The organism is Neptuniibacter sp. UBA6509, assembly GCA_002435145.1.
Classification (GTDB): domain Bacteria; phylum Pseudomonadota; class Gammaproteobacteria; order Pseudomonadales; family Balneatricaceae; genus Neptuniibacter.
On the sequence record DJLT01000123.1, the window covers coordinates 1 to 57,671 of the forward strand.

The window sequence follows — 57,671 nt, forward strand, 5'->3', positions numbered from 1 at the left end:
ACTTTTCACACGGCCTGGGCACATTGCAGTCGTCACTACCTGACTGCTTCTTCATTCTTTTCACCTCTCAACGGACATTTAGAGCTCTGATATTAAGTTTCATCCTCTAATGTGGCTTTTATTGGCCTGTACTATATTGTGGCGAGAGATTTTTTATCTGAGGCAATGACTTGTCTAATCGATTAAAATCGCTTAGGCGGGATCTGGTGAGGTCGAATTTCTTCCATATGTTGGTCAAATCGCCCTTTTCTTTCATTTTTTAATAGCTTCCTTCTTTAGGCATAAGTTATTACGCCCTACCCAACGCACTTTCTTTTTACCCTCTACAAGGTGTAATCAAACCTACGCCCTTCCAATTGATTACGTCTGTTCATGGACCAATGAAATTTAACCATTTTTATTCATGTCGTTATAAACCTACTCTGTTCCAAGCCTTAGAGAGTGCGGAACCAATATTGGGTTTATCTCGGAAAACATGGATAACAGATCAAAATGAGTAACGATTTTATTTTTTCGATTAATAGCGTTGGCTTCGATGAACATTATCAGCCTTCAGACAATACACGTATTACGACGAACTTTGCTAATTTGGCGAGAGGTGAAAGTCGTGAACAGAACTTACGTAGCGCTTTGATGATGATCGATAATCGTTTCAATGCATTAGCACATTGGGATAACCCTAATGGTGATCGTTACTCTGTTGAGCTAGAAATTATCTCCGTTGATATGGATGTTGAAGGCAGTGGTTCTGCTTTTCCAACAATTGAGATATTGAAAACTAATATTCTGGATCATAGAACTAACGAAAGCGTTGAAGGAATTGTTGGCAATAATTTCTCTTCATACGTGAGGGATTATGACTTTAGCGTATTGCTGCTGGATCATAATAAGGATCAGCCAACGTTTAGTATTCCAGATGGTTTTGGCGATCTTCATGGGAAGTTGTTTAAGTCTTTCGTAAATTCACACGCTTACAAAAAGAGCTTCAAAAAGCTGCCGGTTATCTGTCTGAGTGTTTCGGACAGCAAGATTTATCAGCAGACAGAGAACCACCACCCTGTTTTGGGTTATGAGTACCAGCCAAATGAGTCCTCTTTGACTGAGCAGTACTTTAAAAAAATGGGTCTGCAGGTTCGCTATTTCATGCCAGCCAATAGCGCTGCGCCTTTGGCTTTCTACTTCTTTGGCGATCTGCTTAATGATTACACGAACCTGGAACTGATAAGCACCATCAGCACGATGGAGACGTTCCAAAAAATATATAGGCCTGAAATTTATAACGCTAATGCTGCCGCGGGTAAGTGTTATCAGCCGAACTTGAGAAACGTGGACCATTCCTTAACTCAAATAGTTTATGACCGAGAAGAACGAAGCGCGCTTGCTATTAAGCAGGGAAAATTTGCTGAGGAGCATTTCATCAAACCTTACCAAGCACTCCTTGAGCAGTGGTCTGCTAATTACGCTTAATAACCTACGAGGCTTTTAAAGTATTCATTATGAAAACGCTATTACCGACTTCAACCGCAGGCAGCTTGCCAAAACCTGCTTGGCTCGCAGAACCTGAGACGCTTTGGTCCCCTTGGACATTGCGAGATGATCAGTTAATTGAAGGTAAGCAAGATGCTTTGCGAGTGTCGCTGCAGGAGCAACAACGGGCGGGTATTGATATTGTCAGTGACGGGGAACAATCACGGCAGCATTTTGTGACAACCTTTATTGAGCATCTTAATGGTGTGGATATTGAAAAGCGTAGAACTGTTAGAATTCGTGATCGCTATGATGCCAGTGTACCTACTGTATTTGGCCCTATCAGCCGCAATCAGCCGGTGTTTGTTGAGGATGCAAAGTTCTTACGCCAACAAACGGATCAAACCATTAAGTGGGCGCTACCCGGCCCTATGACAATGGTTGATACGCTCTACGATGATTATTATAAAAGCCGTAAGGAACTGGCCTGGGAGTTCGCCAAAGCGTTAAACGAAGAAGCTAAAGAGCTTGAAGCGGCGGGTGTAGATATTATTCAATTTGATGAGCCTGCGTTTAATGTCTTTTTTGAAGAGGTAAATGAGTGGGGCATCGCCTGCTTAGAAAGAGCGATTGAAGGTCTTAAGTGTGAAACCGCTGTGCATATTTGTTATGGCTATGGGATTAAAGCGAATACCGATTGGAAAAAGAACCTAGGTTCAGAATGGCGTCAATATGAAGCGATTTTTCCTCAGCTGCAAAAATCTGGCATCGATATAATCTCACTTGAGTGTCATAACTCTCATGTACCCATCGAGTTACTTGAGCTTATCCGTGGTAAAAAAGTGATGGTGGGTGCTATTGATGTCGCGACGGATTGGGTTGAAACGCCAGAGGAAGTCGCTTCGACTCTACGTAAAGCACTTAAGTATGTCGATGCGGATAAACTATACCCTTGTACTAACTGTGGAATGGCTCCCCTGTCTCGTGAAGTCGCACGGGGTAAGTTAAATGCTTTGCAGGCTGGCGCAGAGATCGTTCGAAGGGAGCTTTCGGTTTAGTATTTTGCAGAAGCGCTTAGGCGGAAATGTCAGTGAAGGGTTTAGTGAAACGTTAAGTGGAAGGTTTATCAACTAAAAAGCCCTTGCAGTGATGCAGGGGCTTTTGTTTGTGGCTTACTTATTGTCACGGGTTACTGCTATTGGATATGTTCACTGGTTATTTTTGCTGGCTATGATTCGTCAGTGAGTTTTATATTAATTTTCTCCATAAAGCTTAGGCCCACATGCTGATCATAATAAGCGGCTTCATTGATAAATGCGCCATACACCGTTGAGTTACCTTCATAAACAATGGTCTCTCCACCTAGCGTCATAAATAACGGATCACCCGGTTTGATCTCCTGATAATCTTTATTCTGAAGGTTCGGGTGAATCATCGCTGTAATCTCACCTTCTGAGTCTTCCGGCAAAGAGATTTTCTCAATAAATTGATACCCATCCATCTGGGTCGGTAAATCAATCAGCTGCCCTGTATTTCTTTGCTCAAGGTAATCCAGCGCATGCATAACGGCTGTATGAGTATCTTTGTAGACCTGATAATTTAGTAAGCCTTGAGCGATCGGTCCTACCTCAATCAGAAAACCGTTTAAGCGCCCTAGCGATGTTAGAAAGTTATCATTAATACGATCACTCGGATTAAAAAATAGAGTTGCCTCTGGCATCTTCTGTTTTATATAGAAAGCCATTCCAACCACAAGGGGATCATCTGTGTTGATGATTAGGGACATCCCCATGTTTGCCGTCGTCGTATGTAGATCAAGAATAAAATCGACTCTGGGCTCCTCTTTCGGCCCAAGCAAGGCATTCAATGTTTTGGCTTGCTGCTGCTCGTAACCTTCTAGATTTGGGTTATTCAGATCTTTAAGATTAAATTGTCGATTTAGATCTTGGTCAATATAGCGACGAACCTCTGCATTCGCTTTAGGGTTAGCTAAGTGAAGTTCTGTTGCAAAGCTTGCACGGTTAACTTCTTCTGGGCTTTTTGACCAATGCTTAACAAGGTGAACCCCTGTTAACTCATTCCCATGTGTTCCGCCTGTAATAGCGACGTTTTTTATCGAATCAATCATAAACTCTTATCTTTCTAATTCTTATGTGATGGGCCAGTTTGCAGGCCATCATCATTAAGCATGTTCTGTAACGATTTGTATATGATGTTGCTTATATTAAAGGTCTAAATGCTACTTTTATTCTACTAATACAGAACACACCTGATGGGAATTCATTGCAAAGGGAAAGCAATGTGCCTTCTTAGTTGGTCGCTTGTTTTGCTTCTTCTGACGTTATGAACTTATTCTCTATTGTTTGGTTTAGCTTAGAGCTTAGCTTTTAGTTTTGATCTTAGAATTTATAGCTTATTTGCTGTTTTGCTAAATCGATAAAAGCTTGAATATGCCCTTTCTCGCTATCGCATGAACGGATACCTAGATGTATTTTTTTATGTATCCCCTCATTTCCTAATCTAATCTGTTTGATCGGTAAGGTTTCTATCTGCTCGCTGGCGAGCCAGTTAGGCATTATGGTTACCCCTCTATCTACGGCCACCATTTGTAAAATCATCTCGGTCGTTTCTAGGGTTTTATGCTTCTTCGGACGACAGTTTGCGGGTATGAGAAACTGTTGGAATATATCTAACCGCTCCGGTTCTACTGGGTAGGTTATTAAGGTTTGTTCACTTAGGTCGTGAGGATGGATAAGCTCTTTGTTTGCTAACGGATTATCCGTGCTAACCACGAGCATAAGTTCATAGGGGAAAACCGGTTCGAAGTGGATTGCTTTTATAGAGATCGGATCGGGGGTGACTAGAATGTCGATCTCTTGATTACAAAGTGCGGCCATGCCACCAAATTGGAAACGTTGCTTAACATCCAGATCGATACCTTTGTGGAGGCCAAGATAAGCGCCTGACACACGAGTTAGCCATTGGTAACAGGGATGACACTCCATCCCTATGTTGAGAGTACCGAGTTCATTATTGGCAAACTCTTTAAGTTTTGTGTCGACCCGCTCAAGTTGCGGCAGTATGCGTTCTGCTTCTTGAAGTAAGAAATTACCTGCTTGGGTGAAGTGAATCTTTCGCCCTTTCTTCTCCCAAAGTTCGCAACCCACTAGGCTTTCTAATTTTCGAATGGTGTGACTGAGGGCGGATTGTGTAAGACAGAGTTTATCTGCTGCTGCGGTGACAGAGCCTTGGTGATTAATCTCTCGAAGTATTCTTAAGTGTGCCCGTTCTATCATTTAGAGACCTATAACCAACGCGTGTTGCTTGATATAAATAAGTCTTTATTTTTAAGTATTGTTCTCTTTTATCCTAATGAAATAAATTCGGAGAAAGATGAATACTATTACTACACAGTTATAGATTTGAGCGCGCAGGAAATGTTGAAAAGGGATTTTATTTTGTCGCATAGAGCGAGATGCAGTTCTTCCCTTCTGATTTGGCTTTGTACATCGCTTTGTCTGCTTGGCTCACTAGCTTATCTATTTTGAGTGCATCACCTTGATAGTGAGCTAACCCTGTACTCATACTGATGCTTAGTTTTTTCCCTTCAATAATTAGCTCTTTAGAGGAAACCGTTTTTCTTATACGCTCAAGAATCATGTGAGCATCTTCTATTTTTGTTTCAGGAAGTAGAATTGCAAACTCTTCGCCACCTATTCGCGCGATAATATCGTTTGCCCTGGCTGCGTTGCTGAGGATTTGTGCGAAGCTTTTCAGCGCTTGATCACCTGCGTTGTGCCCATACACATCATTGATCTTTTTGAAATCATCTAGGTCCATATAGGCTAAGGTGATGTGTGTTCTATTCTTTTCTGTTATCTCTTTTAACTCATCAAACTTTTCGAAGAATGTTCTTCGGCTTATTAAGCCTGTTAACTCATCATAGGTTATTAACTTCCTTTGTTTTTGCTCTAGTTCATCAATTTTGATGATAAGCCCGATCAGAAACCAAGTTACCAGCGGGGCAATTATTCCCGGGGCAATGATAGAGATGATGAGTGCTATTTGCGTAATGCTATCGTCTGCATCTGATAACCAGAGTATAAAGAACGTAATAAAAACGGACAGTACGATGGAGACGGAAGTGGCGGCGAGACACACCCCGATCTGTCCTATCTGTGTAATTGTTCTTCTCATAGGGAATGATGCACTTCTTTAAATTGCGGTTATCGTAAAATTACTTAGAACAGTATAGACAGTCCAGACCCTTCAGTCGTTAGCTTCAGTAGCTATTATTACCTCCCACTATTACCTGCTCATTATGACCACTCAAAGCACTTCTCCTAACTATTAGGTTGCTTTAATTGATTCTATGTTTCACGTGGAACATACCTTAGAGCTTTACTAAAAAACGTTAAGCTATCCGTTTATGTAGCATTAGGTAGTGAAAATTCAAAACGTGTTCCTTTGTCTATTATGCTCTCTACAGTTATTGGGCTGTTATGTAGTTCAAGAATACGTTTAACAATTGCTAGACCTAATCCGGTTGAGTTCCTACCTTCTCTGCTGTTATTTGGGTCTCTGTAGAAACGATCAAAAATGTAAGGAAGGTCCTGTTTATGGATTCCTGCTCCGCTGTCGGAAATGCTTATTTTTATGGCGTCAATTGCGCTTCCAGATGTGGTGTCAAAATCAAGGATGATGATTCCATTCTCTGGTGTATAGGTTATGGCGTTGCGAATTAAGTTTTCAAATACCCGCTGGATGAGACTGATATCTGCATAGACCTGAAGGTTGTTAAATGCTGTTCTAACTTCGTAGTTTATACCTTTATTAGTTAAATCAATTTCTAACTCTTGTAGTGTGTCATAGGCTAATTCAATTAGTGAAAATGATTCGAAGTTAGGTTCGGCTGACGGTGAGTCCAGTTTTGATAATTCAAATAATTCTCCTATTAGTTGGCATAACCTATTGGAACTATTCATTGCTTTCTTTAAAAATAGTGTGCGCTCACTTTCATTAAGGGATCTGTCTTTGATTATAAGTGTCTCTAGATAGCCTTGAACCGAAGATAGTGGGGTTCGGAGGTCGTGGGAGATATTAGCAATAAGTTCACGCCTGGTATGGTCAGTCTCTTTTATGAGTTTAAATTGCTGCTCTATTTGATTCGACATCTCATTAAATACATCTTCGAGCTGTTCGATCTCATCTTTATGGCTTATCCCGTCGCAAGAAGAGAGCTTGGAGGCAGGCTGAATTGTTGGTGTCCCCTTTTGATCAGACCTAAGTTGATTACAGGAGAAGGTCTGGATCTGCTGGCTAAGCGATCTGAGCGGTTTAATAAGCATCCTAAATATCACTAAACCTGTTAGCGTAACGATAATACCGATCATGATTATGCTTATAACGGCCATAGAGCGGCTCTGGCTGTCTTTCGTTGTATTACTGATCTCGGAGTGTAGTTTGCTACCCAAAACGACGTAGAGGTAGCCTTGGAGGTTTTGCTGGTTTCTTATCTCAGCAGCTGAAAATATTTGGTTTCTAGTTGGGTCCCTTGGATCCGTTCCGTGAATAGGCAGTATTTGTGGATTCTTTATGAAGGCTTTAATTGGCTCTAGTGATACTTTGGCTGCCTTTACTGGATCAGGTAAAGCGTGTGCTATTACATTGCCTTTTGTATCGAGCAGATAGACTTCTGCTATAGGGTTTATGATCATCGCTTGGTGGGATAGTCGCCTTAAGGCTTCAAGGTTTGGCGCGTCACCCTCTTTGTTTACCAGCTCATACTCATTGGTGATATACATGGCGATGCTAGCGTTAAGCTTTTGCGCAACCTCTTCGTTATAGCGTTCCATCCAATGCTGCCCAGCAAGCAGAGTTGCAATACTTGATAGTATGACAATAAAAATCAGCGCAATAGATAAGCGTGTGGCGAGTGTACTTTTAATAAGCCCCGCTAGTTTATTTCCTTTGCCTTTATTTCTATCGTTTATCGGCATCATGCTGACAACTCCGTTGTGTCGAGTTTATAACCGACCCCCCAAAGTGTGACGATATATTTTGGGTTATTCGAGTCTGTTTCTATCTTTGCTCTTAAGCGGTTTATATGCGAATTAACGGTATGTTCGTATCCGTCGTGTCCATATCCCCAAACTTGATCAAGAAGCTCCGAGCGGCTAAATACCCTTCCCGGGTGTAACGCAAAATATTTAAGTAGATCAAACTCGCGGGCGGTTAGATCAATATGTCTAGTTCCTAGCGTAACTTGCCTTTGACCTTCATCGATTATTAAGGGGCCAATTTTTATTAAGCGGCTGGTTTGATGTTCGGTTTTTTCCATTGCTGATGCACGTCGAAAGATCGCCTTTATGCGAGCGATGAGTTCCATAACGCTAAATGGTTTTGTGATGTAGTCGTCTGCACCTAGGTCCAGGCCTAAGACTCTATCAAGTTCACTCGAGCGTGATGTTAAGAGTAAGAGTGGTGTGTAAGCTTGTTCTTTACGCACTCTTCTACAAATATCTAAACCGGATGCGCCGGGTAGCTGAATATCCAAAATTAGGAGATCCCACGTCTTTGACAGTGCTAATGACATGCCTTCATTTCCATTAGTGCAATGAGTGATAACAGCACCCATATCCGTCAGGTGTAGCGTCAGTAGATCAGCGATGTCTTGTTGGTCCTCAACAATCAGTATTCTTCTATGTTCCATGATTATTCTGCAGTAATGGGTTGTCGTTAAGTTCGGCTAAATCTCAATGTCTTAAGTGTGACCATGCATCTGCTAATTAATTCTATTGGTGATTTATCACGTAAGTATCACGGGCAGGCTTTGTTTTTGGCTTCTCTGTGATAACTACGGATAGAAAGATGATGTTCTTGTTAGCTCGGTTTGAATTGTTAGTCGTTAATTATTTTTAAACTGGGTCCATCTGAATTCATTCATCTTTATATATGGAGTTCCCATGAAACGGTTAAATGCTAATTTGAGCACGCTTGCTTCAGCTGTATTGTTATCTGTTGCGGTAAGTCAGAGTGCGATTGCTGCAGATGGTTTTTATGTAGGAGGTCAAGTCCAGAGCTCGACCTTTGGTCATAAAATTGAGCGGAATACGGGTAGTTCCACCAATCCAAGTATTACGAGTTTCGCTGAAGAAACAGATGTGGCTGTAGGTGTGCATCTTGGTTATAAAATGCATGTCACTGATGATGCTTTTGTTGCGGCGGAAGTTTTTTATAATGCCGAAAACAGTGAAACTACTAACATCAATAACATGCTTCAAACGCGTTTAGATCTAGAAAGCACCTATGGTATTAACTTTAAGGCCGGTGTGGATGTTACGAGTAAATTTGCTGTTTATGGTATTGCTGGTGCGACGGTATTAGATTTTGATATTCATAACAGCTACCCATTTGCTCCGCCTATGCGTAGTGGTGATACAACTGAAGTGGGTCTCTCTTTAGGTGCAGGCTTCGAGTATCAAGTTGATAATCAATGGTCTGTGAAAGGTGAGTACATTCGAATCAATGATGTGGATTTCACGCCTCTGCCTGAGGTTGCCGTTCCAGGTAAAATCAATCCAAATGATGTTGATTACGACAGCTTGAAGTTGTCGCTTAGCTACGCGTTCTAGTAGCTACTTGATGATCTCTACTTAATCGAGATCTCTCTTCTGCCTACACATGTTAGTCGTCCCCCCTTCTTTAATGTGTGTAGGTCGATTCCCCTCTCTGTTAGAAATCGGCTTCTGCCAGAATTAATCACAATTCAAGTTTCAGGCTTTACTCTCGCTCTGAGCTTAAACCTTAAATCTTTAATCCTAAACCTTTAATCCTAAGCCTAGGCATTCAGCGTCAAATTCTACTAAGCTTTTATCACCTTTTTAGAGTTAGCAATGTAATGAATGACGCAATCAAATTTGCTTCTACTCAGCTCTCTGACGCAAGGCTTGCGGTTAATGAGCTTAAGCAAAACCTTTCTTTAGATAGCTATAGTCTTATATCGGTCTTCTATTCGGCTTCTTATGAGTTGGAAGTTCTGCGTGATGCTTTGCTTGTCGATTTCCCCAATACTGAAATTGTTGGCTGTTCTACAGCGGGAGAGATAGGTGCTAAGGGGTATTCTGAGAATAGTATTTCAGCTGTAGCTTTCTCTAAAACGAGCTTTCAAATTAGCGTTCATCGCTATGACGATCTTAAGAATCTTTCTGTAATTGATTGGCATGATGCGACCGTTAAGTTTCACAGTGAACATAATCTAAAGTGTGGAATACAATCAGATGAATCAACCTTCGGTTTTCTATTAATTGATGGAATGTCACGAAGGGAGGAGCCCTTCACGCGTATCGTGAGTAATGCTATCTCTGGAATTCCGGTTGTAGGGGGCTCTGCTGGAGATGATCTCTATTTCAACACTTGCCCAATATTACATAACAGCGATATAGCGACAGATAGTGCAGTGCTTGTCCTGATAACAACCCCCTTGCCGTTCCGTTTATACAAGACTCAAAATGTACTCGCCAATGAGCAGCGGATGGTTGTTACTGGTGCCATCCCAGAGCTTCGAGTTATCACCGAGATTAATGGTTTTCCTGCTGCTGAAGAGTACGCGCGGATCTGTAATCTGAATACTGTTGGTGAGCTTTCTTCCGCTGTTTTTGCCGCTCATCCTGTCGTAGTTGTTATGGGCGATGAGCAGTATGTTCGTTCTATCCAACACGTAAATCCGGATCACAGCCTGACTTTTTATTGTGCTATCGACCAGGGCATGGTTATGCGACTTGGCACTTGTACAGATCTTGTTGAAAGCATGGATAGGACGCTTACGCAGATCGCTAAAGATATTGGCAGGCTAGCTTGCACCGTTACCTTTGATTGCATTCTACGCCGTTTACAGTTGCAGGAAATGGGCGAGCTTGAGCATATGTCTAAAGTTCTCAAATCGCATAACGCAATCGGCTTTAGTACTTATGGGGAGCAGTTTAACGGTCTTCATGTTAATCAGACATGTGCGGGGATTGCGATTGGTGCTGTAGATGAGTAGTGATACTGATACCGCTTATAAGGCTGAAATAGCACGTTTAAACAAAATCATCCGTGTCTTGTGTGATCGTGCGGAGTTGGGTGTAAATAGCGAAGCGAGTGATTTTCCATCTTCCAGACAACCGTTGTTCTAGAAGAGAAGGTGCAGGCACGTACCGCCGAACTCAAAGAAGCTCTCGATAGCTTGGCCATATCCAATGAGGAGTTAGATTGCTCTCTTAATGAGTTAAAGCGAACCCAGAAAGCGCTTGTGGAATCCAAGAAAATGGCTTCTTTGGCAGGTCTGGTCATGGGGGTCGCGCATGAACTTAACACCCCGCTTGGGGTCGCTGTAACGACTGTTTCTTCTATCGAGCAGCGCTGTAAGATCCTCAAGGATGACTTTGAAAATGATCATTTAACCCAAACGGGATTATTCGAATCGCTTGATGAAATAATGCAGGCGGTTACTTTGGCTTCTTCTAGTTTGTTGAAAAGTAACTATCTTATCTCTCAGTTTAAGCAAGTGTCTGCTGTTAAGGGTAAACCTTATTTAGTTAACCTTTCTTCTTATATTCAGGAGTTATGTCTTGTTATGAAGGAAGAGCTTGATCACCCTTCTCTATCAATTTCAGTGGATGTTCAATCTGATTATTTGGATTGTGTCGTAGACGAGAACGCGCTTTGTAATGTCCTTTCTAGTCTTATGTATAACTCTTCCCAGCATGCCTTTGGTAATCAACCGTCGCCTTCGATCAGTCTTCAAGTTTCAGTTGCAGATGGGTATGTCGTCATTAATTACAAGGACAACGGTTCTGGGCTTGATCCTGATATTGCCCCAGAAATTTTCGACCCTTTTTTTACCACGGCCAGAAGCTCTGGCTCGATTGGACTTGGGTTATACATCGTTTTCAATATCGTCACTGAGGCATTGGGCGGCAATATTGAATTAACCGCGTGGTCTAATGGTTGTCACTATACGCTTACGTTTCCACGTATATCGGGCGCAATTGATTCCTAATTCTCTATGTTTCACGTGAAACAACTTCCAGTTTACCCTGCTCTATTTCAGCCTAGATGATTGCTAGGAGCAGTGTATGGAAGCCGTTGCATGTTTAGCTGCTAAGTAGATGTTGTGCAAAAGAGATTAGATCATCAAATATAATAGTGTTAGCTGGCATATCTCCTTTAGCGATTGTTCTTTCTCCCTTTCCTGTTTTAACCAGCACAGGTGCGCTGCGTAGTTTGCTGCCAGCTATTAAGTCTCGACCGCTGTCACCAACAGTGAAGCTCCCTGCAAGATCATCTAACTTAAGATCTGAGGCGATCTCCTCAAACATGCCGGCATCTGGTTTGCGGCATTTGCAGTTGTCATCAGGACCGTGTGGACAGAACTTAATGCTTTGTATTTCCCCGCCGGCTTCATTAACTAGCCTAAGCATTTTGTCGTGCATTTTGCTTAGTGTGTCCTCTGTGAAATAGCCTCTTGCTAAACCTGATTGATTCGTAGCTACATGAATTTTGTATCCGGCTTTTGATAGCATTGCGATAGCTTCAATACTTCCAGGTAGCGCTATCCATTCGTCAACGCTTTTAACGTATTCATCTGAATCTTGATTTATAACGCCATCCCTATCAAGAATGATTAGCTTTAAAGGTGTTTCTTTATGTGGCATCTCATGCGTCTCATTGGTTGTGTTTCACGTGAAACAAGTTTGGTTATAGCGTTGTGGCGGCGAAAAAAAACCGGCTAATAAAAGCCGGTTTTGATTTTAAGCAATAAGAGACTACTAGCCAAGGACTGAGATGTCGGCAACGCCAAGGAACAGAGCGCGAAGCTGGCTCAGAAGAGCAAGTCGGTTGTTCTTAACGGCTTCATCATCTGCCATCACCATTACGTCTTCAAAGAAAGCATCTACTGAAACGCGAAGGCTTGATAGAGATTCCAGTGAGTCTTGGTATTTACCTTCTGCGAATAAAGGTGCAAGAGACGCCTTCTGAGCTTCAATTTCTGCTGCGAGTGCCTTCTCAGCTGCTTCGGTAAGAAGTGCTGTATCGACTTCTGCTGTACCTGTTACGCCCTGCTTACTAAGGATGTTTGATACACGCTTGTTTGCAGCAGCAAGAGCTTCTGCTTCAGGTAAAGAGCGGAAGTGATTTACGGCTTTTACGCGGCGATCGAAATCAAGCGGGCGGCTTGGTTTTAGTGCAAGTACTGCAAGGAATACTTCAGCATTGATGCCTGCATCTTCGTACCAAGCGCGGAAACGCTCAAGCATAAAGTCGAGAACTTTATCTTCCAAGCCATCACGTGCAGGTAACGAGTTGTGGTTGTCAGCTGCTATTTTAAGTAGCTCGCGCAGATCAAGATCAAGATTGCGTTCAACAATAATGCGTAACACACCTAGAGCAGCTCGGCGTAAAGCAAACGGGTCTTTAGAGCCTGTAGGAGGCTGATTGATACCAAAGAGACCTGTTAGGGTGTCTAGACGATCTGCAATCGCTACAGCGATGCCGGGAGCGCTCTGTGGTAGCTCGTCACCAGCAAAACGTGGCATGTACTGCTCGTTTTGAGCCAGTGCTACGTCATTGTTTTCACCGTCATTCAGCGCATAGTGGTAACCCATTAGGCCTTGAAGATCAGTGAACTCATAAACCATATCAGTTAGCAGATCTGTTTTAGCAAGTAGACCTGCACGCTCTGCTTTACTCTGGTCTTCGCCAAGAGCTGTTGCGATCTTTCCAGATAGTGCGCTGATACGGCTCGCTTTGTCGTGAACGGTGCCTAGGTCTTTTTGGAAGACAATGCTCTTAAGTTTTTCTACGCGTGACTCTAGAGTGGTTTTCTTGTCTGTCTCAAAGAAGAACGCAGCATCAGAAAGACGAGGACGGATAACCTTCTCATTACCTTCGATAACCTGTTGAGGATCGTTAGATACGATATTGCAGATAGTCGTAAAGTTGGGTAGGAGGTTGCCATTAGCATCTAGATGGTGGAAATATTTTTGATGCTCTTTCATTGAAGAGATAAGTGCTTGAGCAGGTACTTCAAGGAAACGTTCCTCAAAGCGACCGGTCAGCGCAACTGGCCACTCGTTTAGAGCGGTTACTTCATCCAGTAGATCTTCGTCAATTTGCGCTACTGCATTTAACTTATTGCCCTCAGCTTGAACCTGTTCATTGATCATCGCTTTACGAATTTCGTAATCTGCGATAACCATGCCCGGGCTTTCTAAGCTGGTTGCGTATTCAGCTGGCGTAATAAGCTCGATATTTTGGTTGTAGTGGAAGCGGTGACCGCGTGTTTTTCGGCCTGATTTTAGACCAAGAATTTCGCAATCAACAACTTCATCGCCAAACAGCATAACCAGCCAATGCACAGGACGAACGAACTCAATACGAGATGCTCCCCAGCGCATGCGCTTTGGAATAGGCAGTTTGTTTAGTGAGGTTTCAACCAGCGCAGGAAGCAAGGATGCTGTTGCTTTGCCCTCTTCTGTCGCCTTAAAGTTGAAGTATTCACCTTTGTTGGTTTCAATTTTTTCAAGCTGGTCAGCTGTAACACCGCAAGAGCGCGCAAAGCCCTCTACCGCTTTTTCAGGCGCTTTTACTGAAGGTCCGCGTTTTTCGATCTCGCGGTCAGCTTGCTTGTCATCTAGGCCGCTGATAAGTACAGCAAGGCGGCGTGGTGATGCATAGCTTTTTACTTCACCGAAGCTAACGCCAGCCTCAGCTAAGCCAGCAGTAATGCCTTTAGTAAATGCATTCGATAATGTTTTAAGGGCTTTAGGTGGTAGCTCTTCAGTACCTAGCTCTACAAGAAAATCATGTTGTGCCATTACTTGCTCTCCTCGCAGTTTGCCAGAACTTCCTGACGTAGTGCTTCAGGTGCTAGCGGGAAACCTAACTCTTTACGGGTGTTGAAATATGCTTGCGCAACACCACGTGCCAGTGTTCTAACGCGTAGAATGAAACGCTGACGCTCTGTTACAGAGATCGCATGGCGTGCGTCTAAAAGGTTGAACGTATGTGATGCTTTTAACACTTGCTCATATGCAGGCAGAGGTAGAGGTGTTTCTAGCTCTAGTAGCTTATTGCATTCAGCTTCACAGTGATCAAATGCTTTGAATAGTTCGCTTACATCGGCGTGTTCGAAGTTGTAAGTGGATTGCTCCACTTCATTCTGGTGGAAAACATCGCCATAAGTTACAACGGAACCGTCTTCATTCTTCGCCCAAACTAGGTCATATACGCTGTCTACGTTTTGTAGGTACATAGCGATACGCTCTAGACCGTATGTGATCTCGCCGGTCACTGGGTAGCATTCCAGTCCACCCGCTTGCTGGAAGTAGGTAAACTGAGTAACTTCCATTCCGTTTAGCCAAACTTCCCAGCCTAGACCCCATGCGCCGAGTGTCGGTGATTCCCAGTTGTCTTCTACGAAGCGAACATCGTGAATGCCCAGATCAACGCCCATGCGGCTTAAAGAACCTAGGTAAAGCTCCTGAATGTTATCAGGGGAAGGCTTCAATACGACTTGGAATTGGTAGTAGTGCTGCAGACGGTTAGGGTTTTCACCATAACGGCCATCCGTTGGACGACGGCTTGGCTGCACGTATGCAGAACGCCAAGTTTCGGGTCCAATAGCACGAAGAAAAGTTGCAGGGTGGAAGGTGCCAGCACCTACCTCCATATCAAGCGGTTGTACGAGTACACAACCCTGCTCTGCCCAGTATTCTTGCAGTGCAAGGATCAGCCCTTGAAATGTGCTTACGTCTGGGGTTGCCTTATCAGTCACAGAGTTCACCATTGTAAATTTGGCCGAAAAAATTAGCCGGGAATTATACAACAAAAAATGATCAATCGGTCTTTGGAATGGTGCAAACGAGAGGATAATGCGGGATTTTTAATAAAAAGATTGAGCAGAAGAGGAATCTGCTCAATCTGTCGCTCAAAGATTAGTAATCTAAGCAGAGGTATTTCAGTGTTTCAATCACTTGTTCAGTGTTTTCTACAACCGCATGAGCGCAAGCGTCAATCTCTTTTAGCGGGTGTGTAAGCTCGGGTGCATGCTCAACAATCAATGATTTTCCGTTAGCTATGGCAAAGCCCGCATCGAAGGCTGCATTCCACTGACGGTATTTATCACCAAAGCGAACGATAACAATGTCAGCGCGTTTGATCGCTGTCATGTGGCGCATTGTATTCATCTTTGCGGACTTGTGATCAGTCCAGAAGTTTTTCTCTTCCGGGCCAAGAATAGTTGTGGCGCAACCATCGCTTGAATCATGGTCTGTGTTAGGTGTAAGTACATCAATAGGTAGACCGTTTTGATTGATCGCTTTTTTGATCTTATCGCGCCAGTCAGAATGAATCTCGCCAGATAGGTATACAGTATAACGCATGATTAAAGTCTCAACTTTGTGGTTCTATCCATAAATAAATTATGGATCTGTTTATTAATTTACCGTGCTTTATCGCTTCCAAAATATAGGAGTGAAAAGTACGAGTAGTGTAAATACTTCTAAGCGACCAAGTAGCATGGCAAAACAAAGAACCCATTTTGCAGGCTCATTCAGATCGCCGTAGTGGGCTGATACTTCACCTAGGCCTGGACCTAAATTGTTAAGTGCTGCGCCTACTGCTGACCATGCAGTGACCTGATCTAGGCCTGTCGCTAATAGCAAAATCAGCATAATCACGAAGACGATCATGTAGACCGAGAAAAAACCCCATACAGCTTCTAGGACTTTATCAGAGATCGGTTTTTTGCCGAGCTTAACGGGAATGATCGCATTAGGATGTACCAGACGTTGTATCTCTCGGTAGCCCTGCTTAAGAATGAGCAGAACACGTATCACCTTCATGCCACCCCCTGTCGAGCCTGCACAGCCCCCAGCAAAGGCCGCTACGAATAGCAAAAATGGCAACATAACCGGCCAGTGAGCAAAGTCCGCGGTGGCAAAGCCTGTAGTCGTCGCAATGGAAACCACCATGAAAGAGGCTTTACGTAATGATTCTATAGGCGCATAGGTTTCGGTAACCACTAAAGCGGTTAGCGCGATAAGGATGATGCCCCCGAGAGTTGTCAGGTAAAATTTGAATTCAGGGTCTTTCATGTAATGAAAGATTGAGCGCTGGCGCCAAGCAAGAAAATGCAATCCAAAATTGACCGCTGAAATTGTCATAAAGAAGATACAAATCAGCTCAATGGCAACTGAATCAAAATAGCCAATACTTGCGTCATGAGTAGAAAAACCACCAATAGCGACCGTGGAGAAGCTATGGCTGACCGCATCAAACAGATCCATACCCGCCAGCCAATAACCTAAGGCGCAAGCGATCGTGAGCGATAGATAGATATACCAAAGCGCTTTTGCGGTTTCTGTAATACGTGGCGTAAGTTTAGAGTCTTTAACGGGGCCCGGTGTCTCCGCACGGTAAAGCTGCATACCACCAATGCCAAGCATCGGTAAAATAGCCACAGCTAGTACGATAATACCCATGCCCCCTAACCATTGGAGTTGTTGGCGATAGAAGAGTATGGATTTAGGGAGGTAGTCGATCCCTGTGATAACTGTGGCGCCTGTGGTGGTTAATCCTGACAGAGATTCAAATACGGCATCCACAAAGGTTAGGTGTGGGAACTCGGTGAGCATAAATGGAAAAGCTCCGAAAAGGCCGAGTACTGCCCAGAAGAGTACCGTTATCAAGAAACCATCTCGGGTGCGCAGATCTTGCTTAACCCTGTATACCGGTATCCAGATTAGGAAGCCGGTTAGCAGAGTAATTAAGAAACCCGCAATAAATGCCAGCTCTGCCCCATCTGCGTAAAGGTAAGATATCGCCAGCGGCGGTAGCATCGAAATACTGAATATCATCAGTAGAATGCCAAGAATACGAAGAATGACTTTGTAATGCATCTGATTCGTTACCGCTTAGAAGAAAGCTAGACCGACTTGGAAGAGTCGCTCTACTTCTTTGATTCGACGCTTATCGACTAAGAACAAGATGACATGGTCACCACTTTCAACGATAACATCATCGTGGGCGATCAATACTTCATCATTACGAACGATAGCACCGATGGTCGTTCCTGCAGGTAGATTGATCTCTTCTATTGTTTTGCCAATAACTTTTGATGAGGATTTATCACCATGTGCAACGGCTTCGAGCGCCTCTGCGGCCCCGCGACGTAGAGCGTGTACTGCTACGATATCACCACGGCGTACATGGGTCAGCAGTGCGCCGATGGTTGTTTGCTGTGGTGAAATGGCGATATCAATCGCCCCGCCCTGTACAAGATCGACATAGGCAGGGTTGTTGATCAGTGTCATAACCGTTCTTGCACCCTGACGTTTCGCTAGCATGGAAGCCATGATATTGGCTTCATCGTCGTTAGTGAGAGCACAGAAAACATCGGTATCTTCGATGTTTTCTTCTATAAGTAACTCTCTGTCTGATGCGCTGCCTTGCAGAACAATTGTGTTGTCGAGTGTGCGTGCGAGTTGGTTGCAGCGACGAATGTTGCGTTCAATGATCTTGACCTGGAACTGGTCTTCAATTGATTCTGCTAGGCGAGCACCAATGTTGCCGCCCCCGGCGATGATAATGCGCTTGTAGGGGTTATCTAAGCGTCGCAGCTCACTCATTACAGACATAATATCTTTGCGTGCTGCAATGAAGAAAACTTCGTCATCAGCTTCGATGACCGTATCCCCTTTAGGGATAATTGGGCTACCTTGACGGAAAATCGCGGCTACACGTGTATCTACAGCGGGCATATGTGCGCGTAAATAGGAGATCTCTCTGCCTACGAGTGGGCCGCCGTAATAAGCTTTTACTGCGACTAGCTGGGCTTTCCCGTCGGCAAAATCCAGTACTTGAAGTGCACCAGGATGCTGGATAAGGCGTTTAATATGCTTAGTAACAAGTAGCTCAGGGCTGATACGTACATCAATCGGCAGACCCTTTTCACCAAATATCTTTTGGTTTTTATTAAGGTAATCATGCTCGCGAACACGAGCTATTTTGGTGGGGGTATTAAACAGGGTTTGGCCTATTTGACAGGCAACCATATTTACTTCGTCTGAGTTTGTGACAGCAATAAGCATGTCAGCATCAATCGCACCTGCTTGATCAAGTACAGAAGGATACGAAGCTTTACCTTCAATTGTGCGAATATCTAGGCGATCCTGAAGCTCACGTAAACGGCTCGGATCTGTGTCCACAATTGTGATGTCGTTATCTTCACTGGCTAAGTTTTCTGCCAATGTGCCGCCAACCTGACCGGCACCAAGAATAATAATCTTCATTATCAGCCTTTTACTGCTGCTAGAAACATATGTTTTTCCGTTTTAGTCGAGCTTACTCTGTTTTTGAAGCAGTGCATAATAGAAACCGTCGTGACCACTCACTTGAGGAAACAGCTGGCGACCATATTCACGTTTAATGCCCCATTCTGCGTCAATGGGTCTATGTACTGCATCGTCTGCTTTTGCCATAAAACGTTTGATTAAACGTTCATTTTCCTGAGGAAAGATAGAGCAAGTAGCGTACAAAATCTTGCCGCCGGGTTTGAGCATAGACCAGCAATTTTCCAGTATTGATAACTGCAGTTTAGATATCTCAATAATATCTTCGCCTTGACGAAGATATTTAATATCTGGGTTACGTCTAATAACGCCGGTAGCTGAGCAAGGAGCGTCTAAAAGAATGCGATCGTAAAGTTCCCCACTCCACCACTCCTGAGTTGAGGCATCAGCAATAATTAAGTTCGCATCTAAATTTAAACGATCTAGATTTTCTTCAATGCGGCCCGCCCTGCGCTCTTCGAGCTCTACAGCGTCTACTGCTTTTAAAGAGGGCTCAGTTTCAAGTATGTGGCATAGCTTGCCACCAGGAGCTGCACAGGCGTCTAGAACGTATTGCTGAGGCTTTAGATCCAAAAGTTGAGCTGCAAATTGAGCGGCTTCATCTTGAACGCTAAATGAGCCTTGCTCATAACCGGGAAGGGATTCAACATTCAAAGAGGTACTCAAACGAATGCCTAGGTCGCTATACAGAGTCTCTTCAGAATCAACAATCGGTTCAAGCTGTTCAAGGTAGCGCGGGCGCTCTGTTTGTTGTTGGTTGATGCGTAGTGTTAGAGGGGCTTGGCTATTATTCGATTCTAGGATCTGCTGCCAATGGTCGGGCCAATTGTTTTTTAGCTTGGCAATCATCCATTCCGGGTGATTATAGCGGTAAGACTCATTTGAACTCAGAGACTCTTCGAGCTCCTCTTGTTCCCGTTGAAAACGACGCAGAATCGCATTGACGACTTTACCTGCCCACTCTTTGTCGAGTTCACGACAGGCGTCAACACTTTCACTAATGGCTGCATGAGGCGGGATACGCGTATGCTGAAGCTGATAGATTCCAACTAAAACAATAGCCTTTATATCGATGTCTCTAAATTTAAAGGCTCGGTTTTGGAGCAGTTTAATAATGCAGTTGAGCTGCGGATGATGACGCATAGTGCCGTAGCAAAGCTCTCGCAGTAGCGCGCGGTCTTTTTCCGGACAGCTGCGCTCAATACTTGGGTATTGAGTGTTGAGCGATCCTTTATTTTGCAATAAAGGCGTCAGTACTAGAGCTGCTAAGGCACGAACATTCGTAGTCATTACCGTTATCCTAATGTCACGCCAGCACTAAATTGCTCGCGTTTTGAATTGAGTATCGCCGCTGCATCCATCGGTTTCTTACCCGGTAACTGGAGCTGTTTGAGTTTGATTGCCCCTTCTCCGCAAGCTACGACAATGCTTTTCTTATCAGAGGGAAGTATTTCGCCCGGCGTGCCTTGCTGATTTAATAATTCGCATTGTAAGAGCTTGATTTTATCTTCGCCCATTTTAAACGTAACGGCGATTCTTGGGCTTAAGGTGCGAATTTTCAGGTCGATTTCTGTAGCCGGAAGGCTCCAGTCGATAACACCCTCATCTTTACTAAGTTTTTTCGCGTAAGTTGCTAGGTCGTTATTTTGTTTTTCAGGTGTAAGGGTGGCAGCCTGAATTTGACCCAAAGTATCAACCAACGCCGCTGTCCCAAGCTCACTTAGACGTTCAAATACTGCTAGCGAGGTATCTGTATCAGTAATCGGAGTCTTTGCGATAAGAAGCATGTCGCCAGTGTCTAAGCCTTCATCCATCTGCATAATAGTGACACCGGTTTCAGCATCGCCTGCTAGCATTGAGCGCTCAACGGGTGCGGCTCCTCTCCAGCGAGGGAGTATCGAACCATGCACATTGATACAGCCATTTTTTGGTGTATCTAAAATGGCTTTAGGTAATAGCATTCCATAAGCAACCACAACCATAATGTCCGCTTCGAGGTTGGCGAGTACTTGCTGCTCCTCTTCTGTTTTTAGGCTGTGAGGCTGAAAAACTGGGATCTCATGGGCCAATGCGAGGTCTTTAACAGGGCGCGGAGCCATCTGGTTTTTACGTTTGCCCTTTTTATCCGGTTGAGTGTATACCGCAACAACTTGGTGTTCGCTGTCTAGAAGCGCTTGAAGGTTTAACGCCGCAAAATCAGGGGTACCAGCAAAAACTATACGCAGAGGAGTGTTAGCCATAATAGATTCCAAATAAAACAGGCTTGCGAGGTTAACTCGCAAGCCTGTGGGATAGTTCTAAGGTGAAGTTAAGCTTGTTTTTGCATTTTATGAATTTTTTCAAGCTTATTTTTTATGCGGTTGCGCTTTAGCATTGAGATGTAATCAACGAAAAGCTTACCATTTAGATGGTCTAACTCATGTTGAATACAAACAGCTAGAAGGTCGTCTGCGATAAGCTCGTAGGCTTCACCATTGTAATCTAGTGCTTTTAGCTTAACTTTTTGTGGGCGGCTGACATCTTCATAAAAGCCTGGGACAGATAAACATCCTTCCTGATATTTGTGCTCTTCGTCATCAATCACTTCAAATTCTGGGTTAATAAGCACAAGAGGCTCATTTTGTTCTTCAGAAATATCGATAGTGACGATGCGCTTATGGATATTTACCTGAGTTGCCGCTAACCCAATACCGGGTGCTGCGTACATAGTTTCGAACATGTCATCTATTTCAGTGCGTACGGCATCATCAACCGTTTCAACAGGCTCTGCTATAGTGCGCAAGCGCGGATCAGGATATTCAAGGATGGTTAATTTTGCCATGATCTGTATTCATTCTTCCGTTAGTTAAGCTATCGAGAAAGCCTCAGCCTTCAGGTATCCATTAGTAATTCGTAATAACGTTAGAAAACCTATATTCTGAAACTATTGTTTTTCTCGATTTTTCAGCGGATTGGCCGAAATAATATTTCGAGAACGATAGCGAAAAATATTATTCCACCTATTATACTGATTAGAACGCTCAATGTATTGTCGTTGCCCTGTTAGCTTGATAGTTTTATAGCTTGGGGTAATAAGGGAACTAGACATGAAAAAATTGTTATGCGGCTTATTGGCTTTTGTGATGCTTTCACTTACCCAAGTAAGTGCGGAAACGCGAAAGGATAATTTATTACTTCGTGATGATTACCCAGAAGAGTATGTAGTCGTTAAGGGAGATACCTTATGGCATATTTCTGGGCGATTTTTGCAAAGTCCATGGAAGTGGCCTGAGGTTTGGGGAGTAAACCCTCAAGTCGATAATCCACACCTAATCTACCCCGGAGATGTGATTTACCTAACATGGGTAAATGGTAAGCCTCGTTTAGGTTTACGCCGAGATAGCGGCATTTATCCGAAAGCGCGTGTATCTCCTCTTGTTCAGCCTATCCCTGCGATACCGTTAAGAGACATTATTAGCTTTTTAAATGACAACCGCGTGATGTCGGAAGATCTGCTTAAAGATGCTCCATATGTATTGGGCGGTAAAAGTAAGCGGATTATTGCGGGTGCAGGCGATCGCATTTATGCCCGAGGTGCTTTGTTAGAAGATCAGCGCCGCCAAGGGATATACCGTTCAGCGAATCAATATGAAGACCCTGATACTGAAGAGTTCTTAGGGTTTGAAATGCTGAAGATAGCGGATGCTGATGTTGCTGCTCAAACAGATGATGTCGTTACGATGGATATCGTTAAATCTAACAAGGAAGTACGAGTGTTAGATCGCGTAGTACCTACTGAAGAAGTGCGTATCCAGTCGATATTTCATCCGAAACCGTCACCTGAAGGAATTGAGGGTAAAGTTCTCGCTGTTTTAGGTGGTGTTAGAGATGGCGGTCAATTTAATGTGGTGGCTATTAACCGCGGTGATCGTGAAGGTCTAGAAGCAGGACATGTGTTTGCCATCTATAGAAGTGGTGAGATTATCAAGGATCCTGTGACTAAAGAGTTTGTAACGCTACCTAAAGAGCGCTCAGGTGAGTTGATGGTATTTAAAGTCTTCGAGAAAGTAAGCTACGGCTTAATTATGCGAAGTACTGATGTCGTGTCTATCGGTGATGAGATCAAGCAACCTTAAAATGTAAGGAATTTATAATGACGGTAGATCCAAAGGACTGGATTGCCGTTGCTGCCTTGCCCAGTCTTGGGCCGGCTTCGATTAAGCGCTTATGGGAGATGGGCTGGACGCCTGATAAACTCCTGAATGCGTCCCCTCTCGAGTGGCAACGGTTAGATTTAAAACAGAAAACTATTATAGCCCTTCAGGAGTATCAAGCTTCAGATAGCGGTTTACTTCATCAAGCTACAGAAAATGTACTTCAATGGCAGGCATTGGCTAATGATGCTTATGTTCTTCCGATAACACATGAGGCATACCCTCAGTTACTGCGTGAAATCTATGATCCACCGCCACTGCTGTTTGTTCGTGGGGATTTGAATGCTCTCAATTTGCCGCAAATTGCTATTGTTGGAAGCCGCAGTGCTACTGTGAGTGGCTTAAAGCATGCGTACGCCTTCTCTTCAGGGCTATCTAAAAGCGGCCTAGCTGTTAATTCCGGGTTAGCTATGGGTGTAGATGCCGCCGCACACCAAGCGTGTGTTGATGCTGATGGCGCCACTGTGGCTGTTTTTGGGACGGGGCTCGATCGTATTTACCCTACTCGGAATCAAACGTTGGCCGTGGAGATTCTTTCTAAAGGTGGCGCTTGGGTAAGTGAGTTCTTCCCGGGAACCCCCCCTTTAGCGCCTAATTTTCCTCGCCGTAATCGTATTATCAGTGGAATGAGTGCGGGTGTGCTGGTGGTAGAAGCTGCACCGAGGAGCGGCTCGCTTATAACTGCGAGAATGGCGATGGAGCATGGTCGGGAAGTATTTGCACTCCCCGGTCCGTTAAACAACCCTCTCAGCAGAGGTTGTCATCTTTTGATAAAAGAGGGGGCGGTACTTGTTGAAACAGCGAGTGACATTGTTGATCAGTTAGGCTCTTTGTTAGGGAGCTATTTAGATGATGAATGCGTTGTGAGTGCTAAAGAGAGCGAAGAGGATGACCTTTCTAACTTCAGCGATAAAGAGATCCTCGTTATGAAGCAAATGGGTTATGAGGTGTGTTTTATAGATCAATTGAGTTTGAGTTGTGATTTTGAAATCTCAGAGTTGAGCCAACTCCTTGTAGAAATGGAGTTAAAGGGGGTTCTTGAACAGCGAGATGGGGGCTATATACGTTGTTGATCGGGGTGTGTTTTGAGTTTTATATTCAAAAAGTAATATCAGGAAACTTAACTATAGATTTTTCATATATATCTATGACAGAACAGCAGTTGCAAATGTTGCGTTGAACATTTAGTGTTCAGCCTCCTAACTAATTATCCGAGAAAGACATGAGCAAACCATTTGTTGCTATTTTAATGGGGTCTGATTCAGACCTTCCTGTGATGACTGCTGCTGTTGACGTTCTGCGTTCGTTAGAAGTTGAGTTTGAGATTAAAGTAAGTTCTGCACACCGTACACCTGTACAGACTCACGACTATGTTAAAAACGCTGATGAGCGTGGCGCTGTAGCATTTATCTGTGCTGCGGGCATGGCTGCGCATTTAGCAGGTGCTGTTGCTGCTAATACAACTAAGCCAGTAATCGGTGTACCGATTAATTCATCTCTTGATGGTTTAGATGCGTTGTTATCAACTGTTCAGATGCCTGGCGGTATCCCTGTTGCTACAGTTGCTATCGGTAAAGCAGGCGCTAAAAATGCTGCATACCTTGCTGCACAGATTATGGCTGTTGGCGATACTGACCTTGCAGGTCGTGTTAAAGCTGAACGTTTAGCTAATACTGCTTCTGTTGTTGCTAAAGACGCTGCTTTGCAAGAGAAATTGCAGAAAGGTGAGTTGTAATTACGACTCTGACTGGTGGCATGTCCACCAGTCCGTTCAGGCGATGCGTCAAGGTGGTGTTATCGCCTATCCTACCGAAGCCGTTTGGGGACTAGGGTGCGACCCTTTTAACCAAGAGGCTGTTTCCCATCTATTAAGCATTAAGCGACGTCCTATGCATAAAGGGCTGGTTTTAATTGCTGGTAATATCTCTCAAATCGAGTTTTTACTCGAAGATTTGACTCCTGAAGAATTCAGTAAAGTAACCGCTAACTGGCCGGGCCCTTTTACTTGGATTTTGCCTGATAAAAAGAATCTGATACCTAAGTGGATTAAAGGAAAATATAGCTCTGTCGCAATAAGAGTGAGCGATCACTTACCTGTTAAAAATCTAACTAATTCCTTTGGTTCTTTTATTGTTTCAACTTCTGCGAATCCTGCATCCTATCATCCTGCAAGGGATATATTGAAAGTAAAGACTTACTTCGGTAGTGATTTGGATTATGTTCTTCCAGGTAAATTAGGTGATCTTTCAAATCCAACACAAATTAGAGATTTAAAATCAGACCGTATTGTTCGAGCCTGATATTTTAAGTGAGTGAATACTATGTCCGCACCAAATATTGATGCTGTTAAAGAGTACCTGTTAGGTCTTCAAAATTCGATTTGTAACGCGCTTGAAGAGGCTGATGGCGAAGGTCAATTTTTTCAAGATGAGTGGCAGCGTGAAACAGGTGGTGGTGGACGTACTCGTGTACTTGCTGATGGTGCCATTATTGAAAAAGGGGGTGTGAACTTCTCACATGTATTTGGTGATAAGTTGCCTGGCTCAGCTACTGCACACCGTCCTGAATTAGCGGGTCGAAGTTTTCAGGCGATGGGTGTGTCGCTTGTTATTCATCCAAGAAACCCTTACATCCCTACTTCGCATGCCAACGTTCGGTTTTTCATTGCAGAAAAAGAGGGCGAAGAGCCGGTTTGGTGGTTTGGCGGCGGTTTTGATTTAACGCCTTACTATGGCAATGATGAAGATTGTCGGTTTTGGCACCAAACAGCCAAAGATGCTTGTGATCCGTTTGGTGAAGAGATCTACCCTCACTTTAAAACCTGGTGTGATGAGTATTTTCATCTTAAACACCGTGATGAGCCTCGTGGTGTCGGTGGCTTATTTTTTGATGACTTGAACGAATACGGTTTTGAAAAGAGTTTTGCTTTAATGCAGTCCATTGGTAATGCCTATATTAAAGGCTATGTACCTATTATGGAAAAAAACAAAGATAAAGAGTACGGCGAACGTCAGCGTGATTTTCAGTTACACCGTCGTGGTCGTTATGTTGAGTTTAACCTTGTTTACGATCGTGGCACCTTATTTGGTCTTCAGTCGGGTGGCCGTACTGAATCGATTCTTATGTCTTTACCTCCAGAAGTGCGCTGGGGTTATGACTGGAAACCTGAAGAAGGTAGTGAAGAAGCGATTCTTTATGATCGCTATCTTAAACCTCGTGACTGGCTAAATTTGTAACATTCTTCTTGCAATGTAAGAGCGCTTTTTAATGACAGATCGTTATGCCGTTTTTGGCAACCCAATAAAACACTCTAAGTCTCCGCAGATTCATAGTGCTTTTGCACAAAGTACGGCACAAGATCTTATTTATGAAGCGATAGCGGTGCCAGAAGATAGTTTTAATGCTTCCGTTGAATCGTTTTTAACGGATAAAGGGAAAGGTTTAAATATAACTATCCCTTTTAAACAAGAGGCTTGGACGTTAGCGGAAGTTCGCTCTTCACGTGCTGAACTGGCAGGTGCAGTAAATACCTTATACCGCGATGAACAGGGGCGTCTGTGCGGTGATAATACCGATGGTATTGGGATGGTGCGTGATATTGTTCGTAATCATGGCGGGACTATCAAGGATAAGAAGGTACTGATCTTAGGTGCAGGCGGCGCGGTAAGAGGTGTTTTACAGCCGGTGCTTGAGCAGAAGCCAAGTCAGCTTGTGATCGCAAACCGTACAGCCTCTAAAGCGGCTGAATTGGCAGATCTTGTTGCTGATTTAGGTGATGTTACAGGTTGTGGGTTTGATACATTGTCCGGGCAATGTTTTGATTTGGTGATCAATGGAACCGCTGCGAGCCTACAAGGTGAAGTTCCGCCCTTACCTGAAGGTATTTTAGCGGATAATGCTTGGTGCTATGACATGATGTATTCGGCTGAGCCTACAGCTTTTTGCATCTGGGCGGATAAAAATGGCGCAGAAAAGTCTATTGATGGCTTAGGTATGTTGGTTGAGCAGGCTGCCCAGTCATTTCAAATATGGCGCGGTGTTGAGCCAGATTCACAGGCTGTTATCAAGCAGTTACGTAGTGCATTAACTGGTTGATTTTAATACAACAGTGATCATTTTCTAGTTTTCATAACTAGGCTTGCATGAGGCGCTTCTGGGGCGTATAAAGTTAAGAAACACAGTTATTGTGACTTCCTTTATGACCCCAGTCCTCAGCGGGAGCTCTATATGATAACGGAAACTCGACTATCTTCTGAGCAGCTTTATCGTAGCTGTGACCCTGAATTACTTCCTTTTAAAACTACATCTACCCTTGAGCCATTTAGCGGCTTTTTTGGCCAAAACCGTGCTATAGAAGCGATGGAGTTTGGCATAGGAATGCGTCGCCCTGGATATAACCTCTTTGTAATGGGTAATCCGCATACAGGGCGTTTCTCTTTTGCGATGGAAAACCTGAAAGCGGTTGCTAAAAAAGAGAAAAAACCAGGTGATTGGGTTTATTTAAATAACCTGAAAGATAGTCGTCACCCTCTTGGCATCACCTTCCCTTCGGGCAAAGCACAGCAGTTTAAACGTGATATTAAGCATATCATCGAGAGTGCATTAACAGAGATGCCTGCTGCCTTCGAAGGTCCCACTTATCAGCGCCAAAAGGGCAAGATAGATCGTGAGCTTAATCGTTATTATGATCAAGCGATCGAAGAGGTGGAGCGTGATGCCCGAGAACATAGTATCGCTGTATACCGTGATGCCGGTAGCATTGGCTTTACCCCTGTGGCTGATGGCCAAGCGATGGATGAGGCTGTTTTCTCACAACTACCTGAGGAAACGAGAGAGGGTTTCACTAAGGCGATTTCAGATCTTGAAGACAAGTTAAATGAAGCTCTGACTGGACTCCCCCAATGGCGTCGAGAAGCGGCTGAAAAGTTAAAGAACTTAGATCGTGATACAACTCGCCAAGCTATTTCACCTATCTTCCAGCCAATTAGAGAAAAGTACGCCAATCTATCGGCGGCTACTGACTATTTGTCAGAGATGGAGACATCTTTGGTCAAAAATTGTAGTGAGATCGTGGGTGATGACAAGCTTCTTGAGCCGGTCACCGATGCCTCACGACGTAGTTATATGGAAAGTAATTACGGCGTAAATTTATTGGTCGACAATCAAAAAACCAAAGGTGCGCCTGTGATTTATGAGGCGCATCCAAGTTATGAAAATCTTTTCGGAAGAGTGGAATACACCTCTGAAATGGGCGCGCTCTCTACTACTTATAAACTGATTAGGCCGGGGGCTTTGCATCATGCAAATGGGGGCTATTTGGTCCTTGAGGCGGAAAAGTTATTGGAACAGCCTTTTGTGTATGGTGCGTTAAAACGTGCGCTGAAGTCTCATGAAATACGTATAGAAAGCCCCGCCAGCGAATACACCGGTATCAGTACAATTACCCTGTTGCCACAGGCAATCCCATTGAACGTTAAACTCGTCCTAATCGGTTCACGTAATATCTATTATTTATTACAAGAACTGGATCACGACTTTGAGAAGATGTTCCGTGTGGTTGTGGACTTTGATGAAGATGTTAAGCGCACACCACAAACGATACGTAATTATGCTCGTCTGATGAAAACGCTTGCGGATGAAGAGGGTTTGGCGCCATTAACACGTAGAGCCGTCGCGCGTTTAGTGGAGCATAGTTCGCGCCAAGCAGATAATCAGGAACTGCTTTCTGCTCATATTGGTGAATTAGTGGATCTTCTTTGTGAGGCTGATTTTAAGCGGATTAAAGAGGAGGATGAGTTAATCAATGCTGACCACGTGGAACTGGCTCTAAACGCGAAGCAGCGCCGTACATCGCGTATGGCGGAGAAGATTGAAGAGGGTATCGTCGAAGAGACGGTGTTGATCGATACTGATGGTGAAGCCATAGGTAAAGCCAATGGCTTAACGGTACTTCAGGTGGGTGACGTCGCATTTGGTACGCCTGCCAGAATTACAGCAACTGTCTTTCCAGGAAATCGTGGTATCGTCGATATCGAGCGTGAAGTGACGCTAGGCCAGCCTATACACTCTAAAGGTGTACTTATTCTGAGTGGTTTTTTGGGTAACCAATACGCTAAAGACTTCCCTATGACGATGTCTGCCAGTATCGCTTTAGAGCAATCTTACGGTCATGTCGATGGTGATAGCGCTTCATTGGCTGAGGTGTGTACTTTAATATCAGCTCTGACGCATATCCCGATTAGTCAAAACTATGCGACTACAGGCTCTATAAACCAGTATGGTGAAGTGCAGGCCATTGGTGGTGTAAACGAGAAAATTGAGGGCTTTTTTAATCTATGTAAAGCGCGTGGATTGAATGGTCAGCAAGGGGTGATTATTCCTAAAGCGAATGTTCGTAACCTGATGCTAAAAGCTGAGGTTGTCGAGGCGGTTAAGGAGGGTAACTTCTCCGTTTATGCTGTCTCTCATGTTGATCAATGCTTAGAAGTCATGATGGGGCGAAAAGCAGGTAAGCGCAAAGAGGATGGTACTTTTACTCAGAGAAGTATAAATGCGCAGGTCGTTAAGAGACTGAGTGAAATATCTAGTGCTAAAGCGGATAAGTAGTCATACCTTGTGCTTATAAAGGTATTAAACTGTCTTTTGTAGAGTATCATGCGACTTACTTTATCGATAATATGTTCAATAATAGTGCAATCTAGTGTTTCGCATTATTAAGTACCGAACTGTGACGACCGGCTCTGATGATGGAAGGGGGATTCAGCGCCGGTTGTCACACACTAAGCAAAGCCTAGATTGATTTCACTTAGTGGTTATTCTCTAAGTTTCTTCTTAGAGCTTCTTCTTAGAGTTCAGGAATTAGAATTCTGTAACAATCGCGACATTTAAGATATCAGTGTCTTCGTTGCTGTAGCTTTCTTCACGAACATATTCCGTAACAACTGATGCATTCTCACCTAATGAACGAGATAGGCCTAGTGCTGTACGTGTTTCAGGCAGTTCGTCAATGTAATTTGCTTCATCAGATTCGCTGTAGCCTAAGAATAGATTGCCGTCAGCACCGAAAATCTGCGTATCGTAACCTGCGCCTAAATGTAGGAAACTTGGCTCTTCACCTGCTGGGTTGATCTCACCTAGCTGGATATATTCTGCAAATAATGAAAGATTACCCGTTTCAAACAATGCATTTGCCCGCCAAGCATCAACTTTCTCTGTCATGCCATCTAGGTCAGCAAAAGGGCCGGCTACGTCCGCAGTATTAGTAATGTAACCCGCGCCGAATGAAACGCCGTTCTCTAGTGTTACTCCAAGGTTTAAGCCGAGTGTGTCTAGCGCTTCGCCGGTTTCCCCAGAAGTGTTGAGAACATAAGCATCTACATTGACCATCTCATTGCTGTAGCTCACCATTGCTAGGCCTTCTTTGGCATCATAAAGGTCGAACGCAATTGGGTCTGTAAATGCTGCAGAGTCGCCTACTAGAAGAGGGTGTGCCGCTTTACCAACGGTTAGATGAACAGGGCTATCTTCAGCACCTATCACAGCATAAGCTTCTGCAAGGTCTAGTTTTTCATCAGCAGCTAGGTACTCAATAAGCGTAGCGACTTTAACGTTTTCATTGATGTCGGCTTCGATTGCAAGTTCGAAGGTATCGACAAGTACATCGCCAGTACTCGTGCCGTCATCCGCTTCAATCTGCTGAGCAAGTAAAGCAATTTCGCCGCTGACGCTTACATTGTCAGCAAAGCCACCTGCTCCACTAGAGGTCTCTTGTTTGGCTAAAACCGTTTCTTGCTTAGCGATGCTTGCTGCTTTGCAAGCTGAGATTCCAGCTGTGCGATGCGCTCTTTCATTGCTGCAAGTTCTTCGGCAACGCCGGCAAAGGCTGGAGCGGATGTCATGGTTGTTGCAATTAGAGTAGCTAGGATTGTCTTTTTCATGGTTTTCTCTTCAATAAAGTTCAAATTTAGAGTTGTGAAGCACAGGTTTTACCTAAGCCGGTGCTAGAATTTTTAGCTTAAGAAATGTTGCTCAAATGGTTGTCCCAGTGGATCCCCTTTGGCAGCTCCAACGAGATTCTTCTTTTCAGCTTTGTGGAAACGTCATAATGGTAAAAGCGCCCTCTACCGGTGGAAATTAGAAAGCAGCTTTTTGTCGATGTTGCAGTTAACCCACAGCCGTCAGTTGTTTTAATGGAATTTAAATAATCACCGTTCTGCGTCCAAAATGTGATTAGGTCACCTCTCGGTGACGAAACCGCAACGGTTTCGCCGCTTTGGTCAAAACGGATACTTCCGCAATACTGTTTCATAGCGTGGTTAATAGGTGTGGGGGCTTTAACAAGCCTGATGGCTTCCCCCTGTGAGTGAAAAGCAACTAGAGGCATATCGTCTAATTTATCTCCTTGATATTGCAGCGCTATACCTACCCTGCCCTGAGAGTTTACATCTAGGTGACGAATGCTTAGTTGATGATGTTCGGTCGTGAGAAACACTTGCTCCTGTAATTTGCCGGATAGGCTATCGATATACGCTAATGATGGTTGCATAGTGCTCAGATTAAGCTTCTCACGTCCCTGTTTCGGATGGGTGTGAATACCGCCGTTTGCGATCACTAATGTTCTTCCATTGGGCATCATTTTTAGTTCATGAGGGCCTATTCCTGCAGAACTGAATTGCTTGATGGTGTTGAAGTTATCATGAACATCTCGAACAACAATCAAGCCGTCACCTGTACTCATTTGGTTCTCGGTGGAAATTAGGTAGCGGCCATCTGGGCTGAAGATTGCGTGACCATAAAAGTGCTGCCCTTGCCTACTTTGAATACGTTGGATCAGCTGTTTCGACTGATAATTAACGATATCGATAAAGGTTTCTGGGCGTCGTCCTACCGCAGCGAGCAGCGGTAACTGTGGGTGAGCCGCAATATGATGAGATCGAGCAGGAAGCGCATGGCGAAACCGTAACGCTCCCTGTTGATCGATAATTAATAGCTCATAGAGACCTCTGGAAGTCTGAGATGCCGATGCAAACAACGTCTCATTCCCCCTAGCCAGTAGTGTTGAGCTGAATAGACTGCCGCCGAGTAGAGAGCTCCCAAGTAAGGCGGTAAAGTTTCTACGACTAATCCCCATCGCGGCTATTAAATCCAAGCTGAAGTTCTAGCATGTTCATGCTTTTTTCAAGATTGCTATGCAGCTGACTAATCTGTTCCGATATATGTAAAAGCTGCTTATGAACTGAGGCTTCTTGGAGGTGCTTTGATAATGGGCTAGGGAGCTTACTCAGGCCGGTCTCAATGGATTTGAATTGTGTTTCAATATCATCAGCTAGGCCTACCTCACCTTGTTCTCGCATAAGTAGTGATAGATTGTAGGCTGTAACACCGCTGTACATATGGTGCAGAGCTTGAATGTTGTGTTGCATGTTTTGTAGTGCGTTTTTACTGCGCCAATTTTCTAAACGACGGGGTTTGGCTTTAGCAGTTTTGCCTAAAGGTCTGAGTATTTTAAGATCACGAATGATTTCTAACGGCTCTACCTGAGCTTTCATTAGATCAATACTCGCCTCTTGTGCACTCTCATAGTTACCTTCCTCAGAAGACAGATACTCAAATTCCTGTTTGTATGTTTGCCATTCAGCCAGCGTGTTTTCCGTTTGAGTGAGTAAATGCCCACTAATGGCCTGAAGAAACTGGCAATGGAAAGGGTTTTCTTGCAGTGTTTTAAGTGGCTCATCGGTAAAGATAATGCGCTCAATGGCAGGAAGTCCCTTAACCGCAATACTTGCTGTGTTAAAAAATTCAGGCGCTAAGGTCGCAGGGTTCGCTTCAGTGAGGAGCAGGTTAAGCTGTTTAGACGTCAAATTCTTTTTATCGGGCCAAAACTGAATCGTATAACTGCGCATAAGGAGTTCAATCGGGCCGAATTGAACGTGCTGAATACGTTGCCAAGCATTTAACATATTGATAAAGCTCGTTTGTGTTTGTTCGAGCGTTACTGAGTTAGGCGCTTGGCAGAGTTGAGTGCTACTGGTTTTAAGCTCGGCGCTTTGCTTCGCCAGTTTTAAATAATTAGGCAGCACATGGTCATTGATGACAGCTTGATTGAGTTTTAACCACTGTTCAGGGTTAACTTCTGCTATCGCTACTGATGAATAAGTCAGCAGCATATAAGCAAGTAGTATGGATTTGATGAGATGTTTTAAGCTCATTATAGCGATTCCAAAAATTTAATTAGATTATCCCGATCCCGCACGGGCATATTCTTTACTTTTTGCTTGGCTCCTTCTGCCTCTCCGCCATGCCATAAGATGGCTTCTAGGAGTGTTCGAGCTCGTCCGTCATGTAAATAAAAGCTATGACCGCTTACTGCTTTAGTTAAGCCAATACCCCATAGTGTTGGGGTTCTCCATTCAGAACCATTGGCTAGAAATTCGGGCCGGTTATCGGCTAAATCTTCACCCATATCGTGTAGAAGTAGGTCTGTATAGGGCCAAATCAGTTGATTGCTGATAAATGGCTGTTTTGGATTATTCGCGGTGGTAAATGTGGGCTGGTGGCACAAATGGCATCCAGTATCTTTAAAGACCTGTTTGCCAGCTAGCACAGCTGGGGCATCCGCATCTCTACGTGCAGGAACTGCAATATGCTGGGTATAAAAGAGTAAAAGGTCGGTCATTTTCTTCGAGGCCTCAACGCCATCGTGATGCAGACTATTACCATTTACACGGTTGATGCATGCGTCTTGGTTTTCAGTACATTCCCCGTTAGGGTTGCTGGCATAAGGTGTTGATATGCCTATATCGCCATTGAAGGCCGAGTTGTTTTGCTGGTGAAGTGTTGGATTACCGGCCTTCCAGCCAAAGCGCCCTATCTCACTGGATTTTGCTTTTTGATCCCACACTTTATTGGCCTTGCCCGAAATACCATCGTTGTTAAGGTCTTGTGGATCACTGAGGGATAAAATATCTGTATCTGCTATGTTCTCTAACAGCCCGAGTCCAATCATTGCCGGTGCTATACGTGGCGAGAGCATTGTTTGTGGATGTAGGGGGCCATAACCTAGATGACTGATTGTATAGTTAGGGCGACGTAATGCAGCTGTTTCTCCCCCTGAAAGCTGCACGGTTTCCTCTGAGTACTCAATTTGAATACGTCCTTCAGCAGACAACCCCGGTATCGCAAAATCCTGTAATTGCTGCCCATAGGTGGGTTCTGGAATAACGCCGATACGTCCAGATGTTAAAAGGGCTTTTTGTTCTGCTGTTTGTGCAGGGATGCTGAGTCGCAAGAAAAGTGAAACAGCATTGTCCTCTGGCCAATTGCCTTTAGGCGTGTGTCCCCGTCCATCTCTGATATGACACTGCATACAGGAGCGAGCATTATAGAGAGGCCCTAAACCATCACTCGCGGTGGTGGATGAGGGTGAGGGAACCCAGAGTTTTTTGAAGATACTATTTCCAAGTTTGAAATCTAGCTGGGTTTTAAATGGCAGATTTGCAGCGGGAAAGCTGAAGGCTTGCCGATTGGGTTTGTTATGGTGTGTCGTGTCGCCACCCTGCTCTATCTCCCCTTTCTCCAGCTTTGCTGGTGAAGTTATATTGCTTTCTTCCGCTCGGGCAGCGGTTACCCCTACTAAACAGATAAATAGACAAGAAAGTATGTGGTGCACGAATGAAGAACTCTGTTTTTTCATTGTATGAGACAACAACCGAGACAAAGGTTAAAGCCTAAGCCTCGATTAAGATGCTTAGTTTGCCTTATTCAGCGTTGATTGATGCAGGGTTATCTAGGCTATCGGAGCCTTCTAGCTCAACCCCCTCTAACTTCATTACGGCAATCGTGTTTTCAATGGCCTCTGCCTCTGCAACAAGCGCGTCAACAAAAGTTTGAACCACTTGGTTACCGGCTTTATTGTTTGCCCCGATAAGAACATCAAATGTATTGCCTTTGGCTGCTTCATCAGCCATCGCTTGTGCTGCAACTTCAGTATTCTTTAGTTTGTTTTGTAGATCCTGATCAACGATAGGTGCTCGGTTTTTAACAAGTTGAGAGAGACTTGCGCCCGAAACAACAGAGCCATCGGTACGTGTATATTGGCCTAAATAAACGTTCTTAATGCCTTTCGCATCATAGAAGTGAGAGTTATGAGTATTGTCAGAGAAGCAATCATGCTCTTCTTCTGGGTCATGTAGCATGAGGCCTAGTTTTGTACGCTCTCCTGCTAGTTCGCCATAAGCGAGGCTGCCAATACCTGTTAAGATACTGGCAATTCCGCCCTCTTCGCCTTTTGCGATCAGTTCAGCACGCGCTGCACCATTGGCGGTCCAGTTATTGGTCATCTCTTGTAGATCGTCGATAAGCAGTTCTGTACTAGCGGTTAGGTAATCACGACGGCGATCACAATTTCCATTTGTGCAGTTTGTCAGATCAAAATCTGTAGCAGGACGGTTACCTGCACCTGGGGTTGTGCCGTTTAGATCTTGGCCCCACAGTAGGAATTCAATCGCGTGATAACCTGTTGCTACATTAGATTCAACTTCATCAATCTCATGTAGGGTTTCAGCCAGTAGCTTTTTATTAATATTAGTGACATCGATCTCAACGCCACCTACTTTCAATGTGGTGTTCGCTACGATGTTAGCGGTATAAAATGGGTTTTCATCGGATTCAGAGCCATAACCTGCCGCAACATAATCGATAAGGCCTTCATCTAGGGGCCAAGCGTTAACTTTGCCTTCCCAATCATCAACAATAGCGTTACCAAAGCGAAAGGCTTCTGACTGCTGATAAGGTACACGTGCTGCGACCCATGCAGCGCGAGCTTTTTCTAAGTTTGCTTCAGAAGGCTGCGCGAGAAATTGATTCAATACTTTGCTTAGTGCTTTTGCGGTTAATAATGAATCTTCATAAGTGGCGTGTGCGATGTCAGCATAGTTGTCCAAGATAGCTGATTTTTCAGATGCTGTTGCGAAAGCTTGTCCGCATGCAAGGGCTGATATCGCAGCAGCTACGAATGAATGGCGCAGTTTCATGAGTAATTCCTATTAATTTCGTCGTGGGGCAATAGCGCAAAGGGTAATGGTAATGAGAATAGATATCAATAGCGAATGTGTTTATTTGTGTAAGTTAAACTACAAAACTATAAGGAATTAAGGATTGGAGCCAGATAACCAGTTTTCAGAGGGTGTTATCCAGGCGGGTTCCCCATTGGCGCCAAACCATGAGTCGACAGCGTAGGCTTCGCTAGTACTTATTTCGACCACGACGGCACTATTATGAGGTGCATTAAGTGTTAAAGGGCCGCGATGAATATTGCCGCCGATGCGGTGAAACTTTATGAGATTTTGTTGTTTCAAAATCAAAAGATAAGCACTGCTATTACTGGATTCTGCAATGCAGTCCAGTTGATTGCTTTTGACACTGAAAGCATTCATCGCTTTATCATGGCTGGTGCCAATTTTAGGTCCGGTAATCGTTTCAAATAACCCCATTGCTTTAGCAATTAATACTCTCTCTTCTTCTGCAGAGTTTGGGCTAGGTTTGAAAAGCTGGTGAACCGGTTCTAAATCTTGCGGGGTAAGCTGAATGGAGGTTGATTTAGTACAACCAAAATTTTGGCATAAGGATACCTGACCGTTATCGGCAGGCATCGGTAAGCCTTTGGCTTTGAACCACCACTCCGGGGTGCTATTTACATTATAGCTGCACCCCGTGGTCGATAGTATCAGGGCCAGTAAACTATAAGTTAGCGTAATCTTCTTCAAGGTGCTTGTCCTTAAGCTTGACGTAGTTCGCGGCAGTATAACTGAAAAATGTACGCTCTTTTTCAGTAAGTGGACGTTGTTGTTTTACCGGACGGCCGACATAGAGATAGCCGCTCTCTAAGGTTTTACCAGGAGGAACTAAAGAACCTGCACCGATAATGACTTCATCTTCTACAACCGCACCGTCCATCACCATGGCGCCCATGCCTACGAGTACTTTATTGCCTATAGTGCAACCGTGTAACATTGCTTGGTGGCCGATAGTTACATCCGAGCCAATGATTAAAGGGAATCCGTCGGGGTTATAGGGGCCTGCATGGGTAATATGTAGTACTGTGCCATCTTGGACACTGGTTCGGTCACCCACTCTGATTTTATGCATATCACCGCGAATAACGGTTAATGGCCAGATCGATACGTCATCACCTAAAACAACATCGCCCATAACAACTGCGCTAGGGTCAACAAACACACGTTCACCTAGTTTAGGTGTCATGCCTTGATAAGTCCGTATTTTCATATGTATTACTCTTAGGTGATGAGAGATTGAAGGCTTAATCGTAAGCGTCTTTTCTATTATCGCAAAACTTTAGAGCGAATCTCTATAATTGCGACTTATTAAATAGTCTTGGAATTGAAAAACAGGCTTTTGATCCCATTTAATAATGATTATATCTCTTTTCAGGAGCACGTTAGATGAGCAATCCAATGCTTGAACCCCAGTTGTTGCCCGCTTTTAGTTTGATCAAACCCGATCATATTGAAGAAGCAATCGATCAATTGTTGGCTGATAACCGTGCAGAGGTGGCAAATATATTAGAACAACTGTCATCCTCTAAAGAGCAGCCAAGTTGGGAAAGCCTTGTTGCTCCAATGGAAGAGATGAATGACCGTTTAGCAAAAGCATGGTCGCCTGTGTCCCATATGAATTCAGTGGTAAACAGCGATGAACTGCGCGATGCCTATAATGCGTGTATCCCTAAATTGTCGCAATATTGGACAGAGATGGGTCAAAATCAGGCGTTATACCAAGCTTTTAATCAGTTGTCTGAAAGTGAAAACTTCCAACTGATGGATGAAGCACAGCAGAAGGTTATCTCAAATACGTTAAGAGACTTCCGCTTATCGGGCATCGCACTGAATGAGACGGATCAGGCGCGTTATGCTGAACTACAGCAAAAGCTTTCAGAGCTGACGACCAAGTTCTCTGAGAATGTGTTGGATGCCAGTAATGCGTGGAGTAAATTGCTCACTCAAGAGAGTGACTTAGAAGGTTTGCCGCCTATGGCGTTGGGCGCGGCTAAACAGATGGCTGAAGCTAAAGGTGAAGAGGGCTGGTTAGTCACATTAGATTTTCCATCCTATCTTGCAACAGTGACTTACGCAGATAATCGCGAGCTTCGTAAAGAGATTTATACCGCTTTTGCAACGCGGGCATCTGATCAGGGGCCGGGTGAAGGGCAGTGGGATAACTCTTCTGTAATGACGCAAATTCTTGAACTGCGTTTAGAGCTTGCGAAACTGCTTGGCTTTGAAAATTATGCGGAATACTCACTGGCAACGAAGATGGCTGAGACGTCTGACCAAGTTGTGAGCTTCCTAAATGATCTGGCTGAGAAGAGCTTGCCGGTCGCTAAAAAAGATTATCAACAGCTGTGTGATTTCGCTAAAGAGCAGCATGGTATTGAAGATCTACAAGCTTGGGATCTGGCTTATTACAGCGACAAACTTAAGCAGGCTGAGTACTCGATTTCTGAGGAACAGATTCGCCCTTATTTCCCGCTACCTAAAGTATTGAATGGCTTATTTACAGTAACAGGCAAACTGTTTGATATTCAGATTAGCGAAGTAACTGATTTTGATCGTTGGCATGAAGATGCTCGGCTGTTTGAGATCAGTCATGAGGGGGAGGTGATTGCTCGCTTCTTCCTAGATTTGTATGCACGTGAGAAAAAGCGTGGTGGCGCATGGATGGATGATTGTCGTGTTCGTCGTCGTTTAGATGATGGTGCATTGCAGCTTCCTGTGGCTTATTTGGTATGTAACTTTAGTTCTCCAGTGGGGGATGATCCTGCTTTACTGACTCATAATGAAGTGACAACGATGTTCCATGAATTTGGTCATGGTTTGCACCATATGTTGACTCAGATTGAGTCGGCTGATGTGAGTGGTATTAATGGTGTGGCATGGGATGCGGTTGAACTCCCAAGTCAGTTCCTAGAAAACTGGTGTTATGAACCTGAAGCGTTGGCTCTTATCTCTGGCCATTATCAAACAGGTGAAGCTTTACCGCAGCCTTTGTTAGATAAAATGCTGGCTGCACGTAATTTCCAGTCAGGCATGATGATGATGCGTCAGATTGAGTTCTCTCTGTTTGATTTCTGCTTACATCGTGAATATGAGCCCGGTGTTACCGATGTTCAGTCCTTTTTGAATGATATTCGCGCTAAAGTGGCTGTGATTAAGCCGCCAGCATTTAATCGTTTCCAACATAGTTTTAGCCACATTTTTGCAGGTGGTTATGCTGCGGGTTACTACAGCTATAAATGGGCTGAGGTTTTATCTGCGGATGCGTTTTCTCGTTTTGAAGAAGAGGGCGTATTTAACTTATCCACAGGCACGGATTTCCGTAAAAATATTTTAGAAATGGGCGGTTCTAAAGAGCCAATGGAGCTGTTTATTGCATTTAGAGGCCGCGAGCCTAAAGTAGATGCTTTATTGCGCCATTGTGGAATCCAGTCGTAGAGCTAAGCTATCTAAATGGCAAAATGTTCAATAGAGTAAAGATATCTTTAGTGCAGGAGGTTCGAGGGGCCGTCATTTTTATCCCCTTTTTCCTCCTGCTCAAGAATAAAAGAGAAAACTAATGAGTGTGATAAAACGTTTTATAGCTGGGGCCGTGTGTCCACGTTGCGGAGAGATGGATACGATTCGTACCTATCGTGATGAAGAGCGAGAGCATAAAGAGTGCGTGCGCTGTGATTATGTAGACTCTATGCGTCTTGATGGTGAAGTCGAGGCAGAAGAGCTTGAGACGCGGGTGAATCGCGAAAATGCCCCGGTAATTGAAGAGGGTGCTCAACCTTTACTGTTTACGCCTAATCCAGGTAGTAAGCGTAAAGACCATTAAAGATAAAGCTTCGCAGTGATACAGCGGTTTAAATCTGTATTACTGCTTTGACACACGATAAATTACACCCGCATAGTCATCTGATATGAGTAAGCTTCCGTCAGTGTCTTGAATAATATCGTTAGGTCTTCCCCAGTGTGTTTCGTCTTGAAGCCAGCCCGTAATAAAGTTCTCATGCTGAATAACTTCGTTATTTCGGATACTTAACCTGACGACTTTGTAGCCTACTTTTTTTGACCGATTCCACGAACCGTGTTCTGCAATTAACAGTGTTTGCTCATCTGCTTCAGGGGCGAGGGCGCCTTCAATCGTCTTGTTAATGAACGTCATACCTAAAGGAGCGACATGTGCGCCGAGTGCATAAGTAGGCTCCGTAAACTGATCAGACGTACGCGCAGGGTCGCTGTATTGTGGATCTGAAATGCTGTGAGCATGGAAAAATGGGAATCCAAAATGTTGCTTAGGGCTGCTTATTCGATTGAGTTCATCCGAGGGTTTATCGTCGCCTAAATAATCGCGTCCATTTTCTGTAAACCATAACTGCTGGGTTTGTGGGTGCCATGCAAAACCTACACTGTTTCTTACGCCTTCGGCGACAAGTGTCAGATTTTTATCAGCGTCTAACTTAGCGATTGAAGCAAAAGGAAAAGCGGGTAGGCAGGTATTACAGGGTGCTCCAATGTTGAAAAAAATATCCCCTTTGGGGCCAAACTTTAAATATTTCCAGCCATGATGTCGTTTGTTCGGCAGCTCTGAATAATAGGTTTCTGCTTTATAGGTATTTGGGCTCGCAGATCTGTTGAGGGGTAGAACCTCTTTATATTGCAGAATTCTAGATACTTCAGCGACATATAGATCATTATCATTGATCGCTATTCCACTGGGCATATTCAGCTTGTTTGCGATAATGATAGTGTTCTCATAGATGCCATCTTTATTGGCATCGATGAAACCATAAACCTTACCTGCTTTTCGGCTGCCTCCGAAAAGTGTTCCGTCTTTAGCTAAGGCTAATTGGCGCACATTTGGCGCTTGAGCAACGACTTCTATCTTATAACCAGAAGGCAAAGCGAGAGAGTCTAATGGAAGTATCTTGTCAGTTGTAAATGCGAGTAAAAGTGGCAAGGCTGATATCATGGCTATCTCTTATGCGAGTGATATAGGTATTTTTAAATATAGAACTCAGTTATGTTTTTTAATAGTCCATAGCAGTTCATTTAATAAGGCCCTTAGGATATGATCTCGCGCTTACTTTCCCTCCGAACATACTCAAACTATGACTTATTTCAAAACTGTGATGCCTCCAGCTGTTTATTACATGCTGCTTTCTGCTCTGGGCTTTGCGCTGATGGCGGCTTGCGTCAAAGGAGCAAGTGAGTATGGTATTCCTGTTTTGGAGATCGTTGCTGCTAGAGCGGTTGTGTCATTGTGTATTAGTTACATTGATATAAAGCGTAAGCGAATAGATGTTTGGGGCCAGAACAAAGGTCTGTTGATCGCAAGAGGTAGTGTTGGGGCGATTGCATTACTTTGTGTTTATTATGCTGTCACAACCCTGCCTTTAGCTGAAGCAACGATTATGCAGTATACCTATCCCGCCTTCACCGCACTTATCGCGTTATTGTTTCTTAAAGAGAAAGTGCAAAAGGCAACGTTGTTATGCATTGTACTCAGTTTGATAGGTTTAGTGCTGATGGTTCAACCAACGCATGAGGGTAGTAATCTAAGTTCGCTTCCATGGCTCAGTGTTATGGCTGCCCTAGCGGGGGCGTTAGGTAGTGCTATCGCTTATGTTTTAGTGAGAAAACTGAGCCAAACAGAAGATAGCTCCGTCATTATCTTTTACTTTCCTCTGATCGCTCTACCGATTTCAGTGATTTTCTTAGGCAGTGATTTTGTGATGCCGAGTACCGAAGCGCTACTGCTGTTAATCCTGGTTGGTATTTTTACTCAAGTGGGGCAAGTGGGGTTAACGAAGGCGATGCAAACAGAATATGCCGGTAAAGTCTCTGCTTACGCATATGTTCAGGTGGTTTTTTCTGTTGTGCTTGGTTTTGTTTTCTTTGATGAGATTCCCCCCGATTTAACATGGGTGGGGGGAGGTTTAATCATTATGGGTGCGCTGATTAATGTGTTTTGGAAACGCTAAAAGTTAAAACTGATTAATCTATTTTCGGGATCGCATTATTGCTGTTGCTTAGCAGGCAGGGCATATAAGGTGATAAAAATCCCAAGTGCTGCAACGACAACAGAAGGCCCTGCTGGCGTATCAAAATGCCATGACAACGTTAGACCGCCCATCACAGATAAGCAGCCAACAATTGCAGCGCCTATTGCCATCTGTTCGGGTGTAGTGGCAAACCTTCGTGCAGATGCCGCTGGAATGATAAGTAGGGATGTAATCAGTAGCAGGCCTACGATTTTCATCGCTATAGCAATCACAATAGCAATCAATAACATCAGAATCAGACGTGTAATCGGTACGTTAACCCCTTCAACATGGGCTAACTCTTCGTTAATGGTGATTGCGAGTAAAGGTTGCCAGAGTAGTTTTAGTAAAACGAGTACACCGACCCCTCCACCATAGATCCAGAAAAGGTCTAATTGGCTGACTGCTAGAAGATCACCGAAGAGGTATGACATCAAATCGACTCTGATCTCTAAGAGCGCTACAGCCACGAGACCTAAAGAGAGCGCACTATGGGCCATAATGCCAAGTAGAGTGTCTGTTGCGACCATTCTTTGGCGCTGCAGTGTGACTAGTACCAGAGCCAAGCCAACACAGCAAAATATAACGGCTAGGTTAAGGTTAATATCGAGTAAAAAACCGATAGCGATACCGAGCAGTGCCGAGTGGGCTAAGGTATCTCCAAAATAAGCCATGCGGCGCCATACAACAAACGAGCCCAAGGGGCCGGCAACCGTAGCTACGCCTAATCCACCGAGTAACGCAAAAAGTAAAAAATCAGGCATGAGGTGACCCTTGGTCATGATTACAGTTATGGGAGTGGTCACATGCAGGGTCAGGAATGACATCCCCATGTTCATCATGACGGTGGTTATGATGATGACTGTACACGGCCAGCTGTTCGCTTCCTTTAATGCCAAATAGTTCGGTGAAGGATGGATCGTTTGTTACATGTTCAGGATGACCCGAACAACACACATGATGGTTAATACAGATAACATGATCGGTAGATGCCATGACCAGATGGAGATCGTGGCTGATCATTAATACCCCGCAGCCCCTCTCATCACGAATCCGCGATATTAAGTTGTATAGCTCTAACTGACCGTTTATATCTACGCCTTGTACGGGCTCATCTAAAACTAACAAATGGGGGTTACGAAGCAGCGCGCGTGCTAACAATATACGCTGCATTTCACCACCGGATAAATTATGGATGGATTGTTTAAACAGAGATTCTGCACCCACATCTGTCAAGGTGGCAATCATGGTTTCTTTGTTCGCTGTTTGGGCTGTTTGTAAAAAACGTTCAACCGTTAGCGGGAAGGTCTGATCAATTTGCAGTTTTTGCGGCATATAACCAATTCGCAGGTTATCTTCCTGCCAGATAGAGCCACTGCTAGGTTTGATTAAGCCCAAAATGACGCGAACCAGAGTCGTTTTACCGGCTCCATTCGGACCTATTAATGTCGTAATGCAGCCTTTGTGTAGCTCCGTCGTAATATCTTGGAGTACGTGGTTACGGCCGAAATGTAGGTTTACCTTATCTAGCTTAATTAATGGTTCATGCTGGTGGTTCATTCTTGAGTGTCTCTTTGTTTCTTTGGTAGGCACTCTGGGCACGTTCCTAATATCTCTATTGATTGCTGTTCTGGGGTAAAACCTAGGCTCTCAGCTTGTTTATTTACTTCGTCACTGATTCGGGTTGTATCAATCTCTACCGTGTTATTGCACTTGCTACAAATTAAAAATGAACCGTCATGAGCTTCATTTGGATGAGGGCAGCCAATAAACGCATTTAAAAGCGCAATTCTGTGGACTAGCCCTTGTTCTTGTAGAAAATCGAGGGCGCGGTAAACCGTAGGCGGGGCCGAGTTAAAGCCTGCTTCGGCTAGCGCCGGTAATAGTTCATACGCCCCTAGCGGTTTATGGCTCTGCCAAATGGTTTTAAGAACCAGTTCTCGAATAGGGGTGAAACGTAGATTCCGTGCACGGCATAGCTCTTTGGCATCATTTAGGGCCTGTTTGATACAGCCCTTATGGTCGTGCTCAGAATGAAAAGCAAGTTGTGATTCAGACATGGGGTTAACCACTAAACTATTTATGTTATATTGTAACTTTAAAGTATGTTGAGATATAGAAGATAGATGAAAAATGTCGCAGGCTTAGTTTTCCTTTTGTTGTTATCTCCTTTCAGTTTTGCTCAAGAGCCATTAAAAGTCGTTACTACTGTAAAGCCGTTGCAGTTGGTTGCCAATGCTATTGTGGCTGATCTGGGTGATGTAGATGTTTTGATTCCGCCTGGCGCATCACCGCATCATTACTCTTTGAAACCTTCAGATATGCGTCTATTAAGAGCATCTGACCTTGTTATCTGGATAGGGCCGGATATGGAGCAGTTTCTATCTAAAACTATTCAGCAGTTAGATACGCCTGTATTGCAATTGCTAGATGGTGAGAGTGAAGAGCAGCACCATCATCACGATCATGAGGAATCTGTAGAGTACACAGATCATGATCATCACGGAGTTGATCCACATGTATGGATGGATCCGCTAGACATGCTCCATATGGCAGAAAAAATAACAGATGAGTTGTCAAAACAGGCTCCTCATCATGCGGTTCAGTTGGAACTTAATTTTGAAGCATTTAAGCAAGACTTATTGGTTACAGATCAACGAATTGAAACGCAGCTGAGTGCTTATCAGGATAAGGGCTTTGTTGTTTTCCATGATGCTTTTTCACGTTTCGTTGAACATTATCATCTAAAGCAATTAGCCTTTTTTACGGTTGACCCCGCCCGCGCTCCTGGGGCAAAAAAGTTAGCCCACATTCAAGGTATGTTAGATGAATTAGAAGCTCGTTGTGTCTTTATTGAGCCGCAATTTAAAGCAGAAGTTATTCAACGAGTTGTGGCTGATAAACCTATTCGTTTAGGTCACTTAGATCCATTGGCGATTGATGTGACTTTAGAGCAGGGATATACGGGTTATTTACAGCAGTTGGCGCAAAATATAGAAATCTGTTTAAAATAAAAGGTTAGACCTTACTTAAGGTAACGGGGTCTTTTAATAGCGAGTTAACGCGAAGGCAGAGTGCTCTAGGTTGGTAAGGTTTCACAATGTAGCTATCAACCCCAGCTGTTATGCTTTGATGTATTAATTCAGTTTCTGAATGAGCGGTTAGCATAATGAATGGGATTTTTTCCAAACGCTCGTCGGAGCGTATTTCCTGAAGAAGATCTAGACCATTCATTTCGGGCATATCCCAATCACAAATCACTAGATTAATATTCATTAAACGTAAGCGTTTTAGTGCTTCTTGCCCGTTTGTGCACTCTACAAATTTTTTGAATCCCATCTCTTTGAGGGCTGTACGTGTAATCATACGCATCGATTGCATATCGTCTACGATCATCACTATGGCTTTATCTGGGCTGCAAGCTACTTTACGTGCGTTTTGACTCATATTTTTGTTTTGTTCTTACGGTTAGTCCTTAATTCAGGGCAGAGGATACGTAAACTAAGTCTAGATTCCTATAGTGAAGTTGCCCGCTTGTTACTTTTGATAAATATTAGAAATGTCTTGATCCCGAGAGAGAAAAGACTGTTAGCTTGTCGTACAGCGCTTACTGCCGTTTCAATGCTTCTGGAGAGATAAAGTGCAGATAGTTTGGCACCTCTTGTTGTTCTACCAAGCCAGCTTCGATCGCCCATTTTGCTTGTTTACCGAGTGAATGAATAAATGCAGTATTCAATGATAGTTTGAATTGATAATCGACCCAGACCCAATCGATAAAATCTTGGCTTAATTTTAAATGCCGGCGAAGAATAAGCTGGGCATCTTCTGGGCGAGCCTGAATGAAATGGTTCGCCTTATTTAGCCCTTCTATAATCGCCATTTCTACTGTGTTACTGACTACATTTCGTGGGGGCTGATTAAAAATAGGGTTATTTGTTAAATGAACTAAATTGAATGAGAGCTTGTATTGCCCTTTTGTAGGCAGGATCGAGGACTCTGAATTGAGCCGCATTGAGTTGTAGGCGAATGGTTCCCATACAGAGATAGCATCAACTTCGCCTCGGTTAAGTGCAGCAGGCATATCTTTGACTGCATAAGTATGAGTGTTAACAGATTGAGGGTCTATGTCTGTAGAGGTTAACCAAGAGTGTAGGAAGTATTCACTAGCACTCCCTTTAACTATGCCGACAGTGCGGCCAACTAAATCCTCAGTTGTAAGTATTTTGCTCTTTGACAGCGTAACGATTTTTATATCGTTGTCTGATTCAACAAAGCTAGTAAGCACTGAAAAATTAGCTTTATTGAAACTGTTAAACATTATGACTGACTTTGAAACTGTGGCTAAATCAACTTCCCCTCGTTGAAGGGCTTCAAAACATTTCTTTCCGCCCGGTATCTCTTTTATCGAAACATCGATTCCTGCAGTTTTGAAAAAGCCTTTAACCTTAGCAATATACAAAGGGGCTGAAAGGGGGGTTGTTGATACGGCAATGGTAACTTTGGGTAGTTGTACAGGGGGATTAGGCTCTTTATAACCAAATCCTGCGATGCTAATGAATAGGGGGATTGAGATACAGACTACCCCGATGACTTTCTGAATTCCTTTCATTTTCACTCTCAGTACCACTCGTTTTCTGAGTGTTTGTTGATGCTATAAAAACTACCGATTATTAGTATTCGCTCAGATATGTGTTTATGCAAGGTAGTGCTTGTGAATTAAAACAAAAAACAGAGATGAATATATTTTTATTGACCTAGGTCGGGCTCATGGCCGAAATAGACGCTAGCACGACCCATGATTACTCATGACTACGTCGTACTTGTTTAAAAATCTGAATCGCGGACCAACTAAAGAGCCCAGCCATAATAGTGGCAACGATGAGGTCGGGCCATGCAGACTGGCTTTGCCATACGCCGGCTGCTGCGATGATCACGGCAATATTGCCGATAGCATCGTTACGGCTGCAAAGCCACACGGAGCGTACATTAGCATCCCCATTACGGAATTTAAGCAAGATCATGACGCTGATGAGATTAGCGCTTAAAGCGAGGGTACCAATTGAACCCATAGTGATCGCTTCAGGTGTTTGCATGAAAATGAAACGGTAGAGGGTCATAGCGAATACAGCTATTCCCATTATCATTAGGCTGGTGGCTTTAATAAGAGCGGCGCGGTTTCTAGTACGAAGTGATTTCCCTATTACTAATAAGGAAAGGGTATAGGTGGCCGTGTCGGCTAAGAAATCTAAAGCGTCCGCTTGAAGCGCTTGAGAGCTCGCGTGAACACTGGCGCTGATTTCGATTAAAAACATAATGGCGTTAATTGAAATAACCCACCATAACGCACGCTTATATTCAGGTGATGCGCCATCAAACTCTTGATCATGTTGGCAGCAGGAACCCATGAACACTCCTTATTATTTAAGGCTTTTAATCGAGCCCAATTTCAAATTAGTGGAATATCATTACATAGTATAGGTATTTGATAATGCTAAAGATACAGACCTTTACAGCATAGTTTATGAGTAGGAAATGATTATAAAATGACAATAAATTGAACTTGCTCAGGGAATTTAGTTCCCAAGTATCATGGCGTATGCGGATAAGCATCGTACACTATTTAAACAGTGTTTTATTCGGAGAGTAAATATGGACTGCTTACTAAGGTTAAGTCGAGCGCTAATCGCCCTGACATTATTAAGTTTTTCTATTAATGGTTTTGCTGGTGCGCTTATGGGGCAGAAGCAAATTTTGTTAGTAGATAAAAAAGGTAATGAAACGCTGGTGGGTACTGTTGCTTTTCATCCTCAAGATGAAGGTAGTCGCTATGAACTTCATATGGACCATGGAAAGTTTCGTGATTATTTCCTATCCATGAAAGAGATGAAGTGCCTAGAAGGCCCTGAATTGTGGTGTCATCTTTCATATCCTTATGAGCAACCCCGCACCGTTACAGGTGATGATCTAAGCTGGCTTTCTCATGACTTACTGTTTATGTTTAAAAAGAAAGAGGAGTTTGGTGCCAACTTTTGGAATGGCATCTATTACCATATGAGCGTTGATGGTGATGTTATTCGTGGTGTTGCACAAGCGGTCGACCTTAATTTATTGGCTTCTCCACCAGACGATTTAGCGGTTCCACCGATGAACGAGTGGGAGCGAGATGAAATTGATCGTGACAAACGTTGGTTACCTGGTCTTGTGATTCGTTAGTTCATTTTGCAACGTTGTTAAACTCATAAAAGGGCCTCTTTGTATTGATGGCCTTTTTTTGGCCTTAGTAGTGGCTGATTCCTATGCCTATTTCTTATGAAGCTTTAAGAGATAAAAACTAAATTTGTATTTTCGGGCGGGGATAAGCCTATAGAAATTGAGTTGAGTTTTTGTGGTGAATACCTGTTAATACAGGATTGAGTTTTTTCTAATTTATTATCTTGGTTTAACAACAATGGAGCGTTGTCATTATGCGTAGCATTCATGCTTGGTTTAAGGGTGTACTTCTGCTGTTTTGTTTGTGTTCGTATGCGGTACAGGCGGATGAAAAATACAATGATGCAGCAGCACTTAATGGTATTAGTGCGGCTAACGCTGTGTTTTTGATTGATTTTAAATCAGCGAAAACAACCGCTTTTTATATGGACCTTATTGTCGGTACATATGATGGGTTAAAGCGACAAGGGGTTGATCCAGAAATGGTTGTGGTTGTAATCGGTCCGACGGTGAAGTTTTTAAGTAAAGAAAGCGATCCGGAATTGACTTTTGATTACGAACAAGAGTTTGATTCTATACAGACCAGTATTAGTGAGCTGAACCAGAGAGGCGTTAGGATCGAGGTTTGTGCAATCGCTACGGATGTCTTTAAGGTGGATAACTCACTTTTACCCTCAGCACTTAGCGTTGTTGCCGATGGCTTTATCTCCTTGATTGGCTGGCAGATGCAAGGTTATAAACTCGTCCCTGTGTTTTCATAACCTATTTTCACCTTATTCCACTTTTATTAAGTTTGAGTCCTTTAGGCTGAGGGTTATTGTTGCCTTGGGGACTTAACATGCCTAAAAAGAAGATCGGCGATTGCTTTCTAACTCTTTTATTATTTGTTCTTTCGGGTTGTGCGAGCTTGAGTGAAGAGGAATGTCTAACAGGAGATTGGGAAGGGATTGGATATCGAGATGGCCTGCAAGGTGAATTGCAGGGCGTTCTTTCTGAGCATCAAAAGTCCTGTTCTGAATACCAGATAAGTCTAAATTTAGATGAATATCTACAAGGGCGTAAGCAGGGTCTTAAGGCGTATTGCTTGCCAAATAATGGCTTCCGCGTTGGCTTAAGAGGTGTCGAATATAGCTATGTTTGCCCTAAAGCCTTAGAAAAGTCATTTCTCATAGAGTATCAGCGTGGTCGTACGATCTATCTTCAAGAGCAAAAGGTGAACGCACTTAAGGCTGAGATAGAGAGTGTGAAACAACAGCTCAAAAAATTGACTAAAAAGATTAAAACGACAGAACGAAATTTGCTGAAAGAGGGTGTTTCTCGTCACGAGCGTAAAGCATTACTGGAGAGCCTACGAGAGCAGGAAAGGGAGGTACCTCTACTTTCTTCAGAGCTAGATCAATTAGAAGCTGGGTTAATTTCCGAAGAATTTATATTGCGGCGACTAAGATAAATTATAGGGTGGTTTGATTGCTAGATCACTCTGTACGTTTTGAGCCTACTTAGGGTTATCTTTCCTAATATTTTTCATCAGATAAGCGTTTTTTCGCTTAAATATGGTCTATTCTGTAAAAAGGTTATTAAATAGTAGCTTATTGATTTTGCACATATTTTGTATGGCTTTTCGTTGCTATGTAGTTAGCCTCCTTCTGAATACAAGTTCATAGGTTATGCATGAGTGTAAAGTCGACTCAAACATCATTCCAATCAGAGAAAGCTAAAACGCTTACTTCCCTGCGTACGAACTTGGTTTTATGGATGGGATTACTCGCATTAATTCCAGTGATGATCGTTTCTTGGCTGAGTTATCAGCAGGCAAGGGATAGTTTGATTGTTGCAAGTTATGATGAATTGTATCAATCCTCTATTGTGACTGTTCGTTCTATGCATAATTGGTTCGATTATCGAATTGCTGATTTGAAAATTCACTCAGCTTCACAAAGTACTAAAGACTTTATCATATCTCTCAAAGATGGTTATAAACAGAGCCAGGATACGGTTAAAAGCTTTGTGGCAAGCCCAGCTTGGCAAGCTATTGTTGCCGACAAAGAACAGGATCTAATCTCTTTAACTCAGCATTATGATTATATATATGATGTTTTACTGATTGATCTCGATGGAAATGTTTTGTATAGCACAGCTGCCGAAACTGATTTAGGAACTAATTTACTGAATGGGGGTTACGGATCAAGTAAATTCTCCAAGTCGGTTGATCGTACCTTGACGACGGGGGAAATATCTTTTTCAGGAATGGAAAGGTACGGCCCCTCAAATGATAATTTGGCTGGTTTTTTGACGTCAGAAATTACGGGTCGTGAGGGTGAAAGGCAGGGTGTTTTTGCAGTTCAGCTACGTTATGACCGCATTTTTGATCTTCTGAGAGCCGGGGGGGAAGGAGGCGATTCGCTCGTTCATTATTTAGTGAATGACGAGGGGCTACTCATTAGTCCTTTGAGTGATAAACCGTCTGAGCTTTTAAGTACGCGTATGAATCTGAAATCCTATGAAAATGCCGAAGTTGTTTTTCATAAAGATGAAGATACATATACCGGGTTAAGTTATACCGGACCTACGGGGGCTGAGGTTATTGGGCTACATGCAGTCATTGACTTTGGAGGTGTTAGATGGCGATTAATATCAGAAATTGATCAAGCGGATGCACTCAGCTCAGCGAACTGGCTAGGAAAAATAGTCCTTTTTCTTCTTTTGATAACTGTATTTATTATTTTAATTCTGACTTATGACGTTGCTGGCCGTATCACTAAGCCAATCATACTTCTAGCGCGAGCAAGCCGAGAAGCTGCCGCAGGGAATTTGGAGAGTCACGTTGAAATTAACGCTTCTAATAGAGAAATATTTCAACTTACAGATGCCTTTAATCATATGTTAGATATGCAAGGTATTCATGAGACTGCGTTACAGCGAAGTGTGAAACAGGCTAAAGGGGCGCTGGCTCAAGTTGCTGAACAGCAGTTTGCATTGGATCAGCACTCTATTGTCGCGGTGACTGATTTAGCCGGTACGATCACTTATGCAAATGAGAAATTCTCTGAAATTAGTGGTTATGATCTAGAGGTACTTATTGGTCAGAATCACCGGATCTTAAATTCGGGTTATCACTCCAAAGAATTCTTTTCAGAACTGTATAGCAGTATCTGCGCGGGTCATGTTTGGCATGGTGAGATTCGAAATTGTGCAAAAGATGGACATATCTATTGGGTGGATACGACCATTGTTCCTTTTAAAGGCGATGACGGTAAGCCTGTAAGTTATATCGCTATAAGAAGTGATATTACCCAGCGTAAGCAGATGGAGCTGGACATTACTGAGGCGGTGACCATACAAGCCTCCATTTTAGAATCCACTGATAATGGGATTTTAGTTTCTGATCCAGATGGCCGAGTGATTCGGTATAACAAACGTTTCGCTGAACTTTGGGGCTTTCCTGATGAATATGGTCGAGACTCACGTGTTTTGGGTGGAGTATTAAGGCAGTTAGAAAATGCAGATGAAGCGGCGGAAAATGTCAAAAGCTTGATCGGCAGTGAAGACACTGAAAATACCACTTTGCTTTATCTGTTCGATGGGCGGACCTATGAACAAGCATCCATTCCTATGTATGTTGAAGGTAAACCTGCGGGAAGAGTGTGGTCGTTCCGAGATATTAGTAAACGTGTTAATGCCGAAAAAGATCTCATCAAAGCACTCGATTTAGCAGAGGATATTCAAAAGAGCCTCACCTCGGAAAAACGAAAAACTGATCTGGCTGTAGAATCTTCCGGGCTTGGTATTTGGGAGTGGGATCTTAAAACCAATAGGCTCGATTGGGATGAGCAGATGTGCCTCATCTATGCAGCCTCAGATGATGTCGTTCAGAATCACTTCTACTATGACTATTGGGAATCATGTGTGCATGTTGAGGATCTAGAAGCCGCATCGTCCTCGTTAAGCGATGCGATAGAGCATAAACATGATTGGCATAGCGAATTTAGGCTCTGTTTGCCCGATGGCCAGATTAAATATGTAAAAGCTACAGCTGCTTATATGGCTGGTGATAAAGAAAGAAATCCAAAAATGATTGGCACTAACTTAGATGTGACGACCGAGCGTCAGATGGAGAAACGTCTGATCGCCCTCAAAAATGAGGCAGAGCTAGCCAATGTTACGAAAAGTGAATTCTTAGCCAATATGAGTCATGAGATTCGTACGCCTATGAACGGTGTTTTGGGCATGTTGGGATTACTGCTAAATACCACGTTAACTGATGAGCAGCGTCATCGAGCCATCGTTGCTCAAACCAGTGCGAATGCTTTATTAACATTAATAAACGATATTCTCGATTTTTCAAAAATTGACGCCGGTAAGCTTGAGCTAGAATCAATTGATTTCAATATTCGTGCGATGTTTGATGAGTTTTCTGAGGCGATGGCACTTCAAGCTCAAGATAAAGGACTTGAGCTGATTTTTGATTTGACCCAGATTGAGCATTCAACAGTCAAAGGTGATCCCGGTAGGTTGCGCCAGATATTGGCGAACTTAGTAGGCAATGCGATTAAGTTTACATCTGCAGGAGAGGTCCTTGTCAGGGCTGTATTACATCCTCATGGGGATGATAAGTGGCGTATTGACTGTAGTGTTAATGATACAGGTATTGGTATCTCAGAGCATAAGCAGTCAGAACTGTTTGATTCCTTTAGCCAAGTGGATGCATCGACCACACGTGAATATGGGGGAACAGGACTAGGCTTGGCGATCAGTAAGCAGTTATGTGAGCTGATGGGGGGAGAGATCAGTGTTATAAGTGAAGAGGGTAAGGGGAGCAGTTTTAATTTTAGCGCCATACTTTCTGCGAGTGATTCATCTGAACTCGTTGTTCCTGTGAGTGATGTAGCTCAGCTGTCTATATTAATCGTTGATGACAACGTGACGAATCGTGAAGTTTTGTCTGGGCAGCTTAAACATTGGGGAGCTGAGGTTTGCGAAGCAAAAGATGGTTACGATGCGTTATCGCGCTGCGAGGAATATACCTCTAAAAACCAAGGAAGCTGTTTTGATGTTATTTTTATCGATATGCAGATGCCTGGTATGGATGGCGCTGAGCTGGGTGACTTATTACAAAAGGATGATCGGTTTTCAGAAAGTAAGCTTATACTGATGACGTCTATGGCGCATCGAGGTGATGCTAAACGCTTTGCTGATATGGGCTTTAGTGGTTATTTTCCTAAACCGGCAACCACATTCGATATTTTTGAGGCATTGCATGTCGTTGTTCATGGTGGGGAGGCGCTTAGAAAAGCGGATCCATTATTAACCAGCCATTATTTGAGAACTGTCACCTTAGAAGATGAGAATGATGTTGAATTGGATCATACTGCAAGACTGCTAGTTGTCGAAGATAATCAAGTAAATCAATTGGTTGTTTTGGGGATATTAAAAGAGTTTGGTTTTAATGCTGATGTGGCCGGTAATGGAATTGAGGCCATTTCAAGTTTAAAAGCTGCGATCAAAGATCTCTGTCCATATGATCTGATTTTGATGGATTGCCAAATGCCTGAAATGGATGGGTATGAAGCGACTCAGCAGATAAGGAAAGAGGTCGCTGGAATTGAGAATATAGATATTCCTATTGTTGCCATGACGGCTAATGCAATGGCCGGGGACCGCGAAAAATGCCTTGCTGCGGGGATGGATGATTATATCGCCAAGCCGGTCTCTCCTTCGCTTCTACTGGAAAAATTGAAGAAATACTTGGACGGTGGGCAAGTTGTAACGTCTTGTCAAAATGAAATTCAGGATGAAATTCATTTAAGTGAGGCCGTGCAAATGAACAGTACTGATGGGCCACAAGTGTGGGATAGGGAATCCGCTCTTTCTAGAATGATGGGCCAAGAGGAGATGTTGGCATCGTTGCTGGATATTTTTATTGTGGATGCAGCTCCCATTATGCAGCAGCTACGAGAATATATTGAAGCTGGAGATATGGATAATGCGGGTAAAACAGCACATGCAATGAAAGGGATGGCCGCTAATTTATCCGCATTGCAGCTCCAAGAGTTGTCAGCGAAGTTAGAAAAAAGTGCTAAATCTGGTGAACAAGAGGAAGTGCGCCATAATTTACCGCTACTATTAAATGCTTATGATGAAATCGATAGATGCTTTAACGCTTATCTAAATACGGATGAAGAAAACCCACACAGCAACATATCTAACAGTGAGCTTGAGGCCGCCTTACAGAAAATCAAGGACCAAGTCGCATCAGCCGGATATCTAGATGTATCAGAGTTTGAGAGCCTATGGTGCTGTAAAGCAAGCGCAGAAGCGGCGATTGAATTAAAGTCGTTGCATGAGGCGATCAGTCAGTTTGATTTTAATCTAGCTTTAAATGTCATATCAAAAATTGAGTTGCTCATGAACGATGGGGCTTTTTGGGCTGAAGGCAAAGGATTATGAGTGATAAGCCTGTTGTTTTGATCGTAGATGACATTCCTTCTAATATTAAAGTGTTAGCTAATTGCCTGAAAGATCACTATCAGATCAAGGTTGCAACCGGTGGCGTTGACTGTTTAGCATTGTCAGTTTCTGACCCAGCTCCCGATTTAATCCTTCTTGATATTGAGATGCCCGATTTAGGGGGGCACGAGGTGTGTAAACAGCTGAAATCTCAACTACATACTCGAGATATTCCTGTCATCTTTGTGACGGCTAGAGATGATGAGGGAAATGAGCAACTAGGATTACAACTCGGTGCTGTGGATTATATAACTAAGCCTGTAAGGCCTTTAACTGTTTTGGCGCGTGTAAACACACACATAACATTGAAGATGCAAAGGGATATGCTGCAAGAGATGGCTCTTAGGGACCAGCTTACAGGGCTATACAATCGCTATTATCTGCTTGAAGCAGCTGAACAGCGAATGGCTAATGCAACAAGGCATGGAACGCCTATCAGTATCTTAATGTTGGATATCGACTATTTTAAGAATATAAATGATCAACACGGCCATTTAGTCGGCGATAGTGTGCTTGCGCGTATGGCAGCTGAATTATTAAGTGCATGTCGAAAGGAAGATATCGCTGCGAGATACGGCGGAGAGGAGTTTGCTTTTCTGCTTGGTTACTGTGCTATTGATGTTGCTGAAGCAAAGGCCGAAGTCATTCGCCAGCAGGTGGAAAGCATATCTTTTTCTCATGGTATTAAAGTAACCGTGAGTATTGGAGTGACCCATCTTAGAGCGGAGGATACAACGATTGAACAGTTGTTTGATCGAGCAGATAAGGCTCTGTATCAAGCTAAAGAGCTTGGTCGCAATCAGGTGTGTGTAAATTAAGGGATGTCCGCTTTGTGCCAAAAGCGGACTTGGGCATGTAATCTTCTCATTCAGTTGCAGGTAAGCTCTAATACATTATTTTATATTCAGCCGAATATGTGTAAAGGAATAATTAAAATGAAAAAGGTCATTAGAGGACTAGTGATTAGTCTATTGGCAGTAACTCTCCCGTTAACGGTTGCCCATGCAGATTCCAAAGATAAAGACCAGAGAGAAGCTGCCAAAGAGCAAATGAAAAACGAACGCGAACGCATGAAGCACGATAAAAAAATGGCCAAAGAACAGCGAAAGCGTGATGAGGAATATCAGCGTGAGAGCCGTAAAGAACGGGAAGAGATGGAACGTGAAGACCGTAAAGACAAAGAAGAGTACGAACGTGAGATGCGAAAGGATCGGGAAGAACATCAGCGTGAGATGATGAAAGATAGGGAAGAACACGAAAGAGAAATGCGGAAAGAAAAGGCAGAGCATAAAAGAGAATCACGTAAAGATTAAGATTCAATTATTACGCTGTGTAACAATTGAAGGGGAACCAATATCTACGCTGCTTCCTCTTTATTTTGTCTGTTATTTTATCACCATACTAAATATTCTGGTCACTCTTACGAATACCGGATCGCATATTTTATATAGATGTATGCAATGTGTTAGTAGACTTATGATACCTTCCACTCAACAAATTAAAGATAGTTTTATTAATATTCTGGCACAGTGAGGGGATGAATAGAAAGGCTCCGTGGAGCTCTTGTAATTCGTTATTTATTTTGATGGTTGACCTTCTAGTAACTGGAGGGTTTATGCTTTAACTGGGCTTATGAGAGTTGTTTTGCCTCACAATGTATAGAGGTCAATTCAATCTTGGTCAACACTCAATTGACGAATTCAATTATAAAAAATATTGGTATTTTATTATAAAAACCAAGATTAACTGAACCTCAATTGCTTTGCTTTGAAATATTAAAATTGAACTACTTTGGGTAATGAAAAATTCTATGCGAACTGCTCATTTTCATATATATCAGAATGCCCGTCGTGCCAGCTATAGGAGAGCTGGTATTGCTATTCTGATTTTATTTGCCATAAGTTGGTTGAGTAGTATCAATATGGTCCAGTTATCTATAACCGCTGTTGGTCAAGGTGAAAACTTAAGACCTGTGGTTATGTCTGCCTCTATGATGTCTGAACATTGTAATCATGAAGGGAGTTCTGATTCGTGTGATAGTGTTGCTGCAGATATGGATTGTTCTGCAGCGCATTGTAGTATCATTGGAGTTTTAATGTCTTCAATAGAGCCACAAATTAATCGTTTGGGGTATGAAGGCTTCAAATACTTCAATCGTTATTATTATCTTGCGAGTTCTCCCCCTTATACCCCACCTATAACTCTGCCCGTTTAGCTTCAAGTGTGTGGGGGCATCGTTGCCCCGAGATATTGAATTACCCCTATTTGGGTAACTAAACGAGAGTTACTAGAGAATGAAAACCTCTGTTTGTATAGCGTTAGTTATGCTGCCTTTTTCCATGTCTGTAGTTGCAGTAACTAAAGAAAAGACAGATACACATCCTGTTACTTTGCCGCAAGCCATAGAGAGTGCCCTAGCTTTAGATCCTTGGTTGTTAGCAAATAGCTACCGACAAGAATCAGCTTTGGCCCGTAGTGTAGGAATAAAAAGTCTTCCAGATCCTAAGTTTAATGTTGGTATTAAGAATCTTCCCACAGATACCTTGGATTATGATCAGGAAGCAATGACCCAATTCAGTATTGGCGTAAGTCAAATGCTACCTAGAGGAGAAACACTGTCTCTTAAAGGTAAAAAATTAGAACAAAAAGCCGATCAACATCCACTCTTAAGGGAAGAACGCAGGGCGGCAGTGATAAGAGATATTTCTATTCTTTGGCTGAGGGCTATCAAAGCTCAGAAGAGTATCGAACTTATTAACGAGAACTACCAAATATTTTTGCAATTGAATGATGTTG

At 43.4% G+C, this 57,671-nt stretch carries 54 protein-coding genes (1 of these 54 running past the window's edge); 25 read left to right on the forward strand and 29 right to left on the reverse strand.

Translation table 11 applies throughout. From position 1 onward, the window contains the following. Positions 1-492 precede the first annotated feature (492 nt). Positions 493-1,467 (forward strand): DUF1852 domain-containing protein, encoded by a 975-nt coding sequence (locus B4K11_RS16785; protein WP_292959466.1) that lies wholly within the window; start codon positions 493-495, stop codon positions 1,465-1,467. Between the two features lie 29 nt (positions 1,468-1,496). Next, positions 1,497-2,525 (forward strand): methionine synthase, encoded by a 1,029-nt coding sequence (locus B4K11_RS16790; RefSeq protein WP_292954059.1) that lies wholly within the window; start codon positions 1,497-1,499, stop codon positions 2,523-2,525. Positions 2,526-2,695: 170 nt separating this feature from the next. Here B4K11_RS16790 and B4K11_RS16795 read toward each other — a convergent pair whose 3' ends face one another. The 5 genes from B4K11_RS16795 to B4K11_RS16815 all read right to left on the reverse strand — a co-directional run bounded on the left by B4K11_RS16795 (position 2,696) and on the right by B4K11_RS16815 (position 8,179). After that, positions 2,696-3,595, reverse strand: a complete 900-nt coding sequence (locus B4K11_RS16795) for an aspartoacylase (RefSeq protein ID WP_292954056.1) — start codon at positions 3,593-3,595, stop codon at positions 2,696-2,698. 271 nt (positions 3,596-3,866) lie between these two features. Then, positions 3,867-4,763, reverse strand: coding sequence for a LysR family transcriptional regulator (locus tag B4K11_RS16800; protein ID WP_292954053.1), 897 nt, complete (start codon positions 4,761-4,763; stop codon positions 3,867-3,869). Positions 4,764-4,920: 157 nt separating this feature from the next. Beyond that, positions 4,921-5,664, reverse strand: coding sequence for a GGDEF domain-containing protein (locus B4K11_RS16805; protein WP_292954050.1), 744 nt, complete (start codon positions 5,662-5,664; stop codon positions 4,921-4,923). 230 nt (positions 5,665-5,894) lie between these two features. After that, positions 5,895-7,469, reverse strand: a complete 1,575-nt coding sequence (locus B4K11_RS16810; protein WP_292954047.1) for a sensor histidine kinase — start codon at positions 7,467-7,469, stop codon at positions 5,895-5,897. Then, the gene (locus tag B4K11_RS16815) at positions 7,466-8,179 is read right to left on the reverse strand and encodes a response regulator transcription factor (RefSeq protein ID WP_292954044.1); all 714 of its coding nucleotides are present in this window, start codon (positions 8,177-8,179) and stop codon (positions 7,466-7,468) included. The genes B4K11_RS16810 and B4K11_RS16815 overlap by 4 nt, the downstream gene beginning before the upstream one ends. Before the next feature lie 253 nt (positions 8,180-8,432). On the opposite strand from B4K11_RS16815, the gene B4K11_RS16820 reads away from it, so the two are divergent. The 4 genes from B4K11_RS16820 (at position 8,433) to B4K11_RS16835 (ending at position 11,509) form a co-directional block, all read left to right on the forward strand. Then, positions 8,433-9,101, forward strand: a complete 669-nt coding sequence (locus tag B4K11_RS16820; RefSeq protein WP_292954041.1) for an outer membrane protein — start codon at positions 8,433-8,435, stop codon at positions 9,099-9,101. Between the two features lie 266 nt (positions 9,102-9,367). Further along, positions 9,368-10,510, forward strand: coding sequence for an FIST N-terminal domain-containing protein (locus tag B4K11_RS16825; RefSeq protein WP_292954038.1), 1,143 nt, complete (start codon positions 9,368-9,370; stop codon positions 10,508-10,510). Continuing rightward, complete coding sequence (locus B4K11_RS16830) at positions 10,503-10,643, forward strand: hypothetical protein (protein WP_292954036.1); 141 nt, start codon at positions 10,503-10,505, stop codon at positions 10,641-10,643. Before B4K11_RS16825 ends, B4K11_RS16830 begins: the two co-directional genes overlap by 8 nt. An 8-nt stretch (positions 10,644-10,651) precedes the next feature. Further along, complete coding sequence (locus B4K11_RS16835) at positions 10,652-11,509, forward strand: sensor histidine kinase (protein ID WP_292954033.1); 858 nt, start codon at positions 10,652-10,654, stop codon at positions 11,507-11,509. Positions 11,510-11,603: 94 nt separating this feature from the next. Here the strand turns inward: B4K11_RS16835 and gmhB are convergent, their stop codons facing one another. The 9 genes from gmhB to def form a co-directional block, all read right to left on the reverse strand. After that, positions 11,604-12,164 carry a D-glycero-beta-D-manno-heptose 1,7-bisphosphate 7-phosphatase gene (gene gmhB / locus B4K11_RS16840; protein ID WP_292954030.1) on the reverse strand — a complete coding sequence of 187 codons (561 nt, stop codon included), beginning with the start codon at positions 12,162-12,164 and terminating at the stop codon, positions 11,604-11,606. 114 nt (positions 12,165-12,278) lie between these two features. Next, entirely contained in the window at positions 12,279-14,327 is a 2,049-nt protein-coding gene (gene glyS / locus B4K11_RS16845) for a glycine--tRNA ligase subunit beta (protein WP_292954027.1), read from the reverse strand. Next, on the reverse strand, positions 14,327-15,298 hold the full coding sequence (glyQ, locus tag B4K11_RS16850; protein ID WP_292954024.1) for a glycine--tRNA ligase subunit alpha: 972 nt from the start codon (positions 15,296-15,298) through the stop codon (positions 14,327-14,329). The genes glyS and glyQ overlap by 1 nt, the downstream gene beginning before the upstream one ends. Before the next feature lie 148 nt (positions 15,299-15,446). After that, positions 15,447-15,893: a YtoQ family protein gene (locus B4K11_RS16855; RefSeq protein WP_292954021.1), complete on the reverse strand. Its 447-nt coding sequence runs from the start codon at positions 15,891-15,893 to the stop codon at positions 15,447-15,449. 69 nt (positions 15,894-15,962) lie between these two features. Next, positions 15,963-17,411 carry a TrkH family potassium uptake protein gene (locus B4K11_RS16860; RefSeq protein WP_292954018.1) on the reverse strand — a complete coding sequence of 483 codons (1,449 nt, stop codon included), beginning with the start codon at positions 17,409-17,411 and terminating at the stop codon, positions 15,963-15,965. A gap of 15 nt (positions 17,412-17,426) precedes the next feature. After that, positions 17,427-18,803, reverse strand: a complete 1,377-nt coding sequence (trkA, locus tag B4K11_RS16865) for a Trk system potassium transporter TrkA (protein ID WP_292954015.1) — start codon at positions 18,801-18,803, stop codon at positions 17,427-17,429. A gap of 42 nt (positions 18,804-18,845) precedes the next feature. Continuing rightward, positions 18,846-20,153, reverse strand: a complete 1,308-nt coding sequence (gene rsmB, locus B4K11_RS16870) for a 16S rRNA (cytosine(967)-C(5))-methyltransferase RsmB (protein WP_292954012.1) — start codon at positions 20,151-20,153, stop codon at positions 18,846-18,848. Positions 20,154-20,158: 5 nt separating this feature from the next. Beyond that, positions 20,159-21,103, reverse strand: a complete 945-nt coding sequence (gene fmt / locus B4K11_RS16875; RefSeq protein WP_292954009.1) for a methionyl-tRNA formyltransferase — start codon at positions 21,101-21,103, stop codon at positions 20,159-20,161. A gap of 68 nt (positions 21,104-21,171) precedes the next feature. Beyond that, positions 21,172-21,684 carry a peptide deformylase gene (gene def / locus B4K11_RS16880; protein ID WP_292954006.1) on the reverse strand — a complete coding sequence of 171 codons (513 nt, stop codon included), beginning with the start codon at positions 21,682-21,684 and terminating at the stop codon, positions 21,172-21,174. Positions 21,685-21,949: 265 nt separating this feature from the next. Here def and B4K11_RS16885 point away from each other — a divergent pair, with 265 nt between their 5' ends. From B4K11_RS16885 to B4K11_RS16915, 7 genes are all read left to right on the forward strand, one after another. Further along, positions 21,950-22,978, forward strand: a complete 1,029-nt coding sequence (locus tag B4K11_RS16885) for a LysM peptidoglycan-binding domain-containing protein (RefSeq protein ID WP_292954003.1) — start codon at positions 21,950-21,952, stop codon at positions 22,976-22,978. 17 nt (positions 22,979-22,995) lie between these two features. Continuing rightward, positions 22,996-24,129: a DNA-processing protein DprA gene (dprA, locus tag B4K11_RS16890; RefSeq protein WP_292954000.1), complete on the forward strand. Its 1,134-nt coding sequence runs from the start codon at positions 22,996-22,998 to the stop codon at positions 24,127-24,129. A gap of 149 nt (positions 24,130-24,278) precedes the next feature. Then, positions 24,279-24,791 (forward strand): 5-(carboxyamino)imidazole ribonucleotide mutase, encoded by a 513-nt coding sequence (gene purE, locus B4K11_RS16895; protein WP_292953997.1) that lies wholly within the window; start codon positions 24,279-24,281, stop codon positions 24,789-24,791. A 43-nt stretch (positions 24,792-24,834) separates the two neighbouring features. Further along, positions 24,835-25,356 carry an L-threonylcarbamoyladenylate synthase gene (locus B4K11_RS16900; protein WP_292959467.1) on the forward strand — a complete coding sequence of 174 codons (522 nt, stop codon included), beginning with the start codon at positions 24,835-24,837 and terminating at the stop codon, positions 25,354-25,356. 21 nt (positions 25,357-25,377) lie between these two features. Continuing rightward, on the forward strand, positions 25,378-26,292 hold the full coding sequence (hemF, locus tag B4K11_RS16905; RefSeq protein ID WP_292953991.1) for an oxygen-dependent coproporphyrinogen oxidase: 915 nt from the start codon (positions 25,378-25,380) through the stop codon (positions 26,290-26,292). A 31-nt stretch (positions 26,293-26,323) separates the two neighbouring features. Next, a complete protein-coding gene (gene aroE / locus B4K11_RS16910; protein WP_292953988.1) occupies positions 26,324-27,151 on the forward strand; it encodes a shikimate dehydrogenase in 828 nt (275 codons plus the stop codon). Positions 27,152-27,283: 132 nt separating this feature from the next. After that, positions 27,284-29,662: a Lon protease family protein gene (locus B4K11_RS16915; RefSeq protein WP_292953986.1), complete on the forward strand. Its 2,379-nt coding sequence runs from the start codon at positions 27,284-27,286 to the stop codon at positions 29,660-29,662. A gap of 252 nt (positions 29,663-29,914) precedes the next feature. Here the strand turns inward: B4K11_RS16915 and B4K11_RS16920 are convergent, their stop codons facing one another. The 8 genes from B4K11_RS16920 to B4K11_RS16955 all read right to left on the reverse strand — a co-directional run bounded on the left by B4K11_RS16920 (position 29,915) and on the right by B4K11_RS16955 (position 37,339). Beyond that, positions 29,915-30,880 (reverse strand): LbtU family siderophore porin, encoded by a 966-nt coding sequence (locus B4K11_RS16920; RefSeq protein ID WP_349680098.1) that lies wholly within the window; start codon positions 30,878-30,880, stop codon positions 29,915-29,917. Continuing rightward, positions 30,832-30,993, reverse strand: coding sequence for a hypothetical protein (locus B4K11_RS16925; RefSeq protein WP_292953984.1), 162 nt, complete (start codon positions 30,991-30,993; stop codon positions 30,832-30,834). Before B4K11_RS16925 ends, B4K11_RS16920 begins: the two co-directional genes overlap by 49 nt. 77 nt (positions 30,994-31,070) lie before the next feature. Continuing rightward, positions 31,071-32,204: a DUF1513 domain-containing protein gene (locus tag B4K11_RS16930; RefSeq protein WP_292953958.1), complete on the reverse strand. Its 1,134-nt coding sequence runs from the start codon at positions 32,202-32,204 to the stop codon at positions 31,071-31,073. After that, on the reverse strand, positions 32,176-33,264 hold the full coding sequence (locus B4K11_RS16935) for an imelysin family protein (protein ID WP_292953955.1): 1,089 nt from the start codon (positions 33,262-33,264) through the stop codon (positions 32,176-32,178). The genes B4K11_RS16930 and B4K11_RS16935 overlap by 29 nt, the downstream gene beginning before the upstream one ends. Further along, entirely contained in the window at positions 33,264-34,748 is a 1,485-nt protein-coding gene (locus B4K11_RS16940; protein WP_292953952.1) for a di-heme oxidoredictase family protein, read from the reverse strand. The genes B4K11_RS16935 and B4K11_RS16940 overlap by 1 nt, the downstream gene beginning before the upstream one ends. 64 nt (positions 34,749-34,812) lie before the next feature. Beyond that, positions 34,813-36,087 carry an imelysin family protein gene (locus B4K11_RS16945; protein WP_292953949.1) on the reverse strand — a complete coding sequence of 425 codons (1,275 nt, stop codon included), beginning with the start codon at positions 36,085-36,087 and terminating at the stop codon, positions 34,813-34,815. Positions 36,088-36,204: 117 nt separating this feature from the next. Next, entirely contained in the window at positions 36,205-36,819 is a 615-nt protein-coding gene (locus B4K11_RS16950) for a hypothetical protein (protein WP_292953946.1), read from the reverse strand. Then, positions 36,794-37,339: a gamma carbonic anhydrase family protein gene (locus B4K11_RS16955; protein WP_292953943.1), complete on the reverse strand. Its 546-nt coding sequence runs from the start codon at positions 37,337-37,339 to the stop codon at positions 36,794-36,796. The genes B4K11_RS16950 and B4K11_RS16955 overlap by 26 nt, the downstream gene beginning before the upstream one ends. Before the next feature lie 176 nt (positions 37,340-37,515). Between B4K11_RS16955 and prlC the strand changes: the two genes are divergently transcribed. Next, the gene (prlC, locus tag B4K11_RS16960) at positions 37,516-39,564 is read left to right on the forward strand and encodes an oligopeptidase A (protein WP_292953940.1); all 2,049 of its coding nucleotides are present in this window, start codon (positions 37,516-37,518) and stop codon (positions 39,562-39,564) included. Between the two features lie 121 nt (positions 39,565-39,685). Further along, positions 39,686-39,949, forward strand: a complete 264-nt coding sequence (locus B4K11_RS16965; protein WP_292953937.1) for a YheV family putative zinc ribbon protein — start codon at positions 39,686-39,688, stop codon at positions 39,947-39,949. Between the two features lie 39 nt (positions 39,950-39,988). Here the strand turns inward: B4K11_RS16965 and B4K11_RS16970 are convergent, their stop codons facing one another. Continuing rightward, a complete protein-coding gene (locus B4K11_RS16970) occupies positions 39,989-41,086 on the reverse strand; it encodes a PQQ-dependent sugar dehydrogenase (RefSeq protein WP_292953934.1) in 1,098 nt (365 codons plus the stop codon). 139 nt (positions 41,087-41,225) lie between these two features. Between B4K11_RS16970 and B4K11_RS16975 the strand changes: the two genes are divergently transcribed. Continuing rightward, positions 41,226-42,098, forward strand: a complete 873-nt coding sequence (locus tag B4K11_RS16975; RefSeq protein ID WP_292953931.1) for a DMT family transporter — start codon at positions 41,226-41,228, stop codon at positions 42,096-42,098. Between the two features lie 35 nt (positions 42,099-42,133). Here the strand turns inward: B4K11_RS16975 and znuB are convergent, their stop codons facing one another. From znuB to B4K11_RS16990, 3 genes are read right to left on the reverse strand one after another with little or no spacing between them, the layout of a single operon-like run. Further along, a complete protein-coding gene (znuB, locus tag B4K11_RS16980; protein ID WP_292953928.1) occupies positions 42,134-42,922 on the reverse strand; it encodes a zinc ABC transporter permease subunit ZnuB in 789 nt (262 codons plus the stop codon). Further along, positions 42,915-43,718, reverse strand: coding sequence for a zinc ABC transporter ATP-binding protein ZnuC (znuC, locus tag B4K11_RS16985; RefSeq protein WP_292953925.1), 804 nt, complete (start codon positions 43,716-43,718; stop codon positions 42,915-42,917). The genes znuB and znuC overlap by 8 nt, the downstream gene beginning before the upstream one ends. Next, entirely contained in the window at positions 43,715-44,218 is a 504-nt protein-coding gene (locus tag B4K11_RS16990; protein ID WP_292953922.1) for a Fur family transcriptional regulator, read from the reverse strand. The genes znuC and B4K11_RS16990 overlap by 4 nt, the downstream gene beginning before the upstream one ends. Positions 44,219-44,284: 66 nt before the next feature. On the opposite strand from B4K11_RS16990, the gene B4K11_RS16995 reads away from it, so the two are divergent. Continuing rightward, positions 44,285-45,172 carry a zinc ABC transporter substrate-binding protein gene (locus B4K11_RS16995; protein WP_292953919.1) on the forward strand — a complete coding sequence of 296 codons (888 nt, stop codon included), beginning with the start codon at positions 44,285-44,287 and terminating at the stop codon, positions 45,170-45,172. Between the two features lie 4 nt (positions 45,173-45,176). Here B4K11_RS16995 and B4K11_RS17000 read toward each other — a convergent pair whose 3' ends face one another. The 3 genes from B4K11_RS17000 to B4K11_RS17010 all read right to left on the reverse strand — a co-directional run bounded on the left by B4K11_RS17000 (position 45,177) and on the right by B4K11_RS17010 (position 47,563). Beyond that, positions 45,177-45,605 carry a response regulator gene (locus B4K11_RS17000; protein WP_292953916.1) on the reverse strand — a complete coding sequence of 143 codons (429 nt, stop codon included), beginning with the start codon at positions 45,603-45,605 and terminating at the stop codon, positions 45,177-45,179. 160 nt (positions 45,606-45,765) lie between these two features. Continuing rightward, the gene (locus B4K11_RS17005; RefSeq protein ID WP_292953913.1) at positions 45,766-46,767 is read right to left on the reverse strand and encodes an ABC transporter substrate-binding protein; all 1,002 of its coding nucleotides are present in this window, start codon (positions 46,765-46,767) and stop codon (positions 45,766-45,768) included. A gap of 190 nt (positions 46,768-46,957) precedes the next feature. Beyond that, complete coding sequence (locus B4K11_RS17010; protein ID WP_292953910.1) at positions 46,958-47,563, reverse strand: cation transporter; 606 nt, start codon at positions 47,561-47,563, stop codon at positions 46,958-46,960. A gap of 244 nt (positions 47,564-47,807) precedes the next feature. On the opposite strand from B4K11_RS17010, the gene B4K11_RS17015 reads away from it, so the two are divergent. The 8 genes from B4K11_RS17015 to B4K11_RS17050 all read left to right on the forward strand — a co-directional run. Beyond that, positions 47,808-48,371, forward strand: a complete 564-nt coding sequence (locus B4K11_RS17015; RefSeq protein WP_292953907.1) for a hypothetical protein — start codon at positions 47,808-47,810, stop codon at positions 48,369-48,371. 251 nt (positions 48,372-48,622) lie between these two features. Next, positions 48,623-49,129 (forward strand): DsrE family protein, encoded by a 507-nt coding sequence (locus B4K11_RS17020; RefSeq protein WP_292953904.1) that lies wholly within the window; start codon positions 48,623-48,625, stop codon positions 49,127-49,129. Positions 49,130-49,206: 77 nt separating this feature from the next. Further along, positions 49,207-49,818 (forward strand): DUF2799 domain-containing protein, encoded by a 612-nt coding sequence (locus B4K11_RS17025; RefSeq protein ID WP_292953901.1) that lies wholly within the window; start codon positions 49,207-49,209, stop codon positions 49,816-49,818. A 221-nt stretch (positions 49,819-50,039) separates the two neighbouring features. After that, on the forward strand, positions 50,040-54,815 hold the full coding sequence (locus B4K11_RS17030; protein ID WP_292953898.1) for a response regulator: 4,776 nt from the start codon (positions 50,040-50,042) through the stop codon (positions 54,813-54,815). Then, the gene (locus B4K11_RS17035; protein WP_292953895.1) at positions 54,812-55,693 is read left to right on the forward strand and encodes a diguanylate cyclase; all 882 of its coding nucleotides are present in this window, start codon (positions 54,812-54,814) and stop codon (positions 55,691-55,693) included. The genes B4K11_RS17030 and B4K11_RS17035 overlap by 4 nt, the downstream gene beginning before the upstream one ends. Positions 55,694-55,810: 117 nt before the next feature. After that, a complete protein-coding gene (locus B4K11_RS17040; RefSeq protein ID WP_292953892.1) occupies positions 55,811-56,188 on the forward strand; it encodes a hypothetical protein in 378 nt (125 codons plus the stop codon). Between the two features lie 608 nt (positions 56,189-56,796). Continuing rightward, positions 56,797-57,090 (forward strand): hypothetical protein, encoded by a 294-nt coding sequence (locus B4K11_RS17045; RefSeq protein ID WP_292953889.1) that lies wholly within the window; start codon positions 56,797-56,799, stop codon positions 57,088-57,090. Positions 57,091-57,169: 79 nt separating this feature from the next. Then, a protein-coding gene (locus tag B4K11_RS17050) for a TolC family protein (protein ID WP_292953886.1) crosses the window boundary here: on the forward strand, positions 57,170-57,671 show its beginning. Its footprint extends 821 nt past the window's final position; only the first 502 of its 1,323 coding nucleotides appear in the window; it begins with the start codon at positions 57,170-57,172; the stop codon falls past the right edge of the window.

Bases quoted from the DNA above. Each gene is read 5' to 3' on its own strand.
- B4K11_RS16940 (WP_292953952.1), bottom strand. From the start codon at position 34,748: ATGAAAAAACAGAGTTCTTCATTCGTGCACCACATACTTTCTTGTCTA.
- B4K11_RS16970 (WP_292953934.1), bottom strand. From the start codon at position 41,086: ATGATATCAGCCTTGCCACTTTTACTCGCATTTACAACTGACAAGATA.
- prlC (WP_292953940.1), top strand. From the start codon at position 37,516: ATGAGCAATCCAATGCTTGAACCCCAGTTGTTGCCCGCTTTTAGTTTG.
- B4K11_RS16810 (WP_292954047.1), bottom strand. From the start codon at position 7,469: ATGATGCCGATAAACGATAGAAATAAAGGCAAAGGAAATAAACTAGCG.
- dprA (WP_292954000.1), top strand. From the start codon at position 22,996: ATGACGGTAGATCCAAAGGACTGGATTGCCGTTGCTGCCTTGCCCAGT.
- aroE (WP_292953988.1), top strand. From the start codon at position 26,324: ATGACAGATCGTTATGCCGTTTTTGGCAACCCAATAAAACACTCTAAG.
- gmhB (WP_292954030.1), bottom strand. From the start codon at position 12,164: ATGCCACATAAAGAAACACCTTTAAAGCTAATCATTCTTGATAGGGAT.
- B4K11_RS16825 (WP_292954038.1), top strand. From the start codon at position 9,368: ATGAATGACGCAATCAAATTTGCTTCTACTCAGCTCTCTGACGCAAGG.
- B4K11_RS16945 (WP_292953949.1), bottom strand. From the start codon at position 36,087: ATGAAACTGCGCCATTCATTCGTAGCTGCTGCGATATCAGCCCTTGCA.
- glyQ (WP_292954024.1), bottom strand. From the start codon at position 15,298: ATGGTGAACTCTGTGACTGATAAGGCAACCCCAGACGTAAGCACATTT.
- trkA (WP_292954015.1), bottom strand. From the start codon at position 18,803: ATGAAGATTATTATTCTTGGTGCCGGTCAGGTTGGCGGCACATTGGCA.
- rsmB (WP_292954012.1), bottom strand. From the start codon at position 20,153: ATGACTACGAATGTTCGTGCCTTAGCAGCTCTAGTACTGACGCCTTTA.
- B4K11_RS16855 (WP_292954021.1), bottom strand. From the start codon at position 15,893: ATGCGTTATACTGTATACCTATCTGGCGAGATTCATTCTGACTGGCGC.
- B4K11_RS16860 (WP_292954018.1), bottom strand. From the start codon at position 17,411: ATGCATTACAAAGTCATTCTTCGTATTCTTGGCATTCTACTGATGATA.
- B4K11_RS16900 (WP_292959467.1), top strand. From the start codon at position 24,835: ATGCGTCAAGGTGGTGTTATCGCCTATCCTACCGAAGCCGTTTGGGGA.
- B4K11_RS16785 (WP_292959466.1), top strand. From the start codon at position 493: ATGAGTAACGATTTTATTTTTTCGATTAATAGCGTTGGCTTCGATGAA.
- B4K11_RS16805 (WP_292954050.1), bottom strand. From the start codon at position 5,664: ATGAGAAGAACAATTACACAGATAGGACAGATCGGGGTGTGTCTCGCC.
- znuC (WP_292953925.1), bottom strand. From the start codon at position 43,718: ATGAACCACCAGCATGAACCATTAATTAAGCTAGATAAGGTAAACCTA.
- B4K11_RS16915 (WP_292953986.1), top strand. From the start codon at position 27,284: ATGATAACGGAAACTCGACTATCTTCTGAGCAGCTTTATCGTAGCTGT.
- B4K11_RS16935 (WP_292953955.1), bottom strand. From the start codon at position 33,264: ATGAGCTTAAAACATCTCATCAAATCCATACTACTTGCTTATATGCTG.
- B4K11_RS16795 (WP_292954056.1), bottom strand. From the start codon at position 3,595: ATGATTGATTCGATAAAAAACGTCGCTATTACAGGCGGAACACATGGG.
- B4K11_RS17030 (WP_292953898.1), top strand. From the start codon at position 50,040: ATGAGTGTAAAGTCGACTCAAACATCATTCCAATCAGAGAAAGCTAAA.
- B4K11_RS17010 (WP_292953910.1), bottom strand. From the start codon at position 47,563: ATGGGTTCCTGCTGCCAACATGATCAAGAGTTTGATGGCGCATCACCT.
- B4K11_RS17000 (WP_292953916.1), bottom strand. From the start codon at position 45,605: ATGAGTCAAAACGCACGTAAAGTAGCTTGCAGCCCAGATAAAGCCATA.
- B4K11_RS17020 (WP_292953904.1), top strand. From the start codon at position 48,623: ATGCGTAGCATTCATGCTTGGTTTAAGGGTGTACTTCTGCTGTTTTGT.
- B4K11_RS17035 (WP_292953895.1), top strand. From the start codon at position 54,812: ATGAGTGATAAGCCTGTTGTTTTGATCGTAGATGACATTCCTTCTAAT.
- B4K11_RS17045 (WP_292953889.1), top strand. From the start codon at position 56,797: ATGGTCCAGTTATCTATAACCGCTGTTGGTCAAGGTGAAAACTTAAGA.
- fmt (WP_292954009.1), bottom strand. From the start codon at position 21,103: ATGGCTAACACTCCTCTGCGTATAGTTTTTGCTGGTACCCCTGATTTT.
- B4K11_RS16800 (WP_292954053.1), bottom strand. From the start codon at position 4,763: ATGATAGAACGGGCACACTTAAGAATACTTCGAGAGATTAATCACCAA.
- B4K11_RS16995 (WP_292953919.1), top strand. From the start codon at position 44,285: ATGAAAAATGTCGCAGGCTTAGTTTTCCTTTTGTTGTTATCTCCTTTC.
- B4K11_RS16885 (WP_292954003.1), top strand. From the start codon at position 21,950: ATGAAAAAATTGTTATGCGGCTTATTGGCTTTTGTGATGCTTTCACTT.
- B4K11_RS16955 (WP_292953943.1), bottom strand. From the start codon at position 37,339: ATGAAAATACGGACTTATCAAGGCATGACACCTAAACTAGGTGAACGT.
- B4K11_RS17015 (WP_292953907.1), top strand. From the start codon at position 47,808: ATGGACTGCTTACTAAGGTTAAGTCGAGCGCTAATCGCCCTGACATTA.
- B4K11_RS16790 (WP_292954059.1), top strand. From the start codon at position 1,497: ATGAAAACGCTATTACCGACTTCAACCGCAGGCAGCTTGCCAAAACCT.
- B4K11_RS16830 (WP_292954036.1), top strand. From the start codon at position 10,503: ATGAGTAGTGATACTGATACCGCTTATAAGGCTGAAATAGCACGTTTA.
- B4K11_RS17040 (WP_292953892.1), top strand. From the start codon at position 55,811: ATGAAAAAGGTCATTAGAGGACTAGTGATTAGTCTATTGGCAGTAACT.
- B4K11_RS16815 (WP_292954044.1), bottom strand. From the start codon at position 8,179: ATGGAACATAGAAGAATACTGATTGTTGAGGACCAACAAGACATCGCT.
- def (WP_292954006.1), bottom strand. From the start codon at position 21,684: ATGGCAAAATTAACCATCCTTGAATATCCTGATCCGCGCTTGCGCACT.
- znuB (WP_292953928.1), bottom strand. From the start codon at position 42,922: ATGCCTGATTTTTTACTTTTTGCGTTACTCGGTGGATTAGGCGTAGCT.
- glyS (WP_292954027.1), bottom strand. From the start codon at position 14,327: ATGGCACAACATGATTTTCTTGTAGAGCTAGGTACTGAAGAGCTACCA.
- B4K11_RS16975 (WP_292953931.1), top strand. From the start codon at position 41,226: ATGACTTATTTCAAAACTGTGATGCCTCCAGCTGTTTATTACATGCTG.
- B4K11_RS16965 (WP_292953937.1), top strand. From the start codon at position 39,686: ATGAGTGTGATAAAACGTTTTATAGCTGGGGCCGTGTGTCCACGTTGC.
- B4K11_RS16990 (WP_292953922.1), bottom strand. From the start codon at position 44,218: ATGTCTGAATCACAACTTGCTTTTCATTCTGAGCACGACCATAAGGGC.
- B4K11_RS17005 (WP_292953913.1), bottom strand. From the start codon at position 46,767: ATGAAAGGAATTCAGAAAGTCATCGGGGTAGTCTGTATCTCAATCCCC.
- B4K11_RS16820 (WP_292954041.1), top strand. From the start codon at position 8,433: ATGAAACGGTTAAATGCTAATTTGAGCACGCTTGCTTCAGCTGTATTG.
- hemF (WP_292953991.1), top strand. From the start codon at position 25,378: ATGTCCGCACCAAATATTGATGCTGTTAAAGAGTACCTGTTAGGTCTT.
- purE (WP_292953997.1), top strand. From the start codon at position 24,279: ATGAGCAAACCATTTGTTGCTATTTTAATGGGGTCTGATTCAGACCTT.
- B4K11_RS16925 (WP_292953984.1), bottom strand. From the start codon at position 30,993: ATGAAAAAGACAATCCTAGCTACTCTAATTGCAACAACCATGACATCC.
- B4K11_RS17025 (WP_292953901.1), top strand. From the start codon at position 49,207: ATGCCTAAAAAGAAGATCGGCGATTGCTTTCTAACTCTTTTATTATTT.